Origin of the sequence: Myxococcus sp. XM-1-1-1, assembly GCF_020037095.1 — a bacterium.
In the GTDB taxonomy this organism is placed as follows: domain Bacteria; phylum Myxococcota; class Myxococcia; order Myxococcales; family Myxococcaceae; genus Myxococcus; species Myxococcus fulvus.
The window spans coordinates 169,536-227,206 of sequence record NZ_JAIQDH010000016.1 but is presented as its reverse complement, the minus strand read 5'-3'; the positions used below and the strand labels follow the sequence as shown (position 1 = coordinate 227,206).

Annotated in this window: 45 protein-coding genes (2 of these 45 cut by a window edge); 17 read left to right on the top strand and 28 right to left on the bottom strand. The window is 71.2% G+C overall.

Going from position 1 to position 57,671, the window contains the following annotated elements; translation table 11 throughout:
• Positions 1-934 carry the 5' portion of a hypothetical protein gene (locus K8640_RS28060; protein ID WP_223749863.1) on the bottom strand. 47 nt of this gene lie to the left of the window's left edge, so only the first 934 of its 981 coding nucleotides appear in the window; it begins with the start codon at positions 932-934; the stop codon falls past the left edge of the window.
• 155 nt (positions 935-1,089) lie between these two features.
• Positions 1,090-1,755 (bottom strand): DUF4142 domain-containing protein, encoded by a 666-nt coding sequence (locus K8640_RS28055; protein ID WP_223749862.1) that lies wholly within the window; start codon positions 1,753-1,755, stop codon positions 1,090-1,092.
• Positions 1,756-2,070: 315 nt separating this feature from the next.
• Between K8640_RS28055 and K8640_RS28050 the strand changes: the two genes are divergently transcribed.
• A complete protein-coding gene (locus K8640_RS28050) occupies positions 2,071-2,958 on the top strand; it encodes a zinc metalloprotease (RefSeq protein ID WP_223749861.1) in 888 nt (295 codons plus the stop codon).
• Between the two features lie 1,189 nt (positions 2,959-4,147).
• On the opposite strand, the gene K8640_RS43270 is transcribed toward K8640_RS28050, so the two are convergent.
• On the bottom strand, positions 4,148-5,380 hold the full coding sequence (locus K8640_RS43270; protein ID WP_370640402.1) for a hypothetical protein: 1,233 nt from the start codon (positions 5,378-5,380) through the stop codon (positions 4,148-4,150).
• A gap of 185 nt (positions 5,381-5,565) precedes the next feature.
• Between K8640_RS43270 and K8640_RS28040 the strand changes: the two genes are divergently transcribed.
• The 3 genes from K8640_RS28040 to K8640_RS28030 are packed head-to-tail and all read left to right on the top strand — an operon-like array spanning position 5,566 to position 7,997.
• Positions 5,566-5,892, top strand: a complete 327-nt coding sequence (locus K8640_RS28040; protein ID WP_223749859.1) for a hypothetical protein — start codon at positions 5,566-5,568, stop codon at positions 5,890-5,892.
• A 9-nt stretch (positions 5,893-5,901) separates the two neighbouring features.
• Complete coding sequence (locus K8640_RS28035) at positions 5,902-6,618, top strand: response regulator transcription factor (protein WP_223749858.1); 717 nt, start codon at positions 5,902-5,904, stop codon at positions 6,616-6,618.
• The gene (locus K8640_RS28030) at positions 6,615-7,997 is read left to right on the top strand and encodes a cell wall metabolism sensor histidine kinase WalK (RefSeq protein WP_223749857.1); all 1,383 of its coding nucleotides are present in this window, start codon (positions 6,615-6,617) and stop codon (positions 7,995-7,997) included. The genes K8640_RS28035 and K8640_RS28030 overlap by 4 nt, the downstream gene beginning before the upstream one ends.
• Positions 7,998-7,999: 2 nt before the next feature.
• Here K8640_RS28030 and K8640_RS28025 read toward each other — a convergent pair whose 3' ends face one another.
• Genes K8640_RS28025 through K8640_RS28000 form a run of 6 tightly spaced genes read right to left on the bottom strand, consistent with a single transcriptional unit; the run spans position 8,000 to position 19,026 of the window.
• On the bottom strand, positions 8,000-8,704 hold the full coding sequence (locus K8640_RS28025) for a hypothetical protein (RefSeq protein WP_223749856.1): 705 nt from the start codon (positions 8,702-8,704) through the stop codon (positions 8,000-8,002).
• 2 nt (positions 8,705-8,706) lie between these two features.
• On the bottom strand, positions 8,707-10,944 hold the full coding sequence (locus tag K8640_RS28020) for a hypothetical protein (protein ID WP_223749855.1): 2,238 nt from the start codon (positions 10,942-10,944) through the stop codon (positions 8,707-8,709).
• A 3-nt stretch (positions 10,945-10,947) separates the two neighbouring features.
• Positions 10,948-15,666, bottom strand: a complete 4,719-nt coding sequence (locus K8640_RS28015) for an MG2 domain-containing protein (protein WP_223749854.1) — start codon at positions 15,664-15,666, stop codon at positions 10,948-10,950.
• A complete protein-coding gene (locus K8640_RS28010; RefSeq protein WP_223749853.1) occupies positions 15,663-17,285 on the bottom strand; it encodes a hypothetical protein in 1,623 nt (540 codons plus the stop codon). Before K8640_RS28010 ends, K8640_RS28015 begins: the two co-directional genes overlap by 4 nt.
• The gene (locus K8640_RS28005) at positions 17,282-18,091 is read right to left on the bottom strand and encodes a DUF1175 family protein (RefSeq protein WP_223749852.1); all 810 of its coding nucleotides are present in this window, start codon (positions 18,089-18,091) and stop codon (positions 17,282-17,284) included. Before K8640_RS28005 ends, K8640_RS28010 begins: the two co-directional genes overlap by 4 nt.
• Positions 18,092-18,123: 32 nt before the next feature.
• Positions 18,124-19,026 (bottom strand): DUF2135 domain-containing protein, encoded by a 903-nt coding sequence (locus K8640_RS28000; RefSeq protein WP_223749851.1) that lies wholly within the window; start codon positions 19,024-19,026, stop codon positions 18,124-18,126.
• A gap of 238 nt (positions 19,027-19,264) precedes the next feature.
• Here K8640_RS28000 and K8640_RS27995 point away from each other — a divergent pair, with 238 nt between their 5' ends.
• The gene (locus K8640_RS27995; RefSeq protein ID WP_223749850.1) at positions 19,265-19,990 is read left to right on the top strand and encodes a hypothetical protein; all 726 of its coding nucleotides are present in this window, start codon (positions 19,265-19,267) and stop codon (positions 19,988-19,990) included.
• Between the two features lie 39 nt (positions 19,991-20,029).
• Positions 20,030-20,392 (top strand): AraC family ligand binding domain-containing protein, encoded by a 363-nt coding sequence (locus tag K8640_RS27990; protein ID WP_046710723.1) that lies wholly within the window; start codon positions 20,030-20,032, stop codon positions 20,390-20,392.
• 5 nt (positions 20,393-20,397) lie between these two features.
• On the opposite strand, the gene K8640_RS27985 is transcribed toward K8640_RS27990, so the two are convergent.
• Both K8640_RS27985 and K8640_RS27980 read right to left on the bottom strand, forming a co-directional pair.
• Positions 20,398-22,008 carry a hypothetical protein gene (locus tag K8640_RS27985; protein ID WP_223749849.1) on the bottom strand — a complete coding sequence of 537 codons (1,611 nt, stop codon included), beginning with the start codon at positions 22,006-22,008 and terminating at the stop codon, positions 20,398-20,400.
• A gap of 153 nt (positions 22,009-22,161) precedes the next feature.
• Positions 22,162-22,707 carry a DUF1579 domain-containing protein gene (locus K8640_RS27980; RefSeq protein WP_223749848.1) on the bottom strand — a complete coding sequence of 182 codons (546 nt, stop codon included), beginning with the start codon at positions 22,705-22,707 and terminating at the stop codon, positions 22,162-22,164.
• A 74-nt stretch (positions 22,708-22,781) separates the two neighbouring features.
• Between K8640_RS27980 and K8640_RS27975 the strand changes: the two genes are divergently transcribed.
• On the top strand, positions 22,782-23,846 hold the full coding sequence (locus K8640_RS27975; protein ID WP_223749847.1) for an ATPase, T2SS/T4P/T4SS family: 1,065 nt from the start codon (positions 22,782-22,784) through the stop codon (positions 23,844-23,846).
• Between the two features lie 201 nt (positions 23,847-24,047).
• Positions 24,048-24,887, top strand: coding sequence for a TonB family protein (locus K8640_RS42625; RefSeq protein ID WP_255653505.1), 840 nt, complete (start codon positions 24,048-24,050; stop codon positions 24,885-24,887).
• Here the strand turns inward: K8640_RS42625 and K8640_RS43265 are convergent.
• Both K8640_RS43265 and K8640_RS27960 read right to left on the bottom strand, forming a co-directional pair.
• Entirely contained in the window at positions 24,868-26,382 is a 1,515-nt protein-coding gene (locus K8640_RS43265; protein WP_223749846.1) for a DUF4173 domain-containing protein, read from the bottom strand. The two genes, K8640_RS42625 and K8640_RS43265, sit on opposite strands and share 20 nt — an antisense overlap.
• A gap of 160 nt (positions 26,383-26,542) precedes the next feature.
• Entirely contained in the window at positions 26,543-26,962 is a 420-nt protein-coding gene (locus K8640_RS27960) for an arsenate reductase ArsC (protein WP_223749845.1), read from the bottom strand.
• Positions 26,963-27,237: 275 nt separating this feature from the next.
• On the opposite strand from K8640_RS27960, the gene K8640_RS27955 reads away from it, so the two are divergent.
• Positions 27,238-28,167 carry a TerC/Alx family metal homeostasis membrane protein gene (locus K8640_RS27955; protein ID WP_223749844.1) on the top strand — a complete coding sequence of 310 codons (930 nt, stop codon included), beginning with the start codon at positions 27,238-27,240 and terminating at the stop codon, positions 28,165-28,167.
• Between the two features lie 33 nt (positions 28,168-28,200).
• Here the strand turns inward: K8640_RS27955 and K8640_RS27950 are convergent, their stop codons facing one another.
• From K8640_RS27950 to K8640_RS27925, 6 genes are all read right to left on the bottom strand, one after another.
• A complete protein-coding gene (locus tag K8640_RS27950) occupies positions 28,201-29,040 on the bottom strand; it encodes a hypothetical protein (RefSeq protein WP_223749843.1) in 840 nt (279 codons plus the stop codon).
• A 125-nt stretch (positions 29,041-29,165) separates the two neighbouring features.
• Positions 29,166-31,433 (bottom strand): PAS domain-containing sensor histidine kinase, encoded by a 2,268-nt coding sequence (locus K8640_RS27945; RefSeq protein ID WP_223749842.1) that lies wholly within the window; start codon positions 31,431-31,433, stop codon positions 29,166-29,168.
• 270 nt (positions 31,434-31,703) lie between these two features.
• Positions 31,704-32,216 (bottom strand): thermonuclease family protein, encoded by a 513-nt coding sequence (locus K8640_RS27940; RefSeq protein ID WP_223749841.1) that lies wholly within the window; start codon positions 32,214-32,216, stop codon positions 31,704-31,706.
• Entirely contained in the window at positions 32,204-34,105 is a 1,902-nt protein-coding gene (locus K8640_RS27935; RefSeq protein ID WP_223749840.1) for a lamin tail domain-containing protein, read from the bottom strand. Before K8640_RS27935 ends, K8640_RS27940 begins: the two co-directional genes overlap by 13 nt.
• A 112-nt stretch (positions 34,106-34,217) precedes the next feature.
• Positions 34,218-36,254 carry a hypothetical protein gene (locus K8640_RS42615; protein WP_255653504.1) on the bottom strand — a complete coding sequence of 679 codons (2,037 nt, stop codon included), beginning with the start codon at positions 36,252-36,254 and terminating at the stop codon, positions 34,218-34,220.
• Between the two features lie 155 nt (positions 36,255-36,409).
• Positions 36,410-36,607 (bottom strand): hypothetical protein, encoded by a 198-nt coding sequence (locus K8640_RS27925; RefSeq protein ID WP_223749839.1) that lies wholly within the window; start codon positions 36,605-36,607, stop codon positions 36,410-36,412.
• Between the two features lie 201 nt (positions 36,608-36,808).
• Here K8640_RS27925 and K8640_RS27920 point away from each other — a divergent pair, with 201 nt between their 5' ends.
• Together K8640_RS27920 and K8640_RS27915 are read left to right on the top strand one after the other, a co-directional pair.
• Positions 36,809-37,582 (top strand): alpha/beta hydrolase, encoded by a 774-nt coding sequence (locus K8640_RS27920; protein ID WP_223749888.1) that lies wholly within the window; start codon positions 36,809-36,811, stop codon positions 37,580-37,582.
• Positions 37,579-38,151, top strand: a complete 573-nt coding sequence (locus K8640_RS27915; protein WP_223749838.1) for a TIGR02265 family protein — start codon at positions 37,579-37,581, stop codon at positions 38,149-38,151. The genes K8640_RS27920 and K8640_RS27915 overlap by 4 nt, the downstream gene beginning before the upstream one ends.
• Positions 38,152-38,157: 6 nt before the next feature.
• Here K8640_RS27915 and K8640_RS27910 read toward each other — a convergent pair whose 3' ends face one another.
• The 3 genes from K8640_RS27910 to K8640_RS27900 form a co-directional block, all read right to left on the bottom strand.
• On the bottom strand, positions 38,158-39,324 hold the full coding sequence (locus K8640_RS27910; RefSeq protein WP_223749837.1) for an acetyl-CoA carboxylase biotin carboxylase subunit family protein: 1,167 nt from the start codon (positions 39,322-39,324) through the stop codon (positions 38,158-38,160).
• Positions 39,325-39,480: 156 nt separating this feature from the next.
• Positions 39,481-40,530, bottom strand: a complete 1,050-nt coding sequence (locus tag K8640_RS27905; RefSeq protein WP_223749836.1) for a GNAT family N-acetyltransferase — start codon at positions 40,528-40,530, stop codon at positions 39,481-39,483.
• The gene (locus tag K8640_RS27900) at positions 40,523-41,230 is read right to left on the bottom strand and encodes a hypothetical protein (protein WP_223749835.1); all 708 of its coding nucleotides are present in this window, start codon (positions 41,228-41,230) and stop codon (positions 40,523-40,525) included. Before K8640_RS27900 ends, K8640_RS27905 begins: the two co-directional genes overlap by 8 nt.
• A gap of 392 nt (positions 41,231-41,622) precedes the next feature.
• Here K8640_RS27900 and K8640_RS27895 point away from each other — a divergent pair, with 392 nt between their 5' ends.
• Together K8640_RS27895 and K8640_RS27890 are read left to right on the top strand one after the other, a co-directional pair.
• A complete protein-coding gene (locus K8640_RS27895; protein WP_223749834.1) occupies positions 41,623-42,228 on the top strand; it encodes a PH domain-containing protein in 606 nt (201 codons plus the stop codon).
• Positions 42,221-42,976 (top strand): PH domain-containing protein, encoded by a 756-nt coding sequence (locus K8640_RS27890; protein WP_223749833.1) that lies wholly within the window; start codon positions 42,221-42,223, stop codon positions 42,974-42,976. The genes K8640_RS27895 and K8640_RS27890 overlap by 8 nt, the downstream gene beginning before the upstream one ends.
• A 581-nt stretch (positions 42,977-43,557) precedes the next feature.
• Here the strand turns inward: K8640_RS27890 and K8640_RS27885 are convergent.
• The 3 genes from K8640_RS27885 to ettA form a co-directional block, all read right to left on the bottom strand.
• Positions 43,558-45,186 (bottom strand): LysM peptidoglycan-binding domain-containing protein, encoded by a 1,629-nt coding sequence (locus tag K8640_RS27885; protein ID WP_223749832.1) that lies wholly within the window; start codon positions 45,184-45,186, stop codon positions 43,558-43,560.
• 536 nt (positions 45,187-45,722) lie between these two features.
• Positions 45,723-46,178: a hypothetical protein gene (locus K8640_RS27880; protein WP_223749831.1), complete on the bottom strand. Its 456-nt coding sequence runs from the start codon at positions 46,176-46,178 to the stop codon at positions 45,723-45,725.
• A 149-nt stretch (positions 46,179-46,327) separates the two neighbouring features.
• Positions 46,328-48,007: an energy-dependent translational throttle protein EttA gene (ettA, locus tag K8640_RS27875; protein ID WP_223749830.1), complete on the bottom strand. Its 1,680-nt coding sequence runs from the start codon at positions 48,005-48,007 to the stop codon at positions 46,328-46,330.
• Between the two features lie 192 nt (positions 48,008-48,199).
• Here ettA and K8640_RS27870 point away from each other — a divergent pair, with 192 nt between their 5' ends.
• From K8640_RS27870 to K8640_RS27855, 4 genes are all read left to right on the top strand, one after another.
• Positions 48,200-48,583 (top strand): hypothetical protein, encoded by a 384-nt coding sequence (locus K8640_RS27870; RefSeq protein ID WP_223749829.1) that lies wholly within the window; start codon positions 48,200-48,202, stop codon positions 48,581-48,583.
• Positions 48,584-48,741: 158 nt separating this feature from the next.
• Positions 48,742-49,683 (top strand): ABC transporter ATP-binding protein, encoded by a 942-nt coding sequence (locus tag K8640_RS27865; protein WP_223749828.1) that lies wholly within the window; start codon positions 48,742-48,744, stop codon positions 49,681-49,683.
• Positions 49,684-49,764: 81 nt separating this feature from the next.
• Positions 49,765-50,526, top strand: coding sequence for an ABC transporter permease (locus K8640_RS27860; RefSeq protein WP_223749827.1), 762 nt, complete (start codon positions 49,765-49,767; stop codon positions 50,524-50,526).
• Between the two features lie 99 nt (positions 50,527-50,625).
• On the top strand, positions 50,626-52,266 hold the full coding sequence (locus K8640_RS27855; RefSeq protein ID WP_223749826.1) for a serine/threonine-protein kinase: 1,641 nt from the start codon (positions 50,626-50,628) through the stop codon (positions 52,264-52,266).
• Between the two features lie 26 nt (positions 52,267-52,292).
• Here K8640_RS27855 and K8640_RS27850 read toward each other — a convergent pair whose 3' ends face one another.
• The 3 genes from K8640_RS27850 to treZ form a co-directional block, all read right to left on the bottom strand.
• On the bottom strand, positions 52,293-53,882 hold the full coding sequence (locus K8640_RS27850) for a carboxylesterase/lipase family protein (protein WP_223749825.1): 1,590 nt from the start codon (positions 53,880-53,882) through the stop codon (positions 52,293-52,295).
• 366 nt (positions 53,883-54,248) lie between these two features.
• On the bottom strand, positions 54,249-55,688 hold the full coding sequence (locus tag K8640_RS27845; RefSeq protein WP_223749824.1) for a M20 family metallopeptidase: 1,440 nt from the start codon (positions 55,686-55,688) through the stop codon (positions 54,249-54,251).
• 175 nt (positions 55,689-55,863) lie between these two features.
• Positions 55,864-57,671, bottom strand: the 3' portion of a protein-coding gene (treZ, locus tag K8640_RS27840; RefSeq protein ID WP_370640401.1) for a malto-oligosyltrehalose trehalohydrolase. Its footprint extends 61 nt past the window's final position; 1,808 of the gene's 1,869 nt are visible here — the last part of the coding sequence; its start codon lies beyond the right edge, outside the window — the gene reads right to left on this strand; the stop codon is at positions 55,864-55,866.

The window sequence follows — 57,671 nt, the reverse complement described above, 5'->3', positions numbered from 1 at the left end:
CCTCGGACTCGAGGAAGCTGCACGCCGCGAACACCGCGCGGTCATCCCAGTGTGTCGCCCCCGCCCAGACGACCAGGGGCCCGCGTGACGTGGGCGCGGTGAAGCGCAGGCACCGCGCGGGCTGCTGCTCCAGCAGGCAGGCCACCTCCTTCACGGGCCCGGCGCCGGGCAGGGCGGCGCGCAGCTCCGACACGCTCTGGTCCCTCCAGCGGACCGTGACCTCGGTGCGCGCGGGCCGATACACGCTCCACACGAAGGACGCGTCGTCGCAGCGGATGCGTCCCGCGCGGCTGGTGGACTCGGAGGGCTGACACTTCTCGGGCACCGCCAGCGAGCGCCAGGGCAGGCGCGGCGGCAGCAACATCGCCTGCTCGTCGAGCAGCTCCCCCTCGGGATTGCCCTTCGCCGCGAGGTACTCGAACAGCTCCAGGCAGCGCGCCACCGCGGGCTGGGCGTTGTTCTTCGCCACGCAGCCCAGCTCCCGCTGCCGGCCGAGCGGCCCCGCCACGGACACCAGGTAGCCGCCCGCGCGGCAGGGCGTCGAGGCCTCCGTGCCTCCCCCTTCCGCGTCACACACCGCGAAGCGGGCCGCGGGCCACGAGCGGTCCGCCAACGGCAGCGCGCCCTCCGCCACCACCACGCGCTCGCCCAGCCGCTCCACCAGCCGGGCCCGGGCCAGCGCCAGCACACGCTCGGACGTCACGGCCTTGCGCTCGACGAGCCACACCGTGGAGTCGCCACACTGATAGACACGCGACGTGGGGCCGTCGGGCACCGGCGTGCACCCCGCGAAGAGCGCGCGCGCCGCCGGCAGGAACGGCCCCACGGGCGTGGCGCCCTCCGGCGGGACAGGCGGGACCTGGGGCGCGGACGTCGCGCACGAGCACAGGACGACACACCACCAGGCAGCTACCCACTTCCAGGCATTCGCCATGCGTCGGGATAAACACCCACCGCCCACCGCGTCAACCCGGGAGCGCGAAAGGCGCCCAGCGGCGCACACAGCGCCTCCCCGAGACGACACCGCGCGGTGACGCCGGAAGCACCGGGTCACCGCGCGGGTGCTGTCATGCGTCGAGCGCGCGAGTCCTAGCGGCGGAGGGCCTTCTCCATCTCCTTGGCCTGCCGCTCGTTGCTCGCGATGCCCTGGCGCGTGCGGCGCAAGAGCTCGCTGAAGGCGGCGTCGGTCTCGTACTTCTTCATGCCATCGGCCACCATGTCCTGGCCCTTCTTGCCGTCATCGGCGACGCGCGACAGGAAGTCCTTGTCGAAGTCCTTCCCGCTCTTCTCGCGCAGCTTGTCCAGGTCCTTCTCGGCCTCGGTGATGGCCTTGTTCAGGCGCTCGTCGACGCCTTCCATCTTCTTGTCGTAGCCCTCCTGCATCGCGCCGGAGCCGCCCGTGCCGGACGCGGGCTGGTTCAGGTCGATGGTGGCCACCTCGATCTGCTTGCTGTCCGCCCACGCCTTCAGGCCCGACAGGTGCTGCTTGTGGTCATCCACCAGCTTCTGGGCGAACGTGCGCACCTGCTCGTCCTGGGTCTTCTCCAACGCCAGATTGCCCAGGGCAATCTGCTTGGCATCGAAGAGCGCCAGCTTGCCGACATACAGCTCCTTCTCGGCCACGGCCTCACCGATGCGCTTCTGCTCCTTGCGGTCCTTCTTCGCGTCGTCCGCGAGCGCGGAGCCCGTCATCGAGCCGAACACCAGGGCCGCCGCCAGGGCCGCCACCCCACCACCACGAATCCTTCGAGCCATGCCGTCCTCCTGGACAGGGATTGCCGCAAAGTGGTCCGGCCCCCGCGCCCCGGCAAACGTCGCCCGCCCGTCAGCCCCTCCCCCGGGCCCCGCGCCCGCGTGCGCCGCCCGACGCTCCCGCTCCGGGCGCCGTCGATTTCCCGTGGCCGCTCTCCGGGTATTTTCGCGTCAATTAAAGACATTTTACATACAGATTTTCCATTGGTGCATCCATGTCTCACATACCTACCCGCATGAGCTTCCGTCTGGGCAGGGATTGACTCTGGTTGAATCATTCGAGTATCCAATGAATCACCAACTTCCCTGGAGTTGACAATGATTGGCAGCGTCGCGAAGAGGAATGGTCGTCTGGCCGTGGTCGCGGGTGCACTGTTGAGCCTGGCCGCGTGTCGCGGAGACGAGGCTCCGGAGGCGGAGGCCCCGGCGGACACCACGGAGCAGGTCGCGGCGCACCGCGGCTGCGCGGCGGAGGAGCCGTCGACGGAGGAGCGTCAGGCCATCGACGCGTTCCTGGCCTCGCGCAAGAGCCAGCTGCGCGCGGTGGGCTCGGTGACGGTGCCGACGTACTTCCACGTCGTCAACAAGGGCACGGGCATCGCGAACGGTGACATCCCCGAGTCGCAGATCAACGCGCAGATGGCGGTGCTGAACGCGGCCTACCAGAACACGCCGTTCCGCTTCGTGCTGCAGGGCATCACCCGCACCACGAACTCCAAGTGGTACGCGCTCAAGAGCGGCAGCGCCAACGAGCGCGCCATGAAGAAGGCCCTGCGCCAGGGTGGCAAGGAGAGCCTCAACATCTACTCCGCGAACCTGAGCGGCGGGCTGCTCGGCTGGGCGACGTTCCCCTCCAGCTACGCGTCCAACCCGCAGCAGGACGGCGTGGTCATCCTCTACAGCAGCGTCCCCGGCGGCACGGCGGCGCCCTACAACGAGGGTGACACGGGCACGCACGAGGTCGGCCACTGGCTGGGCCTGTACCACACGTTCCAGGGCGGCTGCACCGCCACGGGCGACAGCGTGAGCGACACCCCGGCCGAGGCCTCGCCGGCGTACGGCTGCCCCACCGGCCGCGACACCTGCTCGGGTGGCGGTCTGGACCCCATCACCAACTTCATGGACTACACCGACGACAGCTGCATGAACACCTTCAGCGCCGGCCAGGTCACGCGCGCCGACGACATGGCGGCGGCGTACCGCTAGTCGCGACGACGTTCGACGGACAGCCTGTCGGACCCGACGCCGGGGTCTCCCATGGGGAGGCTCCGGCGTCGTCGTGTCGGGTTGCGTGCGATTCCTCCGGGTCGCATGTAACCAATCGGGTGCACGCGGGTTGATGGGGACATCCGGAGCCCCGACATGTCCCGCCTTCGCCTGCTTGCCCTCCTCGGTGTGTCCCTCGTCTCGGCGTGTTCCTCGTCAGCGGATGGCTCGGAGGGCCCTCCTCCCGACGAGGTCGTCCTCACGGGCCCGGATGCCGGCCTCCCGGAGGATGGAGGCCTCCCCACGGACGGCGGCACGCCCGTGGACCCCACCGCTGACGCCGGAACGGAGGGCGAGGACATCACCGCGGGCGTCTGCTCCACCCTTCCCTTCCCCACGCCCTGTGTCGAGCCGCAGCCCGGGACACTCGTCACCGCGGTGAGCGACTGGGGCGTCCCTGGCCCCCACGCCGTCACCGTGGAGCGCGTGGCCAATCCGCACCCGGTGGCACGCGGACAGGTCATCACCTATCGCCCGACGGGGCTCACCTCCGTTCCCGTGCTCTTCTTCTCGCACGCGTTCGGCGCAACGGACGCGGACCTGTACGCCGAGCTGTTCCAGATGCTCGCGAGCCAGGGCTACGCCGTGGTCTTCGTCCCCTACCCGCTCACCCCGGACGTCGAGCGTCCGAACGAAGCCCGCTACGACTGTCTGTGGCAGGGCTTCCTCGCCGCCGTCGCCCAGCAGCAGGGCCGCTTCGACCTGACGCGCGTGGGGTTCTTCGGTCACAGCTACGGCGGCGCCGCGACACCGGACATGGCGCGCCGGGGCTTCGTCGACCGTGGCTGGGGAAGCAACGGGCGGTTCCTCTTCTCGATGGCCCCCTGGTACTCGTGGGGCCGCGACTACGCGACGCTGCCGCCCGACGTGCGCGCCGTCATCCAGGTGTACGCGGACGACGAGGTCAACGACCACGCGACGGCCGTCCAGGACCTCTGGAACAAGTTGCCCACGGGGCTGGAGCGCGCGTGGCACACGGTGGTGAGCGACGCGTGTGGCTGCGGGCTCAACGCCACGCACACCGTGCCGATGTCCCGCGCGAGCCTCACCCAGAACCCGGAGAACGTCCTCAACAGCCAGGACCGCCAGGCCGTCTGGCGACCCCTGCATGCGCTCGCCGTCTACGCCTTCACCGGTGACACCGCCGCCCGGGACGTGGCCTTCGGAACGGACCGGAGCCAGGGCTCCTGGCTCGCGTGTCGGGGCCGGCAGGTGCGCCCGCTCCTCGCGAGCCGCACCGTGCCGCTGCCCACCGCCTGCCACGCCTACACGTACCCGTACGCGGACCGCTGCCAGTACGCGGACCCCGGCACGCCCTGCCCCTGAGCCCGGCCCTCCGTCGCGGACTGCGCGGGCAGGCGGGCGGCTCCGAGGGGCAGCGGCCGCCCGCGTCCTTCGGCGCCGTCTGCGTGCACTCCGCGATGCGCGCGAACGTGGTGCTCGCCGCGAAGTCGACGTCCGCGCCATCCCACCCGCGCAGGATGCCGTGCCCCGCGCTGTCCTCGATGCGCGCGTTCGCGAGGAACGGCGCCGCGGGCTCCTTGAACACCAGGATGGCCGAGCTGACGTCGAACGAGTCCGGCAGGTCGTTGCACCCGAACCCCGAGCACTGACACAGCCCGCCCGCGTACCGCACCACCACGGACTCCAGCCGGTCCTCCGGATTCAGCTCGTCAAAGGCGATGCCCGCCCAGGCACCCGCGGTCGGGTGCTCCCTCGCCGATGTGAAGACGATGGGCTCCACCGCCGTGCCCGCCGAGACGAGCGTGCTGCTCGCGTCGACCACGCGCAGCAGCGTCTCCGGCTCGAAGCGCAGCTCCACGCCCGCCTCGATGGTGAGCTTCGCGGGCGCGTCCGGCCCACCCACCTGGAGCCCCTCCAGCCGATACGGCACCCCCAAATCCCTCAACGTCGCGTCCGCCCCCAGGTAGTACACCGACGACGACGCGATGGACGGCCCCACGTAGACGGCGTCCTCCACGTTGCCCGTATAAGTCCCCGCGGGCAGCGTCCCCAGGGCGTTGGGGTTGACCATCATCGGATGGGGCCGCGCCTCGTTCCCCGCGCCCCGGATGGTCAGGTCCGAGGAGCCCTCCGCGAACCCCGCCGTGCCGTTGAGCACGATGCCGGGTCCCTGCGAACTCTCGATGGTGACGTGCTGGACGAACAGCGGCCGGGGACCGGGCAGCTCCGCGCCCGCGTTCACCCGCACCGTGGCCTGCGCCGCCTCGGGTGCCCCTCCCCCCGAGAACACCACCCATGCCAGCCGCGCCGAACCTCCCGCGCCGAGGAGCAACCCGCCCCACGGCCTGCCCGACTCGCGAGACTCGAAGCGGATGGGCTGGCATGTCGCCTTCCCCAAGACGGATGGACTGCCCCTCTGCGCGCGACCAGGGCCCATCCGCTCCGACGCGCCAATCCCCATCCGGAGACAGGGTGTGCCCGTCCCGTCGTTACAATCGTTTACATTCGCCACATACCCACGCGACATCGCGCGTCTTGAGTACGCACCATCCCGAGCGGTCCGAAGGTTCCTGGGGGTTCGCGATGTCCCTGTGTCAGACCTGCCGTACCGATGTGTCCCGCGCCGTGCTCCTGGCCCTCGCCGGCTGCCTGCTGGTGGCGGCGTCGACGTATGCCGCCCTGCGGGAGCGTCCCCGCGCCGAGGCCTGGGCCGAAGCGGTGGCCCGCGCCCCGCTGACGGACCTGTCCGTGCATCACCACGCCCTGGTCGACCTGTGGCGCCGCCCCTCGAGCCCGGCGCAGTGGGGGCAGTGGCTGGTGGATGGGAGCGTGTGGCAGTTGCGCAGGCTGCATCCCAGGGCGTGGGTGGAGCAGCTGCTGACCTCGGGCGCTCGCGCCGAGCGGAACTAGACTGGACCCATGGCCTCGTCACCCGCCTCCGCCATCGAAGTGCTCCTCATCGAGGACGACGCGCACCTGGCGCGGCTCACCGCCGAGTACCTGGAGCGCCAGGGCGTGAAGACCTGCCTCGCGCGGGACGGGGAGCAGGGGCTGGTGGAGGCCTCGCGCCGCGCGTTCGACGCCATCCTCATCGACATCATGCTGCCCCGGAAGGACGGGCTCACCGTGTGCCGGGAGCTGCGGGAGCGCTCGGCGGTCCCCATCCTCATGCTCACCGCGCGCGGCGAGGAGGCGGACCGGGTGATGGGGCTGGAGCTGGGCGCGGATGACTATCTGCCCAAGCCCTTCTCCTCGCGGGAGCTGCTCGCGCGCATCCAGGCCCTGGTGCGCCGCAGCCGGGGGCACCTGGGCCCCACGCGCGACGTGGTCCGCGTGGGTGGCCTCTCGCTGAGCCGGAGCGCCATGCGGGCCTCGCTGCACGGACAGGCGCTGTCGCTCACGCGGCACGAGTTCACGCTGCTCCTGGGGCTCGCCGAGCGGGCGGGCCGGGTACTGTCCCGGGAGCAGCTGCTGGAGCTGGCGAAGGGCGGCGACCCTGACGGCCCCGTGGACCGGGCCATCGACGTGCACGTGTCCCGGCTGCGCCAGAAGCTGGGGGACGACGCGCGCAACCCGCGCATGCTCAAGACGGTGCGCGGCGTGGGGTACGTGCTGGAGCAGGGTGAGGAGTCATGAAGCTCTCCGAGCAGCTGCGCCCGCGCCGGATGTTCTGGCGCATCTACCTGTATGGCCTGCTGATGCTGGGGGGCTCCGTCATCGCCCTGGCCATCGTCGCCGAGGCCATCGAGGCCCAGGGCGGCGGACGCATCAAGGAGCTGGACCACAAGCTGGAGCAGGTGGTGAAGCTCGCGCCGACGGATGCTCCCGAGCTCCAGCCGCTGATGCAGTCCATCGTCGCGGAGCATGGGCACCACATCACCCTGTTCGACGTCCAGGGGCGGTTGCGGCGGAGCACGGCGAATCCTCCCCCGCGCATGCTCGATGAGACCGAGTGGCAGACCCTCCGGCTGGGCTACAGCTGGATTACACGCGAGGGGACCCTGTTCTGGGTGACGCTCACGTGGCGAGGCTCCACGTTGGATGGCTACATGCTCCGCGAGGCCTCCGCGACCCGGCGCAGCTACATGTTCCTCGGGCTCGTGGTGACCGTCGTCCTGCTGGTGCTCGCGCTGCTGTCGATTCCGCTCGCGCGCGCCATCGCGTCTCCGCTGGAGCGGCTGACGAAGGTGGTGGGCGAGTTCGGCCAGGGTCGACTGTCCGCGCGCGCGAACCTGAAGGGACGCAACGAGGTGGCGATGCTGGGCCACGCCTTCGATGAGATGGCGGCGCGCAAGGAGGCCCTCATCCGGGGACAGAAGGAGCTGATGGCCAACGTCTCCCACGAGCTGCGCACGCCCCTGGCGCGCCTGGGCGTGACGCTGGACCTGGTCGAGGACGGTCAGCCCGAGGAGCTGGCGACCCGACTCCCGGAGCTGCGTCGGGACATCGGCGAGCTCCAGCAGCTGGTCGACGGGGTGATGCAGATGGCGCGGCTGGACCTGGAGACGAACCAGGCGGGACAGCCAGGGCCGCGCGTCCAGCGGGTGAGCGTGTCCCTGCCGGACTTCCTGCGGGACACCGCCGAGCGCTTCCAGCGCACCGCGCCCGAGTGCCCGCTCGCGCTGGAGCTGCCCGAAGCGTTGCCCACGCTGGAGGTGGACCCGGTGCTGGTGCGACGCGCGCTCCACAACCTGCTCGACAACGCGCGCAAGTACTCGGAGCCGGGGAGCGCCGTGACGCTGCGGGCCTCCGAGGACGGGGACGCCGTGCGACTGGAGGTCGAGGACCGGGGCATCGGCGTGAGCGCCACGGACCTGCCTCAGCTCACCACGCCCTTCTTCCGCACGGACCGCAGCCGCGCGCGGGAGACAGGCGGCGTCGGGCTGGGGCTCACGCTGGTGCGCCGCATCGTCGAGGCGCACGGCGGCACGCTGTCGTTCCAGCACGCCGCCGAGAAGGGCACCCGCGCGACGCTCGTGTTTCCGAAGTCGCCGGGCCTCCAGTCCGCGGCCTGAGGTCAGAGCCCCTTCTTCTGCCTCAGCGCCTGTTCGACCTCGGGAAGGAACGGGCCGCCGCCCGTCCGCACATGAGACCAGGTCTTGTACGCATCCAGGACCCCGCCCCGGATGACCTCAGGGACGAAGGTCTGCTTGTGATGTTCCGGGTCGCCGACGTCGACGTCCGGAGTGAAGGACTGCCAGCCTTTGCCGCCCACGAGGAGCGTGCGGTAGGCCTCGGGCACCGAGCGAGGCTTACCGGCCTTGGCCCAGATGGCCGTGTTCGAGTCGAGCACCACGGCCCTCGCGGTGAGCGTGCTGCTCGTGCCCAGGCTCGCTTCGGAATCGCCACCCGTGCCGACGATGACTCCGGACGCCACGACGTCACCGTCCACCGACACGCGCGCGCTGCTCTGGAAACGGATGTTGCGGGCGCGGAGCTGGCCCGTGACGAACAACGTGCTCACCGCGTAGTCGTCCGTCGTGCAGACGAGGTCACCGGTCGTCACCAGGTCGCCGTCGATGACCAGCACCCAGGGCCCATCCCCCGTCATCAGGTCGTGGTCCACGTGGAGGCCGCCCTCGATGAGCCGAGGCCTGGGCTCCGCGCTCACCAGCGTGCGGTTCTCCAGCAGCCAGTCCCGCATGTCGTGGCCCTTGAAGCGATCCGCGAGCTCCTCGAAGGACACTTCCCGACCCATCCCGTCCAACGTCTTCGCATCCATTCCTACTCCCCATCCACGTCGCGAGGCTCCGGGCGCTTCTTCCCGTACGCGGCGTCGAGAATCGCATCGCTGCGCAGGCCGCTCGCCTTCGCCGCCTCCACGTCCAGCCCCTCGCCATGTCCCCGTCCGCGTCCCTCGAACACCAGCACGCTCCCGTTGAACGAGGCCGTGCGTGGACATGACGGCAGCTTCAACCCCGAGCGCAACAGCTCACACGGCAGCGAGCGCCCCTCCTCGTACGTCGCCGTCCCATCGCGCTCGGTGAGCAGGTAGTTCACCCGACCCGCCTCGAAGCGCAGCGACACCAGCCCGCGCCCGAGCAGCCGCTCCACCTCGCCACGCGGACGCTCCTGCTTCCACGGCTCCTCGCCGCCCTGCGAGAAGAGCAGCCACTCCTTCCACTTCAGCGCGGGCATCCCCAGCGCCTTTGCGTCATCGCGCTGCACGCGCACCGTGCCCCGGAAGGCCTGACAGTGCGTCGTGTCGCAGACGGCGCGGCCCGGGTGTCGACTGTGCCGCTCGTTGTGCGCCACCACCCGCGCCAGCGCCACGCGCGGCTCGCCCTTCAGCGTCACGTCCTCCGCCGCCACCACGCCCGCCGTGTACTGCAGCCGCGTGGTGCGGAACACGAAGTCCGAGCCCCGCCGCGCCTTCATCGCGCTCGGTGACGTGGGCACCCCCTCGGGCGGCCGGTACGCCGGCGGTGGGGACCAGGAGAACACGCCCGCATAGTCGCGCCCCTCCTCCGGCCCCTTCGGGAAGCGCACGCGCCACGGCGCGCCCAGGCACACCGCCGCGCCCTTCGTCGTCAACGCCTCCAGCCGCGCCCACTCCCCCGGCGAGGGCCTGGGCACGCCACCGTCCACCGAGAACGCCACGCCCGGACACCGCGCCTCCACCTCCCGCGAGGGCACCAACCCCAGCACCTGCACCCGCGCCGCCTCCACTCCCGCCTGCTTGCGCGCGCGCGCCAGCGCCGCCGGAATCTCCTCCGCGAAATGCCGAGGCATCTTCCCCGGCCGCACCGCCACCACCACCAGGTCCTCGTCCACCGCCGCAATCCAGCCGTACTGCGGACGGCTCGCCGCGTCCCGCACCGTCCCCGTCTTCGTCGCCACGCCCGACAGCGCCTTCGACGCGGGCAGCTCCGCCAGCGTCCCCCGGTCCGCGTTGTCCGCGAGCAACGCCAGCACGTCCGGCCGCGCCTCCGCCAGCAGCCGATACGCCTGTGCCAGGCCCCACGGCGACAGCGACAGCGTCGAGCGCAGCCCCACCATGTCCGCCATGTCCGCGGGCGTCCCCGTCAGCCCCAGCGCGGACAGCACCGGGCCCCAGGCACCAAAGGCCCTGGGCGCCGAGCCCGCCGCCTCCCAGTCCAGGAAGTACCCGTTGCACGAGCGCAGGAGCGCCGTGCGCGCGTCCACCTTCGCCGGCAGACCGGGCCCGCAGCTCCACTCCTGCACGTCCACGCGCGGCGCCAGCACCGGGTGCCCCACGCCCGCCGCGTACACGAAGGGCTTGAGCACCGAGCCATACGGCAGCGCGCGCCGCGCCTCGCCCTCCGACAACAGCACCTCACCCGAGTGCCGGCTCACCACCACCGTGGCCGGCCCCGCGGCGCGCACCTCCACCTCCGCCAGCTCGTCGATGGACAGCGGCACCACCCACCGCGCGCCGTCGTGACACTGACGCAGCCGGCGCGACAGCGCCTTGGGGAACCCCACCGACTCACTGAGCAGCCGCGCCAGCGCCCGCCGTGCCCGCGTCGAGTCCACCGCCGGCGACGACGCCAGCTCCGACGCCGCGCGGGACAGGGACTGATAGCCGCCCTCGCGCCACGCCGGCAGCTCACCGCTCACGGCCACCGCGAAGGCCTCGTGGAACAGCCGGTCCTCGCTCGACTGCGGACACGCCCACCACAGCAGCTGGTGCGCCAGCTCGTGCCGCAGCGCCACGCGCAGCCGCTCATCCAACACGCCGGGCGTGTTCTGCCGCAGCTCGACGAGCCCCGGCCGGCCCTGCGCGTTGCGCTCGGGGGACAGGGCCGCGCCTCGCTGGAGGAGGATGGAGACCGGGGCCTTCGTCGGCGCCCCACCCGCCTCCGCGGAATACACCGCCTCCAGCGACGCCCAGCCGGCCTCCGCCTCGCGGCGAAGCTCCGACTCGGGCGTCACGTCACCTCGCGTGACGAAGGTGGGGGTGGCCGCCAGCAACACGGCCACCATGGAAGCCCACCCCATCGACTACAGGTCTCCCGTGCCCTTCTTCGACGGGACCACCTTCAGCGAGTCCGCGGCCGTGCGGCCCCGGATGCTCGCGGCGTACATGTCCTCGATGCGCGCGGGCGGCGCGGAGAACGTGCCGGGGAACTGCGCGCGCAGCACGTAGCCCACCGTGCGCGGGCTGTCGCTCCACCACGCCGGCTCCTCGAAGAAGAACGTCGCGCGCTCCGGGCTCAGCACCCGGCGCTTGAGCGCCTCCGGCACCAGGGGCAGCGAGTGCGGAGGACCGCGGAACGCCTTGTCCTCCTGCAGCGCCACGAAGCCCGCGGGCACCGCGTCCTCCACCACGTAGTACGCCGAGCGCACCTTGTTGCCGCCGCGAGCGTCCATCGTCAGCTCCACGTAGACCTCCTCGCCCTGCGCCACCGTGTCGCCCGCGCCCAGCTTCACCTTCCCGCCCTCGCGCAGCACGTAGTAGGCGCGCTGCAGCGACATGCCCTCGGACTGCTCGCGCACCGCGGAGAGCGGCGTGAGCGTCGTGGCCTGCAGCGTCGCCACGCCGTCGAAGCCGCCCACGTCCACCGTCCGCGTCCCCGCGGGCAGCGTCGCGACCAGGCCCATGCCGCGCGGCGAGAACTTCACCGCGCCCTTCAGGCCCTTCACCTCCGGCGGCGTCATGCCCTTGAACGCCTTCGCGTCACGCTCCAGGAGCCACAGCGAGTGCAAGAGCGCCGTGCTCCGGTCGAACGTGGACAGGTCCGGCTCCGACAGCATCTCCAGGATGCGACGGCGCGCGCGGGTGATGTCCAGCGTGCCGAACGACGCCGCATGCGCGGCGATGGCCGTCAGGCCCACCCGGCGCAGTGGGAAGCGGAAGAACGCCTCCGACTGCTCCAGCTGCTGGCCCGGCTTGTACGCGGCCAGCGTGGTGAAGCCCTCGGAGCTGCGCTTCACCAGCGCGTTGATGCGCGCCTGCAGCGCCGGCTCCTTGATGACGCCCGCCTTCTCCGCCGCGAGCACCGCCAGCGCCAGCGGGTAGAGCTCCCCGGACTCGGAGGACTCCACCAGCGCGCGCACCCGCGCCGCCTGCTTCGGACCGTCCAGCCGCGCCAGCACGTACGCGCGCGTCGCGTCGTACTCGGGCGACAGGTCCTGCTGCGCCTCCAGCCAGCGCGCGCTCTCCACCAGCCGCGGATCCGTGCGCTCCACCAGCCCCGCCTCCGCCGCGTACGCCAGGCCGTCCAGCGCGATGAGCGTGAGCGGCAGGCTCGGCGTCTCGTAGCCGCCGAACCACGTGAAGCCGCCGCCCTTCACCGACAGGTTGAGGATGCGCGCGGTGCCCTGCACGGAGCGGCTGCGCGCCTCCGCCAAGAGCGCCTGCGTGTCGGTGTCCAGCTTCGCCACCGCGCCCGCCTGCTGCAGCACCTGGTACACCGCCACGTTGGGCACCGTCGTGGAGACCAGCTGCTCCAGGCACCCGTACGGGTAGGTGAGCAGCTCACGCACGTTGGACAGCGCCGCGTCGACGATGGACGGCTGGAGCACCAGCTCCACGCTCGCGAGCGTCGCCTCCTTCGCCGCGGGCACCTCCAGCGCGCCGCCACCCCAGGCGCTCACCTTCACCACGTCCTGCACCGCCGCCGGCTCCACCTGGAACAGCTTGCGGTCCTTGAGCGGGTCCTTCGCGCCCGCCACGTCCACCAGCAGCTGCGCGTCGCCCGTCGCCGAGGCGCGCAGCGTCAGCGGCACCACCTTCTCGCCGCCCTTGGCCAGCTCCACCTTGTGCTGGGACTGGTCCGCCTTCAGCGCACCCGCGGACGCGAGCTTCACGTCGAGCAGCTGGCTGGCCGGCGACTTCTCCCCCGCGGACAGGCGGATGGAGGCGAGCGCCTCGTCCCCCTCGCGCAGGAACTGCGGCAGCGCGGCGTACAGGTTCAGCCCGCCGCGCGTGGCGAACTCGGAGGTGCTCTCACCGAAGCGACCGGACGTGTCCGCCGCCACCGCCGTCACCACCCACAGCGTCTGGTTGGACGGCAGCGTGAAGCGCACCGTGGCGCGGCCATCGCGGTCCGTCACCACCGACGGGTCCCAGTGCGCCGTGTCCTTCTCCAGGTCCTTCGCCTGACGGTTCGGAGGCTTGATGGACGCGAAGGCATGGTCGGGCAGGCCCGCCATCTTGCGCGCCAGCGCCTCGCCGTAGCCGTAGCCCTGGAACTCCGCCGAGTAGAAGTTGGACACGTTGTTGCGCGCCGGCGGGTAGAAGAAGTCCAGCACGCGCGGACGGAACTCGGACTGGATGGCGTAGACGGCCTTGTCCACCACGCCCACGGAGAGCTGGGCCACCACGCCCTTGCCCTCGTAATCCGTGACGCGCAGGTCGATGGTCTGCTCCGTCAGCGGCGTGGCCTCGGCCCGGCGCGGCTGCAGCTCCACGGTGAGCGTGCGCTCGCGCGGAATCACCCGGAACGCCACCGTGCGCTCCTCCCAGCGGCCCGTCGACGTGGGGTACGCCACGGACGCGTACACCGCGCCGCCGAAGCGCTTCTCCACGTTGAAGCTGTGCACCAGCGTGCGGCCCTTGAGCGCCACCACCTGCGTGTCGAAGAGCGTGGCCCCCGCGAGCGTCACCCACACCGGGCCCTCGTCGCGCCCCCCCGCGCCCCAGCCATCCGGCATCAGCGCCACCAGCCGCGCCGTGTCGCCCGGCTCCAGCGTGCCCGACAGCGAGGCCAGCGTGAGGTTGGGCACCTGCGCCACCGCCTCGTCCGCCGAGCCGATGACCAGCAGCGACTCCTCGCCCTGCCACACCTCGCCGCGCTTGTCCTTCACCGTCACGCGCGAGAGCACCGCGCCGACGTCCGAGGTGGGCACCTTCTCGCGGTGCGTGCCGTCCGCCGCCGTGGTGAACGAGCGCTTGCCCAGGCTCTTCTCCGAGCCGTCGGCGCGGCGCAGCACGAACTCCACCTCGCCCTGCGTGACGCCGTACGCCTTGCCCGACAGCGTGGTGGCGCGCACCGACAGCGTCGCCTCGCCGCCCTTGGACACCACCGCGTCCGAGTAGCGCGCGGTGCCCAGCACCTCCACCTTCGACAGGAAGAACGACGTCGTCGAGTTGGCGAACGTCTCCTGGTCATCCCGCGCGCGCACCGTCAGCGAGTACCGGTACGGCAGCCGCTCCTCACCGGGCTTGAGCTCCGGCACCGCCACTTCAATCTGCGCCTCGCCCTCCGCGCTGAACGCGGTGGCGCTCGCCCACGGGTCCTCGCTCGCGCCGCGCTCGGCCACGGAGGAGTACAGCCGCTCGGGCACGCTCAGCTTGCCCTCGGTGCTGGACGCCGAGCCGTACGTCACGTCGCTGCCCTGCCCGCCCTTGCCGGCGTCATCCACCCACGCGGGCGCGTCCAGCAGGCTGCGGTAGAGGAACACCTCGTACTTCGCGCCGTCGGGCACGCCGCCCGCGTACCGACGCGCGCGCACCTTCACGCGCAGCGCCTGGCCGGGCACCACCGTCTCCGACTCCGGCTCCGCCTCCAGGTAGAACGTCGGCTTCACGTAGTCCTGCACGCGCGCCTCGCCCTGGTGCGGCTGCCCGTCCAGCTCCGCCGACACGCGCAGCACGCCCGTGCCCAGGTCGTCCGGAACCTTGAGCGTGCCGTTGAACGCGCCGAACTCGTCCACCGACGCGCGCGTGGTGAGGGCCCGGCCCTCCTGCGAGATGAGCTTCACCGTCACCTCGCGCTTCTTCGGCGTGAACAGCCGCGCCAGGAACGTGTCCGGCTGGCGCACCACGCCGCGGAACTTCACCTCGTGGCCCGGCTTGTAGATGGGACGGTCGCTGTAGATGAACACGTCCGGCGTCACCGCCAGCGTCGAGTAGAAGTCCGTGTCGACAATCGCCGTGTCCCCGCCCGCCGACGCCGTGGCGATGATGCGCGGCTCGGTCACCTCCAGCCGCACCTCGCCCTTCGCGTCCGTCTTGCCCGTGGGGCCCTTGCCCTTGGACAGGAACACCTGCACCTGCGCGCCCACCGCGGGCTTCTGGTCCTTGCCCGCCACGCGCACCAGCACCTCGTTGTCCGTCTGCTTCAGCTGCACCGTCAGGTCCGTGACGACCAGCACCACCTGGCCCTCGATGAGGCCCTGCACCAGCTGGAGCACGTAGGTGCCCGCGGGCAGCGGCGCCAGCAACACGCGGCGCTCCTGGAAGCCGTAGCCCCCGCCGGAGCTGAAGCCCGGCACGTTGAAGTCGCGCTCGGCGCCGCCCAGGTCCAGGTTGAGCCACTGGCTGCGCGTCACGGTGAAGCCCGGCGGCACACCCACCAGCTTCTTGGGACCCTCGGACACCTTGGCCAGCGGCTCGCTGGAGCCCGGCACGTCCGCGGCCTCGGGCAGCGCGTCGTTCACCGTGTCGCGGAAGCCCACGTTGAGCGAGTTGAGCAGCCAGTGCCCCGGCAGCGTCACCGCGTTGACGCCGCGGCTGAGCGCGCGGCCCGGGTTGTTCATCGTCGGCGGCGTCTGGTACGCGCGCCGCAAATCCCCCTGGGCGCGGATGAACGCGTCCAGGTTGTCCGGCTTGAGCACGCGCAGCTCCACGGGCCCCTTGTCCTCGAAGGCCACGTCCACCGCCACCGGCTCCCCGCTGCCATAGGCGCGCGGCACGGTGATGTACAGCGGCTTGGCCATCGCCACGCCGGACAGCGCCACCGCCGCCAGTACCGCGAGTCGAGCTACCATCCTCATGACCCGAAACCTCCAGGAACCAACGAATCGCCGCGCACGGTGCCGCGCAGGCCCAGGTACGGCAGCGACTCCAGGTCGCGCCGCGCCGCTTCGATTTCAGGGGGCGTCGCCTTCTGCATCGGCGCGCCACGCCCCACGCGGGACTCGGACAGGTACCCGTCCATGGTGAGCCCGCCGAACAGCCGTCCCAGGTTCACCCCGAAGGACAGCGAGGTGGGCTCACGCAGCCCCGCCACCACCGGCCCCGCCGCCGCGAGCATGCTGGGCTTGTTGCCCGAGCACGACATGCGCAGCGTGTTCATCTCCGACTCGCTCGACGCGAGCACCACGTGATTGCACAGGGTGGCCCGCTGCACGGTGTGGCTGCCGCCGGTGAAGATGGCCTCCAGCGCCGGCGCGTCCTCCGCGCGGCCCCACAGCACCGCCACCTCCTGCGGCAGCGACGCGTCGCCCCGCGGCGTCCACGTCACCGCCACCTGACGCGTGCGCGTGGGCCCCTCGCCTCCGGACGCCCAGAACGCCTTGAGCGACTCGGCCGTCAGCGTCTCGGGCAGCTTCAGCTGCATGGCCAGCAGCACCGGCGTCTCCTCGGGCACCAGCTTCAGCAGCTCGTCGGACAGGGGCGCCGTGTCCAGGCGCGCGGTGCCCTCCATCAGCGCTCCCGCGATGCCACGGCCCACCAGCCGGTCGCCCTCCACGCCGAACTGCAGGCGCGTGTCCTCGGACAGCCCCAGCACGTGGGTGAAGAGGTGCGCGTCACGGCCGAAGGTCTGCGGCTGGAAGCCCAGCTCCACGTCCACGCCGTCGCTGGCCTCGAGCTTCGGAAGGTCCGCGCACAGGCCCTGGAGCACCGCCACCGGGTGGCGCGCGAAGACGACCCGGTCGGCGACCTTGGCCGCCCACAGCGTCTGCTCCGCCACCAGCCAGCGCTTGAGCTCCACGCCGTCCGCCTTCGGCGCGGGCGTGCCGCCCGGGCACGTCTTCGCCGTCAGCGTGCCGCGGCTCGCCACCGAGTCCAGCACGTCGTAGGCGGAGACCATGGAGGTCCGCGAGCCGGGGACGATGAAGGCGGGCGTGCTCGCGCGCGCGTCACCGGCGAACCACGTCACGCGGAAGGGCGTGTCACCGAGCTTGCCGAGCAGCAGGTCCAGCACCGCGCCCTTGAAGTCGGCCTTGAGGTCCTCGCCGGTGGAGCCGAAGAACGCGGCCCAGCCTCCGACGAAGCCCTGGCCCAGGGGCTGGGAGAGCTGCGAGCGCAGCCACGCGTTGCGCGCCAGCGCGTCACGCACCTTGGCCGGGTGGTGCACGTCCAGCCACACGGCCGGGGGCGCGCCCGAGCCGGGCACCTCCATGTCGGCCGTGGTGGGCTCCGGCAGGCCGTCCACCTCGGGAGGCGGCACGGAGCCGTTGGCGCTCGCGCCGGTGATGAGGGGCGTGTGGGGCGTGCCGTCGCCGCCGGTGGAACCGGTGCGACGGCCCATCAGGAACGCGCCGGCGACCAGCGCGCCGACGACGACCACACCCGCGCCGATGAGCACTCCCTTGGGAGGGCCCGAGCGGGGCGGAGGGCTCGCCGGGGGCGGCGGCGTGCCCGGAGGCGGGCTCGACACAGACGTCATGGCATCCACTCCTTGAGACGGAAATAGCCGACGAAGGCGTTGTTGGAGGGCACGGGGCGCCACTCGCGCGGCGCCTCGTCGGCGAGATTGTGGAGGAGCCCGGTGCGCACCTGGGCGCCCTTCTCCCCCGGGTGGTAGACGACACGCGCTGGCGCGTGGGCCCGGTCCTCGGGGCGCACCACCAACATGAGATGGAAGACGGGGCCTGAGTCATGCTCGTGGAGGAACGCGAGCACGTCGCCGGTGCGCAGCGACTCGCGCGTGGCGTCGTCGCGGCCCAGCAGCACCAGGTTGCGGCGCACCAGCGTCTCCGCGTCCGCGAAGTCGGTGGGCGTGCCGCGCGCGTCGGTCCACAGCGGCGTCTCCAGCCGCGCGGGGGCGATGCGCTTGTACGCGGTGCGCACGGCGAAGCGGATGAGGCCCGCGCAGTCACGCTGGTCCGGATGCCACGCCGGGTCCTGCTTGCGCACCTGCGCGAGCGCCACCTGCGCCACCTGGCGGCGCAACAGCACGTCGCGCGACTCGGGAGCTGGGACCAGCACGGCCTGCGTCCCCGAGGTGGCCACGGGCGCGGAGCCCGCCTGCGGCGCGGCGTGCGCCACGAGCGGCGCGGAGGCATCCCTCGACGTCGCATGCGACGCAAAGCCCTCTCGCGGTGCCGCGTGCGCCACGAGCGCGGCCGCTTCCCACGGTGCCGCGTGCGACGCGGAGCCCGCCTGCGGCGCGAGCGCGGACACATCCCTCGGCGCCCCGAGGGACACGGGCGCGGAGGAACTCACGAGCAGGATGAGAGGCAGGGCGAGCATGACGGAGGACCGGAGCGCGTCACACGGACGCGTCAGTAGTCGCCCTCGCCGCCGCCGCTGTCGCCGTTCGACTGGAGCTCCTTGAGCGCCTCGGCCAGGTTCTTCGGCCAGCCGGCGCGCGTGGGCTTGGGGTCCGCCGACGGCACGTAGACCTCCGCCTGTCCGTCGCCGAGCACGTTCACCCACGCGAGCACGCGCGTGGTGCCCGGCGTCGCCAGGGGGATTCGCACCATGCGGCGCACCTCCTGCGGCGTGCCCTCGAACAGCGACAGGTTCAGCGTGGCCACGGTGTGCGCCTTGTCGCCGCTGGGCCAGTAGTTCGTCGCCACCAGGTACACGCCCTTGGGCGGCGCGCGGTGGATGTAGAGGTACGGGCCGTACGCGGGCTGGTCGAAGTCACCGCCCTGCGAGTTCAGATAGAACGTCCCTCCCGACGGGCTCGCCGTGTCCGCCCAGTACACGTGCGCCATGGACGAGATGGTCAGCTGGCCATCCTTCACGCTCGAGTCCGTGGGCTCGTAGACGTGCAGGTCCGTGTACACGCCATCCGTGTCACTGGTCAGGATGACCTTGAAGGGCACGGGCGGGACCTGCGCGTAGCTGGTCGCCTGCGCGCGCGCGGTGCCCGCCTGGTTCGTGGCCATCACCGTGACGACGTTCTTCCCGCTCGCCGCGGGGAAGCTGCGGCTGAAGCGCCCGTTGAACGTGCGCATCAGGTAGCGGTCGCCGTTGATGGACACGACGACGGGGTCGATGGTGGCGTCGCTCACCGTGCCCTCGATGAGCATCATGCGGTCCACCGTCCAGCCGCCGGAGGGCGCGCTCAGGCGCACCGTCGGCAGCGTCTTGCCCTTGCCGATGGGCACACCTTGCTGGCGCGGGTTGGCGGCGGGCGGCGTCTGCGACAAGAGCAGGGCGAGGATGACGGGAAGCATCACGCGTCCTTGATAGGAAATGGGCCCGACAGAGGTGTCGGTGACGGGCAGACTGCGCCCCCTCCACCTTCCATTTCAAGTCGCCTGCCAATCGTCAATAGGGGCGGAACCTCGCGGATTTCCGTCGATGCGCGTCATGGGCGCGGGCAGGCAACCACGCGCGCAGGCGCCGACGAGGGCCTTCTGCCGCACCCGGAGTCCAGGCAGACTCATGCCCCTCGACAGGGGGAGCGACGCGATGATTCAAGGGCTTGATCACATCCAACTCGCCATGCCCCCGGGCGGTGAGCCTCGCGCCCGCGCCTTCTACGGCGAGCTGTTGGGACTGAGAGAGATTCCCAAACCGCCAGAACTCGCGAAACGCGGCGGCCTCTGGTTCGAGCTCCCGGACGGGCGCGGGTTGCACCTGGGCGTGGAGGAGCCCTTCGTCCCCGCGAAGAAGGCGCACCCAGCCTTCCGCGTGCTCACCCTGGACCTGCTGGCCGAGCGCCTGTCCCAGGCGAAGGCGCCGGTGAAGTGGAGCCACGAGGTGCCCGACGTGCGGCGCTTCCACGGCGAGGACCCGTTCGGCAACCGGCTGGAGTTCCAGGAGCACCCGAGCGAGCACAAGCTCACCGAGGACGAGGTGCTCGCCGTGCTGTACGCGCTGGAGAAGGAGGAGGTCACCATCCCGACCGCGCAGCGCCTGCGCGCGGAGGAGGCGCCCAGCGGGGGCGTGCCCTTCGTGTGCTCGAACGGATGGTGCTTCGTCATCTTCAGCGACGCCTTCGAGTGGGACTACATCATCCGCGTCACCGCGCCGGACGGGCGCTGGCTGGAGTTCGCGGACATGATGGGCGAGCCCGGACAGCCCAGTCCCATGCCCCGGCTCGCGGACTACCGGCCGCCGGCCCAGATTGGACTCGACGTGTGGGGGCTGTTGGGCGAGAGCGAAGAGGTGGGTGAGGCGCGCCGCGTGCGGTAGTGTGCGGCCTTCGCCGAGAACCCCGACCCGGAGCGCTCGATGCCAACCCTGATTCCCGCCCCGTTGCGCGTGACAGCCGTGGGCAACAAGCCGAAGCTCATCCACGAGTTCGTGGGCAAGGCCACCACGCGCACGGGTGACGTCAGCGTGGCTCACATGAACAGCCCCGGTGGGTGGGAGGAGCCGGGGCAGCGGCCCGAGTTCAAGGAAATCACCCTGGTGCTCGCGGGCGTGCTGCGCGTGGAGCACAAGGGCGGCGTGCTCGACGTGCGCGGCGGACAGGCCGTCATCTGCGAGCCCGGCGAGTGGGTGCGCTACAGCACCCCGGAGGCCGAGGGCGCCGAGTACGTCGCCATCTGCCTGCCCGCCTTCTCCCCCAAGACGGTCCACCGCGACGACTGAGCGCTTCAGCGCGCGTTCACCATCGTCACGAAGAACTCGCGCAGCGCGCGGAACAGCCGCTGCGTGACGCGCTCGTACCAGGCCTGGTCCTCGTCGGACTCGAAGAACTCGTCGTTCCACGAGCCCATGCCGCCGAACACGTCCGCCAGCGAGCACGCGAAGAGTCCCCGCAGGCGCTCCTCCGACGAGGGGAACACCTGGAACAGCGTCACCAGGGAGAAGCGGCGCTCGAACACGTCCCACGCGCGCTCGCCCAGGCCCTCGGCTCGGAGCGCCTCGCGCACCGCGGCCAGCCGCTCGGGCGTGGCGTCGCGCAGTTGGAAGCCGGTGTTCTCCAGGACGAAGCGCGCCAGCCGGAACGCCTCCGCGAAGGGTGAGCCCTTGCGCGCGGCGAACTCCTCGGTGTCCCTCAGGCTCGACAGCAGCTCCGCGCGGGTGTCCGTCGTCGCGCGCGGCGACAGCAGCGGCGAGCGCGCCACCTTCAGCGCGTTGAAGAGATACATCTGGTAGCGGGCGTCATTGGGTGCCAGCCGCAGCCGCTCGCGCTCCGGAATCATCCCCGGGTCCCGGGCGCGCTCCTCCTTCGTGGGGCCCATGGACTTGACGCGCTCGCGCAAGCCGTCCGGGATGAGGAGCTCCGCGCCGCGCGCCTTGCACGTCATCTGGAGCTCCTCCACGAGGTTGCCCATGGGGATGCCCTGCGTCTTCTCCTCGGGGCCCTCGCGCAGGAGCACGCGCAGGGACTCGCCGGTGTGGGGGGACTCGCCCTCCGGCAGGAAGCGGTTGAGGTTCTCCGCCGCGCGCGCCCAGACCTGCTCCGCGAAGGGCTGCGCGTCCGTCAGCGTGGCGAAGTCCTTCGCGGCGTCGGGGCTGGCCAAGTACACGCGCTCGTCGGAGGGCACGAACTCCGACAGGCGCTCCGGGGGCAGCAGGCCGCGCTCGAAGTCGTCCGGGTCCAGCGTGCGGAAGAACGGCTGGAACGCCTCGGTGAGCACCACCTGCGCGCCGCCGCGGAGCACGGCGGACTGCAGCTCCTTGAGCAGGTCTCCGCCGAGCAGGTCGAACAGCGCGGAGCCCTCGCGCGAGGCCAGGTAGTCGGCCACCTGGGACGGAGCGACGGCGGGGCGCTGGTTCAATAGATTGGAGTCCGTGATGACGCGTGAGAGCGCCTCCAGGACCTTCTCGGGGTGGGGCTGGGCGCGCGCGAAGTCCACGAACTGCCGCGGGGTGATGAGCGACGCGCTGCTGAAGACGACCTCCAGCTGGTACAGGTTGTTGCCGCGCTGGGTGCGCACGTCGAGCACCAGCGCCTCCGAGTTGACGAAGGCCGCGGCCACGTGGTCCGGCATCTCCCCGGGGCCCATGCCGCCCAGGTCCATGGCGCGCACGCTCACCAGCTCCTCGCCGTCGAGCACCTCGCGCCACGCCTCCAGCGGCAGCTCGCGTCCCTCCCTGGTGCGGGCGCCCACCGAGTACGTGCCTGGGACCTCCAACAGCCGCAGCGTCCACCCCGAGCCCAGCTCCGTCTCCAGGCGGGTCAGGACGTCCAGCCACCGCTCCTTCTCCACGCGGAGCAGCGACACGGTCAACGCCAGCACCAGGTCATCCAGCTTCATGCACGTCCTCTCCCGGAACCCGCGGGCCTTCCGGCCCACGCGTCCCTCCCATCACGGGCACCCGTCCCCCTTCGTTATCCCATGCCCTCGCGCCCGCGTGGGCACGTCTGTTCCCCCGAGTGTCGGGCGTCGACGCTCCCGGGGCTGGGGGCGCTAGGCTTGACGGCGGCGCGTCAGGCGGGTCTCCACCGCGCGGTCCTCGCGGCCCTCGGGCCAGATGTTGAAGGACTGGAGGACGAGGGTGTCCGCGTCGGGCTGGTGAATCACGGTGCGCCAGCCCCACTGCTGCTTCTGGGTGACGCCCTGCTCGTCGCACATGCTCGCGGTGTAGCCGCCGAGCACGGACACGTGGCCGTCCTCCCGGGGCGCGCCGGTGGAGAGCATCATGTTGGCGCTCATGTGGAAGCTGTCCACCCAGGCCGCGGTGAAGTGCTCCTCGGTCTTGTCGAAGCCGAGGATGAGCTGGCCCGCGTGCGGCTTGCCCATGGCGGTGGAGTGGTAGTCGACGCGGACGAAGCGGCCGCCGAGCAGCGGTTCGATGCGCGCGTGCGTGCGGGACTCCTCGGGCGTGGCGGTGGGGTCGAACCAGGTACGCGTGGGGCCTTCCCAGTCGCCCGTCATCCGGTGCAGCAGTTGGTGCTGCGGCCCTGCGTCGAACTGCGTCGTGGGGGCGTTGGTGGCGTTCCAGTCCTGGCTCATGTCCCTTCGTAACCCGGGGCCGTCCCCTCGTCACCCTCGCCCGTGTCATCATCGCTGCCCACCCAGGAGCGTCCTTGAGCAACCCCGCCACCTCCTTCGTCGAGCTGCTCTCCGGTCTGCACGCGGGCTTCACCGCCGAGGGCCTCGCCGTCCCCGAGCCCGCGGCCTGGCCCGAGTCCCCCGCCGAGGCCGCGTCGGCGCTGTTCTCCCTGGCTGCGCGCACGGGGACGTTGGTGTTCTCGGTGTGGGCGGACGCGGAGACGGATGAGGCGGGCGCGTCGTTCTTCCTCCCGGTCGCGGACGCGCCTGGGCATGAGGGGTTGCTCGGGCAGCAGCGCAAGCCCGTGCGTCAGCCGTTCGCGCGGCAGCTGCATGCGCCGCTGGCGCGGGCCATCGCCGAGCTGTCGAAGCGGGGGCGGGACACGGCGCGTCCCGCGCGCGGCACGGTGACATCTCCGTTCGACGTGGAGACGGACCCGGAGGTCCTGTTCTGGGTGACGTTCGCGGACAGCGAGGTGGCGCCGAGCATCGTCGCCCATGCGCGAAGCCGGCAACTGCGCGCGGACCAGCCGGCGTTCTCCACGCTGAGCATGGGACGCGAGGAGGCGGTGTATCTCTCGGAGCGGTTCCTGCGGCTGGACTCGCTGTTCCAGGGGACGCCCGTGGTGTTCTCGGGAGAGAAGGGCACGGGGCGCAGCACGTCACTGCACGCGGTGATGGAGGTGCTGCCGGACTTCACGAATGTGCTCGCCGCGCTGGAGCAGCCGAGGTCGGCGGATGCGCGGCTGGGGACGGCGCGCGTGGGGGAGTCGATGCCGCTCGCGCAGGTGCTGCGCGCGTTCCTGCGGCAGGACCCGGATGTGGTGCTGGCGGACGAGGCGCGGACGGTGAAGGACCTGGAGCTGCTGCTCAACTGCGCGCTCACCGGACACGCCACCGCGTTCGTGCTCGAGGCGGCGAGCCCGGAGGGGGTGCTCGAGAAGCTGCGCGAGGCGATTCCAGGGCTCCCCGTGGCGCCGCTCATCGTCCACCATTCGCGCGAGGCGTCGGGCGCGCTCCGGCGTGAGGTCTACACCGTGCGATACGGCGACGATGGGAAGGGGCTCGTCGAAGCGTGGCGCGTGTCCGCTGGAAGCTGAGGCAACGCGAGCTCCGCGCTCGCCCGCAGCGACTCGTCGGGCACAGGCCCCGGGGGCCGCCAGCGCGTGCGGAGGATATCGTCCCCTCGCCTCGGAGGGCAGCTTCCCTTCACGAACGAGGGGCCCGCCACTAACACGTGTCGGATGGATGGGGCCCTTCGCTAGACTCCGGTCTACCGCGTGAGGGAAGGGGGAATGGTCATGCCGGACGCAAGTCCGAAGGACGGCGCCGCCGACACGAGGCTCTTCGCCTCCGTCGTCGACGCTCGCTCGCGAAGCACCGCCGACACCACACGCACCTTCTGGGTGGCCCCTCTCGTGGTGGCCCTCCACGCCCTCCTCCTCGTCGGCCTCGACAGCATCTGGCACGGCGCCACCCGCGCCTCCACGCTCACGACGAAGGACGAGGACACCCTCGTCCTGCGCCTCCTCGCCGCGCCACCTCCGCCCCCGCCGGCCCCCGCCACCCCCTCCGCTCCGCGCCTCGCCAGCGCCCGGCGCGCCCGCCCCTTCCCCAAGCCCACCCTCTCTCGACCCCAGCACTCACGGCCCGAGACACCGCCCGTCATCGACCCGGCCGTGGCCCAATCCCAGGTCGCCGCGCCCGACACCGTCGCCACCGCCACGCCGGGCGGCGTCTCCGGTGGCGTCGCCGGAGGCATCATCGGCGGCATGGTGAACAGCGTGCTCGTCGCGAGCAGCGCGGGCCTGCTGCCCGTCACCCCTCCCCCGCCCACCGCCGAGCAGCGCGCCGCCTGGGAGGAGGACTACTTCGAGGTGATGTTCCGCGACCGCTTCGAGAACGTGCGCTACCCGCACCAGGCCGCCATGGCCGGCATCGAGGGCCGCTTCGCGCTGCGCATCACCGTCGGCGCCCGAGGCCAGCTCCTCGCCCTCTCCATCGTCGGCCGCTGCCCCCACTATGTCCTCTGCGACGCCGCGATGGCCGCCGTGCGCGAGGCTGCCCCCTTCCCGCCTCCTCCGTCCGCGCTCGGCCCGCGAGTCACCGTGGAGCTGCCCTTCAACTACCACCTGCGCTGACAGGCTCCGGCGCCAACGCGCTCAGCGCGCGACACGCACGCCACCGCGAAAGGCTCCACTCCGGCCAGGACACGTCCGCGCACGCCCGGGCCCTGAACTCGTCGCTCAGCTGCTGCGTCGACGACAGCCCCCGCGCCAGCTCCGGCACCGCGTCCAGCGAGAGCTCGTACAGGTACCCCACGTCCACCACGCCCTCCGCGCGCGGCGCGCCCTCGACCGACTCGCGCGCCAGCTCCCGCGCCAGGTTGTGCCGGACGATGAGCGCGTCCGGGTTGATGACATTCACCGTCACCACCGCCCCCAGCGCCGCGGCGAAGGCCCCCACCGCGAAGCGCTCCGGCCGCCACCACAGCGTCACGCCGCGCCACGCGAGCACCCCGCCCAGGAACACCATGAACACGTGCGTGAACACCCGCAGCCGCGTGTACCCGAAGGCATCCTCGTACATCCCCAGCCGCTTCATCGCCGAGGCGAGGATGGCCACCGTCAGCACCGTCATCACGCTCGCCGCCACCTGGAAGGCCACCTTCGCCTTCGCCGTCCCGCGCACCGTCCACCGCGCCAGCCCCATGATGAGGCACAAGGTCAGCATCGACACGAGCAGCAGCTCGAAGAAACCCCGGCGCGCGTACTCCGCATACGAGTACCCCGGCGCCGGCGCCACCGCGTCCCCCACGAAGAGGTACGCCACCTGGAAGCGCACGAACACCAGGAACAACACATCCACCGCGATGAGCAGCGTCAGCGCCTCGGTGAGCCCCAGCCACGCCCGCCCCTCGCCCACCTCCTCCTCGCCTGGCTCCCTCCTCGTCCGGCGCCGCAGCGCGTGCCCCACCAGCGCCGCCGTGGCGCTCGCCGAGAACAGCACGCCCGACACCCGCCCCACCCCCTCCTCCAGCACCGCCCCCACCTCCAGCGCCATCACCCGCTCCAGCGCGGAGGCGAACGCCGCGTCCGCCGACCCGAGCAGCAGCAGGAACACCCCCACCACCGGCAGCGTCAGCACCAACCCGCGCAGCAGCGGGAAGACCCCGGGCGCCCTCGCCATCGCTCCGCGCAGGTCCACCGCCTCGCGCACCATCGCGGGCGGCTGCACCAGGCTGCGGAACACCGTGGACACCACCACGCCGGGGTAGTCCCCCAACGCCAGCCGCTCCACGCGGCCCGCGGCCCAGAAGTGCGCCACCAGCGCCAACAGCGCCCCCACCGTCAGCAGGTTCAACAGCTGGAGCCACGGACTGTCGCGCACCGCCATGAAGCCCGCGACCACCAGCAGCGGCGTCAGGAGCCACGTGTTCGGCGCGGCGCGCTGCCAGCCCTCGCGGCCCCCCACCCCGAGCAGCGCGCCCACCAGCGCCAGCACCACCAACGGGAACGACACACCCCAGTGCTCCCGCCCCAGGAGCACCTCCGCGAGCACACCCACTGCCAGGGCCACGCCGAGCGTGCGCCGGGGCGCGAAGGGCTTCACCCGGGGCCGGACGACGGGCTCCACGGGAGCGGCGCTCCTGGCGGTCGTGGGAACAGCAGGCAAGGACGATGACATGACGGCGCACCCCGGACGGACGTCGGCTGAAGACGTCCGCAGGATGCGTCCTGCCCGTGCACGCGGGGCTTCGGAGCGGGCGAGCGGTCGCCCGCGCCACCTGGCCGGCCTACGTCCCCGGCTGACCGGCCTTCAGCCACCCCTCGCGCTCCAGCAGCCCCACCACGCGGGCGGCCACCTCGTCGCGGATGCGATGCACCAGCACCTCCGACTTGCCCTGGGGGTCATCCAGCGGCCAGTCCTCGCGCTTGAGCCCCGGCACGCTCGGGCAGGCCTCGCCACAGCCCAGCGTGATGAGCCAATGCGCGTCCTTCGCCAGCTCGTCCGTGAGCCGCTGGGGTCGGGCGCCCGTCAGGTCCAGGCCCGCGTCGCGCATGGCCTCGAGCACCTCCGGGTGCACCTGCTCGCCAGGCTGCGTCCCCGCGGAGATGGCCCGCGCCTTGTCCGGGTCCGCCAGCACGTTGAAGAACGCCGCCGCCATCTGCGAGCGACCCGCGTTCCGCACACAGGCGAAGATGACCTTGTTCATCGCTACGACTCCTCCTGGTCCCTGGCCGCGCCGCGCCCCTCCCCCGCGCGACGCTCGTCATGAGGGCATCCCCTCATGGGCTGCCCCGCGCGGAAACTGACACATCCCGTGAAGGGATGCTCGCAAAGAGAGCGGAAAGGCCCTTGTCTGTCTGTATGGGTTGGTAAGGCCACAGCGGACAGCCCGGGGGTGTCTGCCCTGCCCCATTGGTCAACGCTTGTCTGCGGGACACCGGGCCTCCCGCAGGAGAGGATGCATAGGTTCAGGCGACGACCATGCACCCGATTCCCACATGGCTCTGGGGCGTCTTCTGGGCTGCGGTGTTGACGCTGCTCGTGGTGGACCTGCTCGGACACCGGGGCCACCACGGCGAGTCCCGCCGGGCGGCCTGGATGTGGACGGGCGTGTGGGTGACCGCGGGCCTGGCCTTCGGAGGGCTGGTGTGGGCGGTGCTCGGCGCCGACGCGGGCCAGGAGTACCTGGCGGCGTGGCTCATCGAGAAGAGCCTCAGCCTGGACAATGCCTTCGTCTTCCTCGTCATCTTCCAGAGCCTGTCGGTCCCCGTGCGCGCGCAGCACCAGGTGCTGTTCCTGGGCATCTTCGGCGCGCTCATCTTCCGCGCGCTCTTCATCTTCGTGGGGGCGGCCGCGCTGGAGCGCTGGTCCTGGGTGTCCTACGTCTTCGGCGCCATCCTGCTGGTGACCGCCTGGCGCGTGCTGCGCGAGGACCCGGCGAAGCAGCAGGGCAACCGGGCCGTGAGCTGGCTGTCGCGACACCTGCCGGTGACGCAGCACCTGCATGACAAGAAGTTCATCGTCCGTCGCGAGGACGGCCGCCGCGTGGCCACGCCGCTCCTGTTGGCGCTCTTGGGCCTGGAGCTGACGGACATCCTCTTCGCGGTGGACTCGGTGCCGGCGGCCTTCTCCGTGACGAAGGACACCTTCATCCTCTACAGCTCCAACGCCTTCGCGATTCTCGGATTGAGGGCGCTGTACCTGGTGCTGGCGGGCACGCTGGGCAAGCTGCGCTACCTGCACTACGGGCTTGCGGGCGTGCTTGCGTTCGCGGGGCTGAAGATGGTGGTGACGCCCTGGTTCCACGTGCCGCCGCTGCCGTCGGTGCTCGTCATCGTCGCGCTGGTGGGCACCGCCGTCGTGGCCAGCGTCATCGCCCGCCGCCGGGAGGCCCCGGCCACCCCCCAATGAGGAGGGGCCGGAGCCGGACGCGACAGCGCGGCGTCAGTCCTCGACGCCCGCGCCCGCGCCGGACAGGTCGTCCGTGGCGTCGCCGAGCACGAAGCCGTCGAAGGCCGCGTTGGCCATGACCTTCACGCGCTCCTCGTGCTTCTTGATGAGCGCCATGTTCGCCGCGGCGGCCTTCTTGGACGCCTCCGAGAGCGTCTCGCCGGTGCCGTTGGCGGTGTCCGACAGCGCCTCGATCTGCTCCTCCAGGCCCGTGCGCGCCTCCTCGAGCTGCGCGCGCGCGTCGGCGGACAGCGAGCCGTCCTCGAGCTTCTTGTCCAGCTCCGCGACCTGCTTCTCCATGGCCTCCACGGCCTTGGCGCTCATCTGCTGCACCGCCGCCGAGCTCTCCGCCACCATGGACGCGTAGACGGTGGAGGTGATGGTCTGGAACTCGTTGGGCGACATGCCGTGCTTCTTCAGACTCTCGATGTACGCGGCGCGCACGTCCGCCATCATGCTGCCCAGCAGGTTCATCGCCTCCATCGCGGAGTCGAAGGAGGGCTTCGCGTCCGCCCCCGAGCCGTGCTTGTCCCCGAAGGCCTTGGACTTCTCCTCGTAGGTCTTGAAGACGGGCAGCGACGACTCGCGCACCGAGAGGTACGTCGTCAGCCGGTCCTCCTTCAGCGCCAGCACCTCACCGTCGGCGGGCACCGTGAAGGGGTGGGCCTTGTTCAGCTCCACCAGCTCCTTCTGCTGCGTCTCGATCTTCTTGACGGCCGCCAGGCCGTCGCTCGCCTTGTTCGCGACCCACAGCCCGCCCACCACCATGAACCCGACGATGCCGAGAATGATGACGCCACAGCCGATTCCCACCCCGATGAGGACCTTCTTCATTCACCCCTCCGAGAAAAACGAGTCATGCCCCCCGTGCTATCCGGGTGCGTCCCCAGGAGCAAGTGCGCCATGCCTGCTCGGCAGGTCCGGAATACCCCGTGGAGTCGTCCAGGGCAGGCGAGGCGTCAGGGCCAGGCGGCCACATGCGCCGGGGCGGAGAGCACACGCGGCAGGCGGACCATGAAGAGGGTGCCGTCGCGCGCGTTGGAGCGCACGCGCAGCCGGCCGCCGTGGGCATCGACGATGTGCTTCACGATGAAGAGGCCCAGTCCCAGGCCGCCGCGGCCGTCCCGTGACTCGGGGCGCTCGGCGCGCTTCATGGGCTCGAACAGGCGCGACAGCAGCTCGGTGGGGATGGGGTCGCCCATGTTGTGCACGCAGAGCACCACGCAGTCGCGCGTGCCATGGGTGCGCACCAGCACCGGGCAGTGGCTGGGGCTGTAGCTGAGGGCGTTGTTCACCAGGTTGGTGATGACCTGGGCCAGCCGGTCCGCGTCCCACAGGCCCGCGCCGCTGCCGCCGTACTCAAGCTCCAGCGTGCGCTCGGGGTGCGCGAGCCGCACCTCGTCCAGCACCTGCCGCGTCAGCTCGTGCAGGTCCAGGGGACGGGGCTGCATGGGGATGCCCCCGCCCAGCCGGGCCTGGGTGAAGTCCAGCACGTCGCGCAGCATGCGCGTGGCGCGATTGGCGCTGGAGAGGATGCGGTCGATGACCTTGCGCTGGCGCTCGTCCAGGTTCTCGCGCCGCAGGAGCGTGGTGGACGCCATGGTGATGGCGGACAGGGGGTTGCGCAAATCGTGGCCGACGATGCCGATGAGCAGCTGCTCGAACTCGGCGCGGCGCCGGGCCTCCTCCTCCGTGGCGCGCCGCTCGGTGACGTCCTGCATGGCGCCCACCATGCGCAGGGGCCGGCCGGCCGCGTCGCGCACCACCTGCCCCCGGTCCTCGACGACGGCCCAGGTGCCGTCACCCCGGCGGAAGCGGTACTCGTCGCGCCAGTGCTCCTGGCCCTGGTCCATGACGGCCTGCATGTCCCGGGCGACGCGCTCGCGGTCATCGGGGTGGATGCTGAGGGTCCACCAGTCGATGTCCATCGGCGCGTCGTGGGACGCCACGCGGAACTGGTGCAGGGCCAGCTCGCTCCACTCGATGCGCCCGGTGGCCAGGTCCCAGTCGTAGATGACGTCGCTGGTGGCGCGCGTGGCCAGCCGGTAGCGCATCTCCGACTGCCGCAGGACCTCCTCGGCGCGGCGGCGCTCGGTGATGTCCAGGGACACGCCCGACACGCCGCGCACCCGCCCGTCCGGGCCCAGGTCCGGGGAGACGTAGGCCATGAACCACCCGCCGCCGACCTCCATCTCCAGGGAGAACGTCTCGCCCGCCTGCGCGCGGCGCGCGGCGTCGAGCAGCTCCGGCCGGCCCGCGTACACCTCCGCGGTGTTGCGGCCCACCATGGTGCCGGGCTCCACGCCCATGGCCTTCAGGCCCTGTCCCTCGAAGAGGGTGATGTTGCCCACGGCGTCGGTGGCCCACAGCACGACGGGCAGCTCGGTGATGACCCGGCGCAGCCGCTCCCGGGCCTCGTCGCGCTCCTTCTGCGCCAGGCGCGCCTCGGTGACGTCCGTGGAGATGCCGCACACCGCATGCGCCTGTCCGCCCACGCCGGGCAGGGCGAACTTGAGCGAGTGATAGGTGTGCCAGCCGTCCGGGCGCCGCACGTGCTCGTCGGACTCCAGGGGCTGGCCGGTCGAGAGGACGCGGCGGTCATTGGCGGTGAACACGTCCGCCACCTCGCGGGAGAACAGCTCGTAATCGGAGTGCCCCACCGCTTCTTCCCTGCGCACGCTGCCGTGGACCTCGAAGGCCCGGTTGACGAAGAGGTAACGCCCCGAGGCGTCCTTCGCGTAGATGGCGGCGGGCGCGTGCTCCAGGATGTCGTGCAGCTTCGTCTCCGTCTCGCGCAGCGTCCGCTCCCGTTGGTGGGAGTGGCGCTGGACCGCGTCCGCGATGCACACGTCGATGACGCGGTTGAGCGCGCGCATGCCCTCGAAGTCCGGGGCCCACCCCGCGTCCTCCAGCACCTCCACGAGCACCTCCCGCAGCAGGCCGTACTCGCGCACCACCGCGGCGATGTCCGAGCCTTCCCGGGCATGCTCCGCGCCGCGCCCGCCCAGGGCCAGCGGACCGCTCCAATCAGGCGAGACGCTGAGCACGCGCAGCAGCTCCACCACCGAGTCCACCCAGGCCTGGGAGCCCGTCAGCTGCTCGAGGCGTCGGCGCGGGGCCGCGTCTGCCGCCGCGCCCGCGCGGGCCTCCCAGCGCCGGGCGATGTCCTCCCGTCGCGAGGACAGGAGGTCCAGCAGGAGGCTGGTGGGCATGGGGCAGGGGTTCATGGGCACGCCCTCCTCCCCCGTCTCGAGCGAGGCCAGGACCGACACGTCCCAGCCACGCAGCGCGCGTCCTCCCGGGGGCGCGCTCGTGCTGGCCCGCCCTTGGCCGGTCGCTCGTGGGAGCGGACCGTGCTGGATGATTCGCGCGGAGGCATGGCCGTCAGCAATGGGATATTGCGCCCGAGGCTTGCGGGCTCCTCGCCCTCTCGTGCCGACTGGACGCAGCCCCGCTCGGGAGGCGGGCATCAGGGCGCTGCGTGTGCTCTGCGTGATTCATGCGCAGGGCACCGGCGAGCAGGCGCCCCACAAGCCACGTCGGGCACGCCGGGCCTGGGCCTCCAGGGCTTCGAGTTCCCGACGGCGTGAGTCACCCGCGGGCGGGACATGGAGCACGCAGGCGAGGCCCCGCTCCACGAGCAGCGCGCTCACGTCGCGGCCATCGACGAAGACGTAGGCGAGCCGGCGACCGAAGCGGTCCTCACACGCCTCCGCGTCGACGAGCGTCACCTGGCGGCCCTCGACAAGGCTCCGGTTGAACGCGTGCGCCTCGCGGCCGAAGCACTCGCGTCTGCCCACCGTGAGCTCCGGGGTGTCCGCGAGCAGATAGCGGACACGCACGCCGCCCTCCAGGACGAGGGTGTCACCGTCGAGGACCTCCGTCACCAGCCCCGTCGAGGGACCACACCTGCCACCCGGGTCCGCACCGCACCCGAGGGCGCTCGTGACGAGCCATGCCGTCAGGAGGACGAACCACCAGGTCGCGGGGATGGGGTTCAGCGCGGGCATGCGCGGTTCTCCAGTCCCGGCGTGCCCCGGTCTCCCAGGCCATAGCGCGCGCTCGAAGGCGCGGCGCAGAAGCTGCCTGGCAGGTCATTGCGCTGGGCATCACTGCTCGCGGGGTCCACCTGCCAGGACACGCCCGGCGTCGCGGCGTTCGACCAGCTGATGGCGTCCAGCACCCGGCCGTCCCTCATCAACCGGAGCGAGCGGGCTCCCGCGGTGTTGGCGAGGTTGAAGGAGAAGGTGGCCAGCACCGCCGGCAGGCCCCCGTTGAGCGCCGGGTCCAGGCTGCGCGCGAGCACCGCGCGGCTGCCAGTCCTCAGCGACAAACAGAGCGCGGCGTCGAGCGGCGTGCTCGCTCCGCTCTCGTTCATCATCGTGACGCCGTTGAGGTCCACCTCGCGTGTCGCGAGGATTTCGACCCACTCGCCCACGCCGTCGGCGACCACGGTCGGGTCCGCCATGAGCTCCGTGAGGACGAGAGAGCCGACCTCCGGTACGCGGACCGCGCGAGCGCGTCCCGTGACCCGGTCGATGCAGGTGGAGCCTGGGGGACCGGCATCTGGCGGTCCAGCATCCGGCGGACCGGCGTCGCGAGGCCCCGCGTCCGAGGTCGAACCTGCATCGCGCCCGCCATCCGTGGAGCCTCCACCTGAAGAGCCCGCGTCGCGCCCTGCATCCGATGCACCGGCGTCCCCTCCGCCGCCATCCGCGGTCCCGGCGTCTGTGTCCCCCTCGGTGCATCGGGCGTTCCCGCGTCCCGGAGTCCCCAGGTTGCCACGCTCGCCATAGCGCTCCCGTGCGGGACACCATGACGACAGTGAATCGTTGTCGGACGCATTCGCTCGCTCCACCGACACCTGGGTCGCCACGCCCTCGCGTGCGGGGCCGTACTCGACCGCGTCCACGACCACGTCCCCTGCTCGTACGAGCACGACACCGCCCGCGTTGCGGAGGTCCACACCGAACGTGGCCAGCGGCGTGGGCAGCCCTCCGTTCAGGACCGCATCCGCGCGACGGGCGAGCAGCGCGGACCCTCCCGCGGGGAGCGACAGACATTGCGTCCCCTGCAGCCGTGTCCCCGAGGTGTCCGAGCCCACCGTCAATCCATTCAGGTCCACCGGAGCCAGGGCCAGGACCTCCACCCACTCGGCCGAGGTGTCATCGCCGATGGGGTTCACCATCAGCTCGGTGATGACCAGCTCACCCACGCGGGGCCACCGCACCGGACGCGCTGCCAGGCCCTCCAGCGGGGAACAGCGCTCCACGCCCGCCTCGCCTCCGGAGGCTCCTTCCGTCGGAGCACAGGGCGCGTTCGCCGAGCCCGGACTCCCCTGGAACCCACCACCCACGGTGGAGCCTCCGGAATCACACCAGCGCGTCGGGTCGTCATTGCCGGCGGAGTCCGGCACCAGTCGCCCGTCATACACACGCGCGACACCACTCTTCGCGGGCGCCGTGAGCGGGACTTCATCCACCACCCTGGAACCACACCGCAGCCCCAGCCGTCCCGACGAGTTCCCCAGCGCGCCCAGCGAATCGCCGTAGGACAGGTCCACGTGCGCGGGCACGGTTCCCTCGCGAACGTCGCCCAGCACCAGGTAGTCACCGGGTGCCAACGACAGCGGCGCGTCGAACAGGAAGGTCTTCTCCTGCGAGCCATCCGAGCGCGAGGCATGGAGCGTCAGTCCCTCCAGGCTCACCGGCACCGAGAGCGGATTGTGCAGCTCCACGTACTCGCGCCCCGTGTCCGTTCCGTCGGGGTCGTTCAGGTACTCGGTGATGACGACGTCCCCCGGCAACAGGTCCGCGCAGGCGTCCTCTGCCCACTCCTCCGCCGGCGCCCCACAGCCGCTCAACCCCACCACGCACAACCACCATCCCCAGCGCCTCACGTCACCCCTCCTCATCACCGACTCCCCTCCCCACCACTCCACGCTTCAGAAACCGCGTCTCCACCACCAGCCCCTCCTCGTCCTCCCGCGAAGGTGCTCAGCGCATGCCACGTCAGAACCGCGTCTCCACATCCAGTTGGAACAGGTGGCGCGGTTCATCCGGCGGCGTGCGCGCGGTCCGCGCGTCCTTCAGGTCCACGACCCACGCGTAGCGCCCTCGCATCGTCGTCCTCTCCAGGACGCTCCAGCGCAGGTCCACCGTCGTGCGCACCTCCTGTCGGAGCCGCGTCCTCTCAGACAGGTCCTCGTCCTTCCACTGGACCCGACCTCCCACTCGCCAGGACTCCGCCGGCCGAAGCTTCAGCTCGACGAGCGCCCGCCCATCCCATCGCGCCGTCGTCGCCCCCGTCTCCACCACGCGCGCATGGCCGTACTCCCAGGCCACCTCGACCTGCTCCGACAACACCGAGCGCACCCGCGCCGTGGCTCCCTGCCGCCCTCCGTTCGAGCACGCCGCCATCTCCTCCGGCTCCGCGTCCCCGTCCCGCTCCACCTCCGCGCACAGCGTGGACAACCCCGCGCCGGACAAGCGCGCATCGAGCCGGAGCGACGGCTGCAACCACGTCCAGGCCAGCACATCCACCAGGGCCGAGGCCCTCAGACGCGTCAGCCCCGCGGTCCCCTCCACCACGCCATCCGAGGGCAGCGTCCAGCCATCCACCTGTCCGAGAAGCCGCCACGCGCCCTCGTCGCGGTGCAGGTAGCGCAGCCGCACGCCCAGCTCGTTGCGAACCCGCTGCCCCTCCAACACGTCCGCCCCCGAGGTCGCGCCACTGTAGGGATTCACGAAGCCCCGTCCGTAGTAGCGCAGCGACACCTCCAGCTCTCGCCCCACTCCCGAGACCACCGTGCGCTGAAGCGCCGCCCAACCCCCACCCGCCCCCGGCACGGAGTCGAAGCTGCGCGAGAGCTCCAGGAAGACATCCACCGGCCCCGCCCCCCACGCCGCATCCACGCCCACCGCGCCGAAGCCCCCGCCCGACGGGTAGCGAGCGCCCGGCTGGAAGTCGAGCACCGCGCCCTCCACCGCGAACCCGGGCCGCGCCCCCCACCCCGTCACCCCGAGCCGCGCTCGCGGCGAGACCGCCAGCGTCGCGTTGCCCCCTCCCGCCCACTCACGAAACACCCCTGGCAACGAACCAGCCCGGAGCTTCTCCCTGCGCGCCCCCGCCACCAGCACCTCCGGCGCCGCGCACGCCCCCGAGGAACACCCGCCCCTGTCCAACACCTCCGAGCGCCGCACCGAGCGCCCCTGATACGAACCGAAGCCCGTGAGCGTCAGCTCCACTCCGCTACCCAGCGCCCCACGCACGCTCCCCGCGACCCCGCGAAAGGCCTCGTCCCAACGGAAGTCCGGGGTGATGTCCGCGTCGCGCGCGTCCTCGTCACACGCCGAGGACGTCAGCAGGCACTCCCGCTCGAGCGCGCCTGGAGGACGCACGCCATCATCCGGAAGGACACCCTCCGGCGAGGGCAGCGCCGTGGTGTCCAGCGTGAGCCGCTGACCGAACCCCAGCCGATACGTGCCCACCAGCACCGAGGCCCGCGTCCCCGTCCACCGCGCATGGAACTTGGGCAGCAACACCGCCGAGCCCGGCGCCTCCACCACGAGCGCCCGACTCCGCGCATCCCGCCGAGGCGTCCCCACCCTGCGACGCGCCCAGACCGCGAGCACTCCGACGCGCAGCCCCCGAAGCCCTCCGGCCCGCATCTGCAGCGCCACCGGAGGCCCTCGCGAGTCCGACAGCGCGAACGCCGTCAGCAACCTCGCGTCCCCCGTCACGCGCCCCGACTCCTCCCCCACCAGGAACGGCGCGAGCCGCCGCGCCTCCGCCTCCGTCAGGAGCGCTGACGCGTCACCGGCGTCACGCGCACGCAACCACGCATCCACCTGCGCGTACGTAAGACCCGGAAGCGAATGGAGCATGTCCCGGGTCGCCCGCTCCGGCTCGACCCCCGCCCGGCGCAGCGCCACCAGCGCCGCCCAGCTCTCGGCGGAGAGCGTCCCCTCTTCCAGCAGCCCGAACAGCTCCAGCTCACCGTCGACGTCGGGCTCCACCTCGTACGGGGCCGCCCAGGCCGACGACATCCCCCACAGCCACAACCACCCCCACCACCCCAGGAACCGATGCACGCGGCGCCGGCACTGCACGCCACAGACCACGCTTCCCTACAGTGGCGCCCCACGCTTCCCGCATCCGGACCTGGGATTGAGCGTCCAGCCTCCGGACACCCCGCGAGGCCTCAGGCGAGGACCTGATGCCGCGAGTCCACCAGCAGCAGTTCCTCCATGACGGACCGGGCCGCCACCGCCCGGGCCAGCGCCGCCGCATAGCGCAGCCGCGCCTCGTCACTGCCATCCAGCGCCGCCCTCGCGCGCTCCAGGTCGGCCTCGGTCAACATCAACAACGCGGACAGGTGCAGTCGGTTCAGTTCCAACAAGGGAGACTCCGGAGGGGGGCGGCCGCTGCCTTCCCAGTATGACAGGAAGCACCAACGACCCCAGGTCCCCGTGTCGGGCTGCACTCCCGAGGCCAGCCGTCCTGTCAGGCGGATGACCCCTCGGGTGTGCGCCCCAGAACCCCTGGCCGCGCCGGAGCGGGCGCCGGGGGCCCATCCATGTATGCTGTCGGCCGCATCCACATGGGCCACGTCCACATCGTCCGAGACCTTCCCTCCCCCCAGGAGGGCTTCTCCCGCACCGTGCGCATCTACACGCCGGACGCGTACGACTCGATGCCCTGGCATCGCTTCCCCGTGCTGTACATACACGACGGGCAGAACGTCTTCGCCCATCCGGAGTCCGCGCTCTTCGACACCTGGTGCGCCAACCTCGCGCTCGAACAGGCGGTGGACTCGGGCCACCTGGAGCCGTGGATCATCGTCGCGGTGGACTCGGGCCAGGGGCGGCTCCAGGAGTACTCCCCCTGGGACGACACCACGGGCCGGGTGAAGGCGCGCGGCGAGTCCTACGCGCGCTTCCTCGTCGAACACTTGAAGCCCCTGGTCGACCAGCACTACCGCACCCGCGAGGGCGCCGAGTGGACGGGCGCCATGGGCTCGTCGCTCGGCGGGCTGATGTCGCTGTACCTGGGCTCGCGCTACCCGAACATCTTCGGCCGCATCGGCGCGCTGTCGCCCACCGTCATGTGGAGCAACAGCCGGCTGTTCTCCGAGTGGGGCACCCACCCGCGCCGCTGGACGCGCATCTACCTGGACGCCGGCGAGCAGGAGTTCATCCACGCCGACGGCGTCCCGCTCGACTACGGGCGCGGCACGCGCGCGTTCTACGAGCACCTCAAGACGCTGGGCTACGCGGACCACGAGGTGTCGCTGGTGCTGGAGCCGGGCGGTGAACACCACGAGCGGGACTGGCAGCGTCGGCTGCCCCTGGCGATGCGCTGGCTGCTGGCGTGAAGTCCGGCACCTCCGTCCCCCTCGAGCAGCGCATCGTCTACTCGCAGGTCGTGGAGGGCCTGTTGCAGCACGGGCTCTCCGGCCGCATCTCCCCCCGGCTCCAGAAGCGGCTCGAGCAGGCCGGCATCAACGTGAAGGGGCCGCTGAACCCCACCTATCCGGTGGTGATGTGGAGCCGCTGCCTGCGCGTCATCGTGGAGGAGACCTGGCCCGGTCTCACGCTGGAGGAGGGCTTCCGCCAGCTCGCCGCCGCGCACGTGGAGGGCTACGGACGCACGTTCATCGGCCGCGCGGTGTTCGGCGTCATGAGGCTGCTCGGTCCCCGGCGGCTGGTGCTGCGGCTGCCCCAGACGCTGCGCGCCACGGACAACTACACCGAGGTGCAGCTGGTGGAGAAAAGCCCCACCGAGTTCGAGATGCGGATGAACTCCGTGCTCGACACCCCGGGCTACGCGGAGTCCCTCTTCGAGAACATGCTGCGCGTGGGCGGCGCCGAGTCCCCCAAGGTGACGACGCTGTCCGTGGAGGAGGGCCACACCACGTACCTGCTCACCTGGAAGGAGCGCTGAGCCAGGTCACTTCTTCGTGGCCTGGATGAAGCGCACCGCCTCCCGCATCGCGTCCAGGTCGGTGTGCCGGGACAGGTACATCTCCTCGCCCAGGAGGCTGTGGTAGATGGGCGGCAGCTCGCGGTGCAGCAGGAGCGCGGGCCCCAGCTTCTTCACCACCTCGTCGTGCGAGTGCAGGTAGCGCCGGCCGTGGCGCCTGGCGCTGTGACACACGTGGTAGCGCGGCGTGTAGCGGAAGTCCGCCACCGGGTCCCCCGTCATCACCCGCGCCCAGAGCCGGTACACGTCGATGTCGCACGTGTAGTTCATCATGTCCGGGATGAAGCCGCCGGGCGGCCGCAGGTTGGCCTCCAGCACCACGAAGCGGCCGTCGGGCAGCCGGAAGAACTCCAGGTGGAACCAGCGCTCGCGCAGGCCGAAGGCCTCCACCACCTGACGGCCGAGCACGTCCAGCGCGGGGGGAATCTCCAGGTGGCTCCAGAAGGAGATGTCGCGCCGCTCGACCACCGTCTCCATGCCGCCGTCGCTGTACTCGTGGCTGAGCGTGAAGACGATGACGCCGTGGCGGTCCACGATGCCGTCGTAGGTGACGATGGTGCCGCGCACGAAGGGCTGCGCGACGTAGGTCGTGGGCAGCGGGTGGGCCAGGGCCGTGTCCACGTCCGCGTCGCTCGCGACCTTGAAGGTGTTGGCGGCGCCCACGCCCACGTCGGGCTTGAGCACCAGCGGGTAGCCCACGCGCGCGGCGAACTGCTTCACCTGCGCCGCGTCGCGCACGCGGATGAGGTCCGGATGGGGTACGCCCGCCTGATGGAACACCTGCGCCATGCCCGACTTGGAGCGCATGCGGTGGATGTCCGCGGGGTGGAGGCCGGGGACGTGGAAGTCCTCGCGCAGGCGCGCCTCGACTTCGAGCCAGGATTCGTTGAGCGAGTCGATGCGCTCCAGCCGCCCGTGCCGCCAGGTGAGGTAGCCCGCCGCCCGGGTGAGCGCGTCCTCGTCGTGCAGGCTGGGGACGAAGTAGTACTCGCGCAGCGAGTCGCGCAGTTCCTGGCGCAGGGACTCGTAGGGCGCGTCACCGATGCCCAGCACCGTCACGCCCCGCTCGCGCAGCGCGGTGACGAAGTGGAAGAAGTGGGACGGGAAGTGCGGAGAGATGAAGACGAAGTTCATGGCTCCTCGGGGCGACAGTCCCGGCTCTCCATGAACCATAGCGCGCCGGGCGCCTTCTCCCAGTTCCTTGTCGAGCCCCTCGAGGCCCCAGGCGACGGTAGATTCTACCGTCGCCGAGCGGGCCCCCCGCGCGAGGGGACGCTCCCCGAGGGAATTTCAGCGCAGGTGCGTGAAGACGCGGGGCGAGGCGGGCCAGGCCACCTCGGGAGAGGCCAGCGCGCAGACGATGCGCATGCCTCCGGACCAGGGCACCCACCCCGAGCCGAGCATCAGCCCGGCGGGGACACAGGGGCTGCGCACCATCGCCGCGCAGTGGGCCCCGCGCGTGGCCATGTCCCGCATGGCGACACGCAGGAAGCGCTTGCGCTCCTCGCGCGGCACCGATGCGTCCAGCGCCAGGAGGTCGACGAGGGAGATGGTGAGCGTGTCCCGGGCGTTCATCTGGAACAGGTAGGAGTTGACCAGCCCTCGCACCGCGCCGTGCCGCTCCAGCACCAGGGTGCGCGGCACGTCGCGGTACTGGAGCTGATGGGCCAGCCGCTCCGCGGTGTAGCCGTAGCCCAGGCTCACGTGCTCCATGGACTGCTCCACCAGCGCCATGCAGGCGGGCAGGTCCTCGGGGCGGTAGGGACGGATGCCGTGGGTGTCCAGGTCGACGGGCCGCCTTCGTGGCAGCCGGCTGGCCAGCGAGAAGAAGGCGCGCTCGGGGAAGGACGCCGCCCAGCGGGCCACCGCGGCCGGGTCGAAGACGTGCAGCCACAGCCCCAGCGAGCCGAAGGCGCGGGTGCCCCGCACCCTCTTCCAGAACCGCTCCCCCACCGAACCGAGCCCCACGCACGCCAGCGTCATGGCCGCGCCGCGCTCGCGCTGACGGGCCCCCAGCTCCTCGACCAGCTTGTGGCCCACGCGATGGCCCCGGAACGCCGGGTCCACGCTCAGCCAGCTCCCATAGGTGCCATCCACGTCCTGGCCCCCGAGCCGCAGGCGGATGGGCTCCGCGAAGAAGACCCCCGCCAGCTTGCCATGCACGTACGCACCCAGCCGGTACTCGGGCGTGGCGAGCGGGTTGCCGAACAGCACCCAGTCGAGCATGCGCGGCTGGAAGTCCGTCAGTGGCCCCTGGGACGCGTAGTACTCGCCCCAGACGCGGTTGATGAAGCGGGACGCGTCCTCGGCGCCGCCCTCGTACGTCCGCACCTCAACCATGGCACTGCTCCCGGACCTCCGGGGTGACAGCGGTCTGCGCGGGGTGGGGACCGAACAGGTGCGTGAAGAGCGCCCGCGTCGGAGGCGTGAGCATCTCCCACGCGGGCACGTGGACGCGCTCCTCGGCGACGAGCACCTTCGCGTAGAGCGCCTCGTAGACGCGCTTCACCGTGCCCGGGGCGATGGCGTCCACGTCGAAGGCGGGCACCAGCCCCACCAGCGTGTAGCCGCGGTCCTCGGCGTTGCGCTGCCCCAGCGGCGTCTTCAGCGTGGAGTAGTACAGCACCACCTCCGCGCCGATGTTGCGCCCCACCACCTCCAGCGCCGAGGTGCCCAGCGAGCCGATGCCCACACCCCGGCGCGACGGCTCCACGACGCCCAGCGCCGCGGAGAGCTGGAGCCCTCGCACGTTCCGCTCCAGCGTCAGCAGGCCGATGATGTCCCCGCTGCGCTGCTCGCGACACACGATGGCGTACAGCGGCCGCTCGGGTGACTCGCCGCGCAGATAGACCTCACGCTCGTAGAAGGACGGGTCCAGGTGACGGCTCTCCGTGCCCACGCGGATGTCCGGGTACCAGGTGGACAGCAGCGTGGTGAGCCGGGGGATGTCGTCTCGAGAGAGCTGCTCGGCCGTGCAACCCACCGGCGTATCCAGACCCGACAACATCTCCTCGAGACCCAACCAGCGCATCACGTTCATGCGGCGCCACGGTAGGGTCGCGCGGCGCTGAACCAAGCGCCCGATACGTGGAAACCCGCGAGGTTGTCTCTGAGACGTCAGCACGCTTCGGCAAGCGTGACGTGCTCCACAGCCCGCGCGTCACCGAGTGGTCAGCCTCCCCTTCCCCGCGGAAGCACCCGCGGCGCGGTGTCGATGGCGCGACGCGCGGCTGCCTTCCGGGGTGTTCGCACGGCGGTCCCGACCTCTGGCGGAAAGGAGCATTTCCCCTGTCTTCCCGGGCATCCATCTGCCCGCGCGTGCGCGGGGGCGGGGGCATGACGACGGGGGGGTGGACCGGTGTATGAAATGGGTGTCGGGTTCCCGCGTTGGGAACAGACAGTGACCGTCCGAGACACCCTGGTGAGCCATCCATGATTCCTGGCGGACCCGCCACCTCCTCGCGCCCGCCCCAGCACGCGATGACGCCCGCGAAAGCGGCCTCACCGTGGAAGCTGCCGGTGGTGCTCCAGCCCCACCAGAACCTCCTGGCCAACTACCTGCTGGGCTCGCTGCTGGCGGGGCCGGGCTTCCCCATCCTCGCGCTCATCCGGTACTTCAAGTACCGCACGCTGCGCTACGAGCTGGACGAGGAGGGCATCACCATGCGGTGGGGCATCCTCTTCCGCCGCGAGGTGTCGCTCACGTACGCGCGCATCCAGGACATCCACCTGTCCAGCCACGTGGTGGAGCGATGGCTGGGGCTCGCGCGCATCCTCATCCAGACGGCCAGCGGCAGCGCCCAGGCGGAGATCACCATCGAGGGCGTGCAGGACTTCGAGGCGATGAGAGACCTGCTCTACTCGAAGATGCGCGGGGCCCGGGACACGAAGGCGGACGCGCAGGTGAAGCCCGCAGCGCTGGTGTCCGGTGAGTCGGAGGCGCTGGCCGCCGCGCTGCGCGAGGTCGCCGCCGAGGTGCGCGCGCTGCGACAGGAGCTGGGCACGCCCGCCGTCACCCCGGAGAAGACGAATGGCTGACGTGCCCCATGCATGGCTGCTGCGCTGGTTGAAGGTGCCCTCCGAGCGCCAGCTCCCCGAGGGCACGGTGCGGGTGTTCAACGCGGCGCCCGCGTACCTGAACTACCGGCGGGTGCTGCTCGCGCTCAAGCAGGTGGGCGTGCTCGCGGGCACGGTGGTGGGCTGGTTGTTCATCAGCCGTTGGGTGCCGATGATCCTCGACTTCCCGTACACCCGGCCGGTCATGTACGCGCTCGAGGCGTTCGTGTGGGTGGGCTACCTGGTGATGTTCCCGGTGAGCTTCTTCGTCATCCGGCTGGACTACGAGCTGCGCTGGTACGCGCTCACGGACCGCAGCCTGCGCGTGCACGAGGGCGTCATGTCGCTGCGCGAGAAGACGATGACGTTCGCCAACATCCAGCAGATCTCCATCCAGCAGAACCCGCTCCAGCGGCTGCTGGGCATCGCGGACGTGAAGGTGGAGACGGCGGGTGGCGGCAGCGGCGCGCGTGGCAACGATGCGGACCTGGACCCGGCCGAGCACCTGCACGAGGCGCGATTTCGAGGCGTGAGCGACCCCGAGGCGATTCGGGACGCCATCCTGGAGCGCGTGCGGATGCACCGCGACACGGGCCTGGGCGAGTCCTCGGAGCTCATCACGCGGCCCGAGGAGCCCGTCGCCACGACGTCCTCCGTGGCGGCCGCGAAGGAGCTGCTCGCGGAGGTGCGGGAGCTGAGGGGCACGCTCGCCTCGCGCCGCTCGCCGTGAGCGTGGAGTCCAGGGAGCAGGTCGCGCCCGCTCCGGAACGGCGACCCTCCCCGAGGTGACGGAGGCGAGCCGCACGGCGCGCGCGTCGGGCCCCGACGTTGGGCCTCCTCGCGGCGAAGCGCTCGCCCTGAGCAGGGTCAAGCTTCTCGCGGCGAGGTGCTCCCGCGGAGCCGGGCCGAGCTCGTGCCGCGCCGCTTGCCCCCACTTCAGGATGCGAGCCAGGAACCAGGCCTCGTCGCGGCGAGGCGCTCGCCCTGAGCCGGGTCGAGCTTCTCACGGCGAGGCCCTCCTGCTGAGCCGGGCCGAGTTCGTGCCGCGCCGCTTGCCCCACATCAGGACGCGAGACAGGAACCAGGCCTCGTCGCGGCGCGGCGCTCGCCCTGAGCCAGGTCGAGCTTCTCGCGACGAGGCCCTCCCGCGGAGCCAAGCCGAGCTCGTGCCGCGCCGCTTGCCCCCACACCAGGCGCGAGGCGGGGGCCAGGCCACTCGCGGCGAGGCTCGTCCCCCGGCCCTGGACATGGAACAGCCCGGTCGACCCACCAGGGGCCGCCGGGCTGTCTTCGTCCATGCGACGCGGGTGATTACGCGTTCGGGCGGACCATCGTCACGTCGAACTGGCGGCCGACCACGTAGCCGTCGCGAGGACCGGGGCGGGTGAGGTTGCCCGTGTTGGGGTCCACGTAGAAGCGGTTGTTCGCGTTGGTGTCCGCGCCGCGGCTCTGGTTGCGGGTCGCCGGGTCGTTGAACGTGTAGTAGGTGCGGCCCTGCGCGTCCGTGCCGCGACCCGTGATGACCACGAAGTGGTCCGTGATGCCGTCCGCGTTGCCGACGTTGCGGCCCGTCTTGTGGTTGACGCCCACGACCACCGGCTTGCCCGCGGCCAGCTGCTGGTCAATGTAGTTGCGCCCGCGCTCCGCCGCCGCGCGGTCCACCGTGATTCCGTTGGGGCCCTCGCTGGTGGCGACCTGGATGCGCTGGTCGACGCTCGTCACGTTGGCGCCGGCCTGGCGGGCCATCGCGGTGGCGGCGCGGAAGCACGCCTTGTCACCCGCGCGCTCCACCTGCGAGGCGTCGTACTGGCTGATCCACGGGGTGCGCGTCTGCACCGCGGCGCGGTCCGTGGCCGCCGCGACCTGCGCGGTGTCGCTCATGTCCGTGGGCGTCGCGCCCCCGGTCGTGGTGACGGGGCGCTCCGAGGACGGGCGCGGGCGGGGAATCGGCACGTTGTCCGGCAGCACCGTGTCCGACGTGGGGCGCTCGGAGACCGGGCGCGGCTGGGGAATGGGGACGTTGCTCGGCTGGGCCTGGTCGGTGTTGCCGGTGCGGTAGCCGCGCGCGTCGAGCGCCGACACGAGCGCCGTCTCGCGGCGCGTCTGGTCCGCGCGCAGGCGGCTCTCGCTGTGGTCGAAGCCCGCGGCGCGCAGGACACCCTGGTCGTTGCGGTACGCGTTCACGCGCGCGTCGATGAGCGAGTCGCGGGTGACGCCGCGCGGGTCCTGGGCCAGCCTGGGCATCTCGCGGTTGATGAAGTTCTGCGCGGCGCGAGGCGACTGGGTGTGCAGGTCGAAGAACGTGGACGCGAGCAGCGCGTTGTTCGGGTCCAGGCCCGCGGCGCGCGCGGCGCGCTCGTAGGCGGGGGTGGCGTTGGTCAGCTCGCGGTTCCAGATCTGGTCCGCGTGCTCGGGCGAGCGCGCACCGCCGCCCTGGTAGGAGAACGAGCCGCGGTTGTGCTTCGCGTTGCCCGGGTCCGTGTGGCCACCGTAGCTGGAGGTGGTGGAGCCGTCGGGGCGGCGGTTGCCCTCGGAGGTGCCGACGATGATGGCCGCCTCGGAGTTGGAGCCGCCGCGCGTGAAGGCGCCCAGGTCCTGGATGTTGCGGTAGCCGTTCTGCGTGCCGGACACGTTGTTGGACGTGATGCCCGCCGCCGCCGTGGTGCCCGCGTCGAAGGTGTCGCCCGGGGTCTGCGTCTGCTGGCGGCGCAGGCCCTGGTTGTTCTGCGTGGACGCCGCCGCCTCGAAGCCGTCCTGCTGGCCGGGCAGCCGCAGGGTGGCCCCCGCGCGAATCTTGTTCGGGTCCGCCAGGTTGTTGAGACGGGCCAACTCGTCGACCGTGGTGCCCTCGCGCTTGGCGATCTTCGTGAGCGTGTCCCGCTCCTGGATCTTGTAGCTGCGGGTGTCGCGCTCGCGGTTGCTGACGTTCCTGACAGACATGTGGATGGCTCCCTATGAGGTCCGACGCGCCCCTCCCCAATGGCTGTCAGCCGGGAAAGCGCATCAACAGACGCCAAACGGATTTTCCAGATCACCCACCCAAAGTTGCGAACCCACCCAAATTCACCTTCCCCTACAGAGGGAAACCACGCGCTCCCGCACCCCCTGTCCGCCTGTTAATGCGGTGCATTATCTGGGGAATTCCGGACAGCCCGTGACCTGATTGCCACACTCAATTTTCAGCCTCACGACTATTTTTTGACCCAATCACCTGCAATCACTTGCGGGTCGGGTGTCTGCTCTGGCCGACAGTGAGTCTGTCTGGACGCCGACGCTTCCCGGACGGACGAGGCCCGTGACGCAGTAGCAGCCGAAAGGTTCTGTCTGACTGAAATCAGCGTCGAGCACTCACGGGCGCATCAAGACGCCACAGCCAGCGACAGGTCCCGGCGACTCAATCCCACGACATTCAAAGTTTCCGACTTCAATGAATGTCACGAATGAGTCAAACCGGGACCGTCGCGGTGCCACGGGGGTTACTGGCAGTTCGCCGGCTCCTTGCACGAGTAGGTCCGGGTCACGCTGGCGCGGAAGCCATCCGTCCGGTTGGGGCCCAGCGGGATGCACTGGCCCAGGGTGTCGGAGATGTTGCAGCCGCCCGCCGGGCAGTTCGCCGCCACCGTGGAGGTCAGCAGCGTGCGCGCCTGGCTCATCGCCGCGCCGCAGGTGGCGCCCTCACCCGAGCGCGTCGCCGTGTAGCGCGTGCTCCCGCACGTACACGCGGGCGGGCAATAGGTGCGAATGCCATCACACTCCACCCAGCCGCCGTTGTCCGGGCTGGAGGTGCACGTGCTGCCCGCCGACGAGCACGTCACCGGAATCCCGCTCGGACAGGACTGCTCCACGCTGCACAGCGCCGCCTCGGAGGACTCGAGCACGCCCTGCTCCTCGCTCGGGTCCCCGGCGTTGCACGCCGTCAGTCCAAACATCACGACAGCCACCACACTCAACAGCCCACGGGTTCGAAGGTTCATGCGCCGGGACGCTAGAACCCCCCGTGAAGCCACATCAAGAACGGAAAGGTCTCCACACCCTCTCTACCAGGAGAGAGTGGGAGACCTTCCCACGCGCGGCCCGGCGCTCAGGACTTGGAGACGGGGCGGTAGCGGATGCGGTGCGGATTGAGGGCGTCGGGGCCCAGGCGCTTCTTCTTGTCCGCCTCGTAGTCCTCGAAGTTGCCCTCGAAGAAGAAGGCCTTGCTGTCCCCCTCGAACGCGAGGATGTGCGTGGCGATGCGGTCCAGGAACCAGCGGTCGTGGCTGATGACCACCGCGCAGCCCGCGAAGCTCAAGAGCGCGTCCTCCAGGCTGCGCAGCGTCTCCACGTCCAGGTCGTTCGTGGGCTCGTCGAGCAGCAACAGGTTGCCGCCGCTCTTGAGCATCTTCGCCAGGTGCACGCGGTTGCGCTCGCCGCCGGACAGGTCCTTCACGCGCTTCTGCTGGTCCTGGCCCTTGAAGGCGAAGCCCGCCAGGTACGCGCGGCTGGGCACCTGGCCCGCGCGGCCCAGGTCCAGGTGGTCCAGCCCGCCGCTGACCTCGTCGAACACGCTGTTGTCGCCGTTGAGCGCGTCGCGGCTCTGGTCCACGTAGGCCATCACCACCGTCTCGCCAATCTTCAGCTCGCCCGCGTCGGGCTTCTCCGTGCCCGTCATCATCCGGAACAACGTCGTCTTGCCCGCGCCGTTGGGGCCGATGACGCCCACGATGCCGCCCGGCGGCAGCTTGAAGCTCAGGTCGTCGATGAGCAGCCGGTCGCCGTACGCCTTGCGCAGGCCCTTGGCCTCCACCACCAGCCCGCCCAGGCGGGGCGCGGGCGGGATGATGACCTCGCCCGTGGCGTCGCGCTTCTCCTGGCCCTGGTTGAGCAGCTCCTCGTACGCCGCGATGCGCGCCTTGCTCTTGGCCTGGCGGGCCTTGGGCGACTGGCGCACCCACTCCAGCTCGCGCTTGAGCGTCTTCTGGCGGTGGCTCTCCGACTTCTCCTCCAGCTCCAGCCGCTTCTGCTTCTGGTCCAGCCAGCTGGAGTAGTTGCCCTTCCAGGGCACCCCCTCGCCGCGGTCCAGCTCCAGGATCCACTCGGCCGCGTTGTCCAGGAAGTACCGGTCGTGGGTGATGCAGACGATGGTGCCCTTGTACTCCTTGAGCGCCTGCTCCAGCCACGCGACGCTCTCCGCGTCCAGGTGGTTGGTGGGCTCGTCGAGCAGGAGCAGGTCCGGCTTCTCCAGCAGGATGCGGCACAGCGCCACGCGGCGCTTCTCACCACCGGACAGCTTCGTCACGTCCGCGTCGCCCGGCGGCAGCCGCAGCGCGTCCATGGCCATCTCGATGGTGCGGTCCAGCTCCCAGCCGTTCACCGCGTCGATGGAGTCCTGCAGCCGGCCCTGCTCGGCCAGGAGCTTCTCCATCTCCGCGTCGCTCATGGGCTCGGCGAACTTCGCGCTGACCTCGTTGAAGCGGTCCAGCGAGGCGCGAATCTCCTTCAAGCCCAGCTCCACGTTGCCCTTCACGTCCAGCGACGGGTCCAGCTGCGGCTCCTGCGCCAGGTAGCCGACCTTCGCGCCCGGGTCCGGCTTGGCCACGCCGAAGAACTCCGTGTCCACGCCCGCCATGATGCGCAGGAGCGTCGACTTGCCGGAGCCGTTCGGACCGATGACGCCAATCTTCGCGCCGGGGAAGAACGACAGGTAGATGCCCTTGAGGATCTCCTTGCCGTTCTTGACCTTGCGCAGGTCCTGCATCGTGAAGATGAAATTCTGGGCCATCTGGGGCTTCCTGCTCTGAGCGGGTGGGGGCTCGCGGATACCAGGGTGGAACAACGCACTCAAGGCGAGAGCGTCCCGCCCCTCGGCGGAAGTCCACTGCCCGCCTCACCTTCCCCTCTCCACCCCGCCGTGCTTGGCTCCCAGGCTCATCGCGTCCGGCACCACGACCCACTTCGCCCCCCCGAGGTCGCCATGCGCCGCCTTCCCCTGTTCGCCGTCCCCCTGCTCCTGTGTGCCTGCCAAGGCCCCGAGGTCGCCCAGGACACGCCCGCCCCCACCCAGGGCGAGCAGCCTTTGACGACGCTCACCGGCACCATCCATTCCTGCAACATGCAGGGCTTCGGACGCCCCACCTTCACGTGCGAGGGCATCATCAGCGGCGGTACCCCGCCCTACGGCTTCAACTGGGTCGGCGTCAGCAACGCCACCATCCTCACCATGCTGCCCATGGGCGACGTGCTGTCGCGCGCCAACGGCCGCTGCACCGCCGGCCTCCAGGCCCACGTCCAGTACATCGTCTGGGACTCCGCGGGCGCCTCCGTCACCACGGACGTCTTCTTCCCCTGCACGGTGTGACAGGGCGCCCGGACGCGCGGTCCCTCTCCCGAGGGCGCAAGGCACGCCGCCTCCTCGCGGGGTGAGGGTCGACACGACACATCTCGTCATCCCCGGGCGCATGCGGGCTCTCACAAGCCAAGCGCCCCGCCATCGAAGGTGTTACACGAGGCGGCGCCATGTCGACCCCCACCCCCGCCCTGGAGCTCCAGGGACTCACCAAGCGCTACGGCGACTTCACCGCCTTGCAGCAGATGGACCTCACCATCCGGGCAGGGGAGATCTTCGCGCTGCTCGGCCCCAACGGCGCCGGCAAGACGACGATGATCGGCAGCGTGTGCGGCCTGGTCCGCAAGACGGCCGGCACCATCCGCGTCTTCGGCCAGGACCTGGACCAGGACAGCGTGGGCCCGCGCTACCAGGTGGGCCTCGTCCCCCAGGAAATCAACTTCGACCCGTTCTTCACCGTGGCGGAGTCCCTGCGCATCCAGCAGGGCTTCTACGGCCAGAAGCAGGACGAGGCCCGCGTGGACGAGGTGCTCACCGCGCTCAACCTCCAAGGCAAGAAGGACTCGCTCACGCGCGCCTTGTCCGGCGGCATGAAGCGCCGCCTGCTCATCGCCAAGGCCCTGGTGCACAAGCCCAGGCTGGTGTTCCTCGACGAGCCCACCGCGGGCGTGGACGTGGAGCTGCGCCGCGACCTCTGGACGTACGTGCGCAAGCTGGCCTCCGAGGGCACCACCATCGTCCTCACCACCCACTACCTGGAGGAGGCGGAGGAGCTGGCCGACCGCGTGGGCATCATCAACGAGGGCCGCCTGCTCATGGTGGAGGACAAGGCCACGCTCTTGCGCCGCTTCGGCGAGAAGCGCGTCGTCGTCAGCTTCACCGAGCCGCAGTCCAGCCTGTCGGAGGCCGCGCGCCGCTTCACCTCGCGCCTGTCCGAGGACGGCCGTTCGCTCACCTACGTCGAGCGCGAGGGCGCCGCCCCCGCCGGGGACTTGCTGCGCGTGCTGTACGCGGAGGGGCTCCCCATCGCCGACGTGGAGACGCGCCGCTCGCGCCTCGAGGATGTCCTCCTGGAAGTGCTCCGCGGTCGTCCCTCGCCCCAGGCCGCCTGACCCCACCCCTTTCTCGCGCCCGCCCACGAGGACGCGCCTTCCCAAGGCGACGCCTCGGGGCCGCGCCGCCATGACACCACCATGAACGTCCTCGGGATGCAGACGCTGTTCGTGAAGGAGGTCCGGCGCTTCATGCGCGTGCCGGGGCAGACGGTCCTCTCTCCGCTCATCAGCACCACGCTGTATTTCATCGTCTTCGGCTACTCCATCTCCGGCCGCGTCGCCGAGGTGGAGGGCTCGCCGTACCTGCACTTCATCGTGCCGGGCCTGGTCTTCCTCGGCATCGCCAACAACGCCTTCCTCAACAGCTCCTCGTCGCTGTTCATCACGAAGATCCAGGGCACCGTGGTGGACCTGCTCGTGGCCCCGCTGGGCCCCGGCGAGCTGATGGCGGGCTTCATCGGCGGCGCCATGGTGCGCGGCCTCGTCGTCGGTGGCCTCACCTGGGCCGTGGCCGGCCTGTTCACCGGCTTCAGCCTGGAGCACGCGTGGGTGGCCGCCTACTTCCTGCTCATCGCCTCCTACGTCTTCAGCGTGCTGGGCCTGCTCGCTGCCGTGTGGGCGGAGAAGTTCGAGCAGATCAACTTCTTCCCCACCTTCGTGATGTTGCCCCTCACGTTCCTGGGCGGCGTCTTCTATTCGGTGCGCGAATTGCCCGCGCCCTGGAGCACCATCAGCCTCTTCAACCCCATGGTCTACATGGTGGAGGGGCTGCGCTACGGCATGCTCGGCAAGAGCATGTTCTCCCCCGCGCTGGGCGCCGGAATCCTCGCGGGCGTCGCGCTGGTGGCCACCGCCGCCGTTTACTTCGTGCTCCGTTCGGGCTACCGGATGAAGGCATGAGACCCACCCGGACCTTCACCCCATTCCGTCAATGTGGGGTGACAGACGACTGGCCATTTCCCGCACGGTGAGAAAGGGAGATATCCTCCCGGACACATCATGGCGGTGCCATTCGGTAAGTACGAGTTGCTGCGGAAGATTGCGTCGGGCGGAATGGGCCAGGTGTTCCTGGCCCGTGAGCACGGCACGGGATTCGAGCGGCTGGTGGTCCTCAAGCTCATCCTCCCGCACCTCGCGGAGGACGATGAGTTCTTGTCCATGTTCCTGGACGAGGCCGGGCTGGTGGCCCGTCTCACCCACCCCAACCTCATCACCATCCTCGACCTGACGCAGATTGAAGGGCGTCACTGTCTCGCCATGGAGTACGTCCAGGGCGACGACGTGCGGCGGCTGGAGAAGTTCTCCCGGACCCAGGGCAAGCCCCTGTCGGTGGGCCTCATCCTGCGCATCATCGCGGACGCGGCCGCGGGGCTGCACTACGCGCACCAGGCAAGAGACCCGCAAGGCCGGCCCATGCGGCTGGTGCACCGCGACGTGTCCCCGCAGAACATCCTGGTCGGCTTCGACGGCGGGGTGAAGGTCATCGACTTCGGTGTGGCCAAGGCGGCCACCAGCAGCGCCAACACCGCCACGGGTGTGCTGAAGGGGAAGTACCCCTACATGTCCCCGGAGCAGGCGAGCGGCCTGGCCATCGACGCGCGCAGCGACTTGTTCGCCCTGGGCGTGGTGATGTGGGAGCTGCTCACCGGCAAGCGGCTGTTCAAGGGCGACTCCGACCTGATGACGCTGCGGCTGGTGAAGGACTGCCAGGTGCCCAGGCCCTCGCAGCTCAACCCCAAGCTGCCGCCCGGGCTGGATGAGGTGGTGCTCAAGGCCCTGGCGCCCACGCCCGAGGAGCGCTACCCGGACTGCGGCGCGTTCCGGCTGGCGCTGGAGGACTACGCGCTCAACCTGCGGCTGCCCACGAGCAGCGCGCACCTGTCCGCGTACCTGCGCGAGCTCTACAACGAGCGCATCTCCACGGAGACGGACCCGGCGAAGCTGGACCAGCTGGCCGAGGACGCGGACCTGGACTCGCGCTCCAACTCGTCGTTGAGCGGCGTGGGCCCCTCCGCGCAGGGCGCGCGCACGTCGGCCTCGCGCCAGCAGCGCAACGTCACGCCGGGCACGCGCTCGCGTCAGGCCGTGGCCGCCGCGGTGGGCGGGCCGGTGGTGCAGGACCGCACGCGGGGCACCTCGCCCATGGAGCGCGTGGTGGAGCCCAGGCGCGTGCCGTGGGTGCCCGTCATCGTCGTGAGCGCGGCCCTGCTGGTGGCCGGCGCCGCCATCGTCTTCCTGCGCGGCCCCGCGAGCGTCACCCCGCCGACGGAGAAGCCGCCCGTGCAGGCCGTGGTGGTGGAGCCGGAGAAGCCGCCCGCGCAGCCCACGAAGCCGCCGCCCGTGGAGCCGGTGAAGACGGTGGAGCTGCCCGTCATCACCGAGCCGCCCGGCGCCACGGTCAGCATCGCCGGCGAGGAGCGCGGCGTGACGCCCATGAAGCTGGCGCTGGAGAAGGGCGCGCCCATCGTGTCGGTGACGCTCGCGCTCGCGGGCTACGAGCCGGTGACGCGCGAGGTCTCCGCCGCGGACGACGAGCTGCGCCTGGAGCTGCGGCGCCAGGGCGGCAAGTCCCCTGGCACCACGAAGCGGCCGCCCGGGGGCACCCCGAGCGGCAACCTGGGCATCAAGACGGGCCGCTGACGGCCCGCCTCATCCCCGCGTGAAACTCAAGGGGTGGCCTGGGGCCGCCCCTTGCTCTTCGCGGCGGTGGAGGTGGCGCCCTTCGAGCCGCCCGCGGCCCCCCGAGGCATCGCCGGGGGCTTGGGCTTGGCGAAGGCATCGATGAGGGGGATGCACAGCGTGGCCACGTCGAGGATGGCCTTGTCGAAGTCCGTCTCCGCCGTCACCGTGGGCGCGAGCCGCAGCAGCCGGTCCGCCTCCTGGGTGTGCTCGTGCCAGTCGACGCCGCCCACGCTCCCCGGCTTCTCGTCGCGCGCGAAGCGGACGATGGCGTCGAGCATGTGGCCGGCCCAGGCCCTGTCCTTGTCATTCATGAACCCCTGGTTCGGCGGGCCCAGCTCCGTCGTCCCGAGGAAGAACGGAATCTCCTGGCCGTGGGGCACACCGTTCGGGCTGCGGGGGCGCAGCATCTCCGCGGTGTAGTCGAAGGCGTAGCGCCACACCGGGTTGCCGCGGGACGCGTGGAGCGTGGCCAGGTAGCGCGGCAGCACGGCGAACACGAAGTCGCGACACATCCTCCGGCCAATCTCCCGGTCCCCCAGCTGCTTTCCGTACAGCGCGCGAACCGTGTCCGCGAGCCCGCCGAGCTTCTCCAGGATGGTGCCCGGGTCGATGCCGAAGGAGGCCACCACGCTGGAATCATCGCTGGTGTTGCCGATGACGAGCGGCAGGTCCAGCTGCTCCCCGGCCAGGAAGGTCTCCCGGATGCCCAGGGGCAGCACGGAGTCCCCCGCGATGGGGCAGGGGGCGTTGTTCACGTCCGACGGCAGCGGCCAGAAGCGCTCCGCGGGGAGGGCCCGCAGCTTCTCCATGGAGACCTCGTGCCAGTCCAGGCCCAGCCGCTGGGCGGTGGCCTCGCCGCAGTATCTCGCGTCCGCCAGGGGCTTCTCCGCGAGCACATACGAGCTCATGGCCACGCCCCGGTGGAACAGGTCCCGGCCGCGCATGAGCGGTGAGCAGTAGAGGGCCAGCACGCTCTTGGCGCCCGCGGACTCGCCCATGAGGGTGACATTGCCGGCGTCCCCGCCGAACAAGGCGATGTTGTCCTTCACCCACTCCAGCGCGAGCATCTGGTCCAGGAGCCCGAAGTTGGCGGGGCCGTTCGGCTGCTCTTCCTGCAGCTTCGGGTGCGCGAAGAAGCCCAGGTGGCCCAGGCGGTAGTTGAGGGTGACGACCACCACGTTCTTCATCGCCAGCGGCGAGCCGTCGTAGGCCTCGAAGCGCGAGGCGCCGAGCACGAAGGCGCCGCCGTGGAGCCACACCACCACGGGCAGCTTCGCGTCCGCGTCCAGCTTCGGCGTCCAGACGTTGAGGTGCAGGCAGTTCTCGTCCGGCTCCCCGGGGTCCCCGCCGCCGGACTCGATGCAAGCCTGCCTCGACTGCATGGAGGCCGGGCCGTACTCGGATGCATCCAGGATGTGACGCCACGGCTGGGCCCGCTGCGGCGCCCTCCAGCGCAGGTTGCCCACCGGCGGCTGCGCGTAGGGAATCCCCTTGAAGACGAAGACCGGGCCCTCCACCAGACCCTGCACCTGCCCTTCCTTCGTGCTGACCACGGGCGACCTGCTGGCGTTCATTCGCTTGGCTCCGTTGCTTGGATGACTGTCCATTCGGGTGAAAAGACACACGCCACCAGACTCCGACGAGACCGCTGCTCGTCGGGAAGCACGGACCCGAACGCCGTGAATCCATCTGGATGCGCGGGCCGGGTGATAGGACTTCGGGACAATCCCTCGCAACCACGCATCCACGCGTGTCTCGTGGAACGGGCGCTGGAAGACAGACACACCTCGACGCCCCTCCCCCGGGTCGGAGGCGGATGTCTCGGTGGATGTATCGATGCGCCCTGGAGTCGGCGTGGGACGGGCTTCGCGAGGCGGGCCCCGCACCGCCGCTCCCAGGTGCGGGGAGCGGCGGGGGCCACGCGCCGGCGGAGGCGGGGCCTAGCGCTGGAAGTGGTCCGCGATGACGCTGGCCACGCAGCAGGTGAGCTTCTTGCCGGTGGGGATGTGCAGGAACTCGTTGGGGCCGTGCGCGTTGCTGCCCGGGCCCAGCAGGCCGGTGATGAGGAACTGCGCCTCCGGGAAGCGCTCGCCCAGCATGCCCATGAAGGGGATGGTGCCGCCCTCGCCCATGGCCATGGCGGGCCGGCCGAAGTACGTGCCGGACGCGGACTCCACCGCGCGCGACAGCCAGCTGGCCAGCGGCGGCGCGTCCCAGCCGATGCTGGCCTTGTCACCCTCGAAGGACACCTTGGCCTGGTACGGCGGGTCCTGCTCCAGCGCGTCCTTGAGCGCCTTCTGCGCCGCCTTCGGCTCCAGGCGCGGGGGGATGCGCATGGACAGCTTCACCGTGGTGAAGGGCCGCAGCACGTTGCCCGCGCTCTGCAGGGGCGGCAGGCCGTCCACGCCCGTCACCGACAGCGCCGGACGCCAGGTGCGGTTGAGCACCAGCTCCGCGCCGTCCTCGGACATGGGCTTCATGCCGGACACCCAGGGGAACTTGCCGAAGACCTCCTCGCCCAGCACCTTCGCCGCGGCGCTCGCCTGCTCGCGGCGCTCCTTCGGAATCTCCACGTGCAGGCCGTCCACCTTCACGCGGCCCGTGGACTCGTCCTCCACGCGCGAGAGCACCTGGCGCAGCACGCGGAAGCTCGACGCCACGATTCCGCTGGCGTCACCGGAGTGCACGCCTTCCGTGAGCACGTCCACGCGCAGGTTGCCGGCCACCATGCCGCGCAGCGACGTGGTCATCCAGAGCTGGTCGTAGTTGGCGCAGCCCGAGTCCAGGCACACCACCAGCGACGGCTTGCCGATGCGCGGCGCCAGCGCCTCGATGTACGCCGGCAGGTCATAGCTGCCGCTCTCCTCGCACGCCTCGATGAGGATGACCGTGCGCGCGTGGCCCACGCCCTGCTCGCGCAACAAGCGCAGCGCCGCCAGGGACGCGAACGCCGAGTAGCCGTCATCCGCGCCGCCTCGGCCGTAGAGCTTGTCGCCCTCGCGCACGGGGGTCCACGGCGTCAGGCCCTCGCGCCAGCCCGTCATCTCCGGCTGCTTGTCCAGGTGGCCGTACATGAGGACGGTGTCGTCCCCCTTGGTGCCCGGCACCTCCATGTAGATGACCGGCGTGCGCTCCGCGCCCTGCTCGTTCTTGAGGCGGATGACCTCCAGCGTGAGGCCGGGCAGGTGCGGGGCCTGCGCGCGGCACCACTCCACGATGAGCTGCACCGCGGCTTCCATGTGTCCGGCCTTCACCCAGTCCGGGTCGAAGGCGGGCGACTTGTTCGGGATGCGGATGTAGCGCTCGAGCGCCGGGAGGATCTCCTTCTCCCAGATGCGGTCGGAGGACTCGGTGGCGGTCTGGACGTTCAGGACGTTCATGGCCGCGATGCTGAGCACGGGAGGGCCCCCCTGTCGACACCGGCAAGGCCCCTCGTAAGGCCATGACGCGCCGCCCTGATGGGGCCCATCGGCGCGCCTGTCACCTGCTTCCCTGGCGCCCACACGAGGAAGCACCGCGTCAGCGCGCGGTGCCCCCGTGGGACTTCACGGGCGGTCAGCCCCGCTTCGCATCCGCGTATCGCACGACGACGGCGCCGGGGCCGCGCAGCCGGAGCGTGCCGCCGGTGAGCGGCGAGGCCGACACGTCCCCGCCGAAGCGCGGCGCGTCGCTCCACAGCACCACCTGGGCGTCGGCGGGCACCGCGTGCTCCACCTCGCCGCGCAGGGCCACCAGCACCTGGAGCACCTGGCCTCCGCCGCGCCGCTCCAGCACCAGCGCGTCCGGGCCCACCGCGCGAGCGTCATAGGTGCCCCGGCGCGCGTCCGTGAGCGTGGGATCCGAGGCACGCAGCGCGAGCAGCTCGCGGTACAGGGCCAGCACGCCCGCGTGCTCGGGCCGCTGGGCCTCGCTCCAGTCGAGCCGGGAGCGCGTGAAGGTGTCCTGGGCCTGCGGGTCGGGGACCTCCTCGCCCGCGAAGCGCGAGAAGCCGGCGAACTCGCGACGGCGTCCCTCCGTGACGAGCCGCCCCAGCTCCGCGTGGTGGTCCGTGAAGTAGAGGAACGGCGTGCTCGCGTTCCACTCCTGGCCCATGAACAGCAGCGGCGTGTACGGCGACGCGAGCAGCAGCGTGCTCATGGCGCGGAAGGCCGCCGGGGACACGTCGTGGCCCAGCCGCTCGCCCAGGGGGCGGTTGCCCACCTGGTCATGGTTCTGGATGCAGTACACGAAGCGCCACGGCTCCAGGCCCTCCGCCTTCGTGCCGCGCGCGTGGCCCAGGTTCTTCGACGGCTGGCCCTCGTAGAACCAGCCCCGCACCAGCGTGCGCGCCAGGTCCTCCGCGCTGCCCGTGTAGTCCTGGTAGTAGCTCTCCGAGTCCCCCGCGAAGGCGCGGCGCATCTGGTGATGGAAGTCATCCGCCCAGACGCCGTCCAGGCCGTGGCCGCCCTCGGATGCGGGCAGCATCAGCTTGCGCTCGTTGCGCTCGTCCTCGGCGATGAGCACCACGCGGCGGCCCGGAGCGCTGGCGCGGGCGCGCTCGGAGATTTCGGTGAGCAGGTGGGGCGTGCCGTCGTCGACGATGGCGTGCGCCGCGTCCAGCCGCAGGCCGTCCAGGTGGTAGTCGCGAATCCACATCTCCACGTTGGCGAGCACCATCTCCCGCACCAAACGGCTGTGCTCGCCGTCGTAGTTCACCGCGTCGCCCCACGGCGTGTGGTGGCGGCCGGTGAAGTAGTGCGGCGAGAAGGCCCGCAGGTAGTTCCCGTCCGGGCCGAAGTGGTTGTAGACGGCGTCCAGCATCACCGCGAGCCCCGCTGCGTGCGCGGCGTCCACCAGGCGGCGCAGCCCCTGGGGTCCCCCGTACACCTGGGCCGGCGCGAAGAGGTCCACGCCGTCGTAGCCCCAGTTGTGACGGCCGGGGAAGCTCGCCACCGGCATCAGCTCCAGCGCGGTGATGCCCAGCTGCTTGAGTTCGGGCAGCCGGGGGATGAGCGCCTCGAAGGTGCCCTCGGGCGTGGCGGTGCCCACGTGCACCTCGTACAGGACGAGCGAGCGGGGCTCCACGCCCTCCCAGCCCGCGTCCGTCCACGCGAAGTCCGCCGTCACCACCTCGGACGGGCCATGCACGCCCTCCGGCTGCGAGCGCGACCACGGGTCCGGGAAGGGGCCCTCCCCGTCCACGCGCAGCTTGTAGCGCACGCCCGCGCCCTGCCCCTCCAGCACCGCGCCGAAGCAGCCATCCGCCTCCGGCGTCATGGGCAGCGCGCGACCCGGCGCGCCCTTCGCGTCGAACAGGACCACCTCGACCCGCGAGTGACTGGGAGCCCAGACCCGCCAGCGCACCCGGGGGCCCGCCTCCACCC

Bases quoted from the DNA above. Each gene is read 5' to 3' on its own strand.
- K8640_RS28055 (WP_223749862.1), bottom strand. From the start codon at position 1,755: ATGGCTCGAAGGATTCGTGGTGGTGGGGTGGCGGCCCTGGCGGCGGCC.
- K8640_RS28050 (WP_223749861.1), top strand. From the start codon at position 2,071: ATGATTGGCAGCGTCGCGAAGAGGAATGGTCGTCTGGCCGTGGTCGCG.
- K8640_RS28040 (WP_223749859.1), top strand. From the start codon at position 5,566: ATGTCCCTGTGTCAGACCTGCCGTACCGATGTGTCCCGCGCCGTGCTC.
- K8640_RS28035 (WP_223749858.1), top strand. From the start codon at position 5,902: ATGGCCTCGTCACCCGCCTCCGCCATCGAAGTGCTCCTCATCGAGGAC.
- K8640_RS28030 (WP_223749857.1), top strand. From the start codon at position 6,615: ATGAAGCTCTCCGAGCAGCTGCGCCCGCGCCGGATGTTCTGGCGCATC.
- K8640_RS28025 (WP_223749856.1), bottom strand. From the start codon at position 8,704: ATGGATGCGAAGACGTTGGACGGGATGGGTCGGGAAGTGTCCTTCGAG.
- K8640_RS28020 (WP_223749855.1), bottom strand. From the start codon at position 10,944: ATGGGGTGGGCTTCCATGGTGGCCGTGTTGCTGGCGGCCACCCCCACC.
- K8640_RS28015 (WP_223749854.1), bottom strand. From the start codon at position 15,666: ATGAGGATGGTAGCTCGACTCGCGGTACTGGCGGCGGTGGCGCTGTCC.
- K8640_RS28010 (WP_223749853.1), bottom strand. From the start codon at position 17,285: ATGACGTCTGTGTCGAGCCCGCCTCCGGGCACGCCGCCGCCCCCGGCG.
- K8640_RS28005 (WP_223749852.1), bottom strand. From the start codon at position 18,091: ATGCTCGCCCTGCCTCTCATCCTGCTCGTGAGTTCCTCCGCGCCCGTG.
- K8640_RS28000 (WP_223749851.1), bottom strand. From the start codon at position 19,026: ATGCTTCCCGTCATCCTCGCCCTGCTCTTGTCGCAGACGCCGCCCGCC.
- K8640_RS27995 (WP_223749850.1), top strand. From the start codon at position 19,265: ATGATTCAAGGGCTTGATCACATCCAACTCGCCATGCCCCCGGGCGGT.
- K8640_RS27990 (WP_046710723.1), top strand. From the start codon at position 20,030: ATGCCAACCCTGATTCCCGCCCCGTTGCGCGTGACAGCCGTGGGCAAC.
- K8640_RS27985 (WP_223749849.1), bottom strand. From the start codon at position 22,008: ATGAAGCTGGATGACCTGGTGCTGGCGTTGACCGTGTCGCTGCTCCGC.
- K8640_RS27980 (WP_223749848.1), bottom strand. From the start codon at position 22,707: ATGAGCCAGGACTGGAACGCCACCAACGCCCCCACGACGCAGTTCGAC.
- K8640_RS42625 (WP_255653505.1), top strand. From the start codon at position 24,048: ATGCCGGACGCAAGTCCGAAGGACGGCGCCGCCGACACGAGGCTCTTC.
- K8640_RS27960 (WP_223749845.1), bottom strand. From the start codon at position 26,962: ATGAACAAGGTCATCTTCGCCTGTGTGCGGAACGCGGGTCGCTCGCAG.
- K8640_RS27955 (WP_223749844.1), top strand. From the start codon at position 27,238: ATGCACCCGATTCCCACATGGCTCTGGGGCGTCTTCTGGGCTGCGGTG.
- K8640_RS27950 (WP_223749843.1), bottom strand. From the start codon at position 29,040: ATGAAGAAGGTCCTCATCGGGGTGGGAATCGGCTGTGGCGTCATCATT.
- K8640_RS27945 (WP_223749842.1), bottom strand. From the start codon at position 31,433: ATGAACCCCTGCCCCATGCCCACCAGCCTCCTGCTGGACCTCCTGTCC.
- K8640_RS27940 (WP_223749841.1), bottom strand. From the start codon at position 32,216: ATGCCCGCGCTGAACCCCATCCCCGCGACCTGGTGGTTCGTCCTCCTG.
- K8640_RS42615 (WP_255653504.1), bottom strand. From the start codon at position 36,254: ATGTCGTCGGCCTGGGCGGCCCCGTACGAGGTGGAGCCCGACGTCGAC.
- K8640_RS27920 (WP_223749888.1), top strand. From the start codon at position 36,809: ATGGGCCACGTCCACATCGTCCGAGACCTTCCCTCCCCCCAGGAGGGC.
- K8640_RS27910 (WP_223749837.1), bottom strand. From the start codon at position 39,324: ATGAACTTCGTCTTCATCTCTCCGCACTTCCCGTCCCACTTCTTCCAC.
- K8640_RS27905 (WP_223749836.1), bottom strand. From the start codon at position 40,530: ATGGTTGAGGTGCGGACGTACGAGGGCGGCGCCGAGGACGCGTCCCGC.
- K8640_RS27900 (WP_223749835.1), bottom strand. From the start codon at position 41,230: ATGAACGTGATGCGCTGGTTGGGTCTCGAGGAGATGTTGTCGGGTCTG.
- K8640_RS27895 (WP_223749834.1), top strand. From the start codon at position 41,623: ATGATTCCTGGCGGACCCGCCACCTCCTCGCGCCCGCCCCAGCACGCG.
- K8640_RS27890 (WP_223749833.1), top strand. From the start codon at position 42,221: ATGGCTGACGTGCCCCATGCATGGCTGCTGCGCTGGTTGAAGGTGCCC.
- K8640_RS27885 (WP_223749832.1), bottom strand. From the start codon at position 45,186: ATGTCTGTCAGGAACGTCAGCAACCGCGAGCGCGACACCCGCAGCTAC.
- ettA (WP_223749830.1), bottom strand. From the start codon at position 48,007: ATGGCCCAGAATTTCATCTTCACGATGCAGGACCTGCGCAAGGTCAAG.
- K8640_RS27870 (WP_223749829.1), top strand. From the start codon at position 48,200: ATGCGCCGCCTTCCCCTGTTCGCCGTCCCCCTGCTCCTGTGTGCCTGC.
- K8640_RS27865 (WP_223749828.1), top strand. From the start codon at position 48,742: ATGTCGACCCCCACCCCCGCCCTGGAGCTCCAGGGACTCACCAAGCGC.
- K8640_RS27860 (WP_223749827.1), top strand. From the start codon at position 49,765: ATGAACGTCCTCGGGATGCAGACGCTGTTCGTGAAGGAGGTCCGGCGC.
- K8640_RS27855 (WP_223749826.1), top strand. From the start codon at position 50,626: ATGGCGGTGCCATTCGGTAAGTACGAGTTGCTGCGGAAGATTGCGTCG.
- K8640_RS27850 (WP_223749825.1), bottom strand. From the start codon at position 53,882: ATGAACGCCAGCAGGTCGCCCGTGGTCAGCACGAAGGAAGGGCAGGTG.
- K8640_RS27845 (WP_223749824.1), bottom strand. From the start codon at position 55,688: ATGAACGTCCTGAACGTCCAGACCGCCACCGAGTCCTCCGACCGCATC.